Raw genomic sequence first — 41,660 nt, 5'->3', positions numbered from 1 at the left:
AGACAACGGCCGGGGCCCAAGCTCCCCAACGACGTGCAGTCTTGGTGCCAGACGGGCTCTCCTGCCGCGCCAGAGGATCGGGTGCGAGCCGATCCTCTGGCGACCGCAGTCTGCACCCATTCCAAGACACAAGGTGCGCGCGTAATCGCCGACGGAGGGGTCATAGGCCCCACCAAGACTGCTGCTTCTGACCCCTCCGTCAGCGTAAGACGCTGACACCTCCCCATATGAATGGGGAGGAAGGTTTGCTTCTACTTGAAGCCGGCCTTGCGCAGGGTCGCGTCGAGCCGCCGCTTCAGGGCCGGATCCTTGAAGCGCGTGCCGAAGCCTGCGAGATCGAGGTAAGGGTCCTTCCTCTTGCCCTGGTCGAGCGCCTCCGCCGCCTCGGCGTCACGGCCGAGCTCGGCATAGGCGCCGGCGAGCGGGAAATCGAGGATCGGATAGGCGGGATAGCGGACGCGCGCCGCCTCCAGGAGCTTCACCGCATCGGCGAAGCGCTTGTCGAGCAGATAGGCGATGCCGAGATTGAGCGCGGGCTCGGGCCCGACATTGCCGTTCAACCGCATCGCCAGCTCGCCGGCCGCGATCGAGCCGTCGATGTCGCCGGTCCACAGCAGCACCGCGGCGCGCGCCGTCAGCGCCTCGGTGTCGCTGGGATTGAGCTGCAGCGCCCGCTCCGATTCGGCGAGCGCCAGGTCGTAGCGCTGCTGCACCGTGTAGGCGCGCGCCAGCACGCTGTGCGCCAGCACGTTCTCCTCGTCGAGCTCGATCGCCTTCTGCGCCAGGCGGACCGCGCTGTCGACGTCCTGGTCGGCGAACTCCGACCAGCCATAGACAGCACGCTGGAAGGTGGCCTCGGCCAGCTCGGCCTGGGCGTCGGCGTAGTTGGGCGACATGCGCGTCACCTTCTCCAGCGCCTCGCGCGCCATGCGATTGCCGGCGCGGGTCGCTTCGTTGGACAGGGCGCGGGCGCGCAGCAGCAGGTCGTAGGCATCGAGGTTGCCGGTCGGCTTGCGCAAGCTCTGCTGCAGCGCGATCTGCTGGAGATTGCTGGCGAGGGAGCCCGCGACCCGTCGGGCGACGCGGTCCTGCACCTCGAAGATGTCGGTCAGGCGTTCGTCGTATTGCTCGGCCCACAACTGGGTGCCGTTGTTGGCATCGGCAAGCTGCACCGTCACCCTCACCCGGTCGTCGATGCGCCGCACGCTGCCGCTGACCAGGAAGCGCGCGCCGAGAGCGCGGCCCATCTCCATTGGCGGCAACTCCTTGCCGCGCCACGGCAGCACGGCGCGGTAGGCCACCACCGTGAGCTGGCGGAAGCGGCCGAGCGCGCGGGTGATGTCCTCGGTGAGGCCGTCGGCGAAATAGTCCTGGCTGACGTCGCCGCTCTGGTTGGTGAACAGCAGGACGGCGACCGAGGAGGCCGACATCGGAGCGGTGCTGGCCGCCGTCTTGCTGCCGACCGCGTCGCCGCGATGGAGGTAGAAGAAGAGACCGCCGGCTGCGACCAGGGCGAATACCGCACCGGCGAGGGCTGCCATGACCCAGCGCCGCCGACCTGCCCCGACCGACGCGCTCCCGGCCAGGGCATAGGCGCGCATTGGCCGGTCGATGTTCTTGAGCGTGCGGGCACCGAGATCCCGGAACGTGAGCGTGAGTTTGTCGCGCACCTGCTCGTGCACGCTGGCCGACAGCACGATCGCGCCCGGCGCGGCCAGCGTCTGCAGGCGCGAGGCGACGTTCACCGTGTCGCCGAACACGTCGTAGTCGTTGGTGATGACGTCGCCGAGATGCAGGCCGATGCGGAAGCTCTGCCGTCGGTCGGCGGGCAGGCCGGCGTTGCGCTCGGCCATGCCGCTTTGCAGCTCGACGGCGCAGCGCACCGCCTCGACGGCGCTGCCGAACTCGGCCAGCACGCCGTCACCCAGGCTCTTGACGATGCGGCCGTGGAAGCGCTCGACCGCCGGCGCCACCAGCTCGGCGAGATGGGCGCGCAGATCCGTCAGCGTGCGCTCTTCGTCGGCACGCATCAGGCGGCTGTAGCCCGCCACGTCGGCGAACAGGATGGTGGCGAGGCGGCGGTTGCCGCCGGAGCCGATGCCAGTCACCTAAACGTAATCACCCTAGAGATAGACCCCCTTCATCCCGCCATCCGGATAGCGCCCGCCGGCCGCCGCGCCGGGCGGGAGGGCCGCGGACAGGCGCGCGACGTCGTCGGCCGACAGCGCCACGTCGAGCGCGCCGACATTCTCGTCGACCCGCGTGGAACGCTTGGTACCGGGGATCGGCACGATGTCGGTACCCTGCGCCAGCAGCCAGGCGAGCGCCACCTGGCCCGGCGTGCAGCCCTTGGCCTTGGCCATCGCCTCGATCGCCGCGACGAGCTGGAGATTGCGCGCCAGGTTGTCGCCGGCGAAGCGCGGATGGCGGCCACGGCCGTCGCCCTCGGGAATGTCGGCCGCCGACTTCACCGCGCCGGTCAGCATGCTGCGGCCGAGCGGCGAGTAGGCGACGTAGGAGATGCCGAGCGGCCGCGTGGTCGCCAGCGTCTCCTCGGCATGCTGGCGGTAGAGCAGAGAATATTCGCTCTGCACGGCGGCGAGCGGATGGGTCTTGTGGGCGCGGCGGATGGTGTCCGGCTTGGCCTCGCTCAGCCCGATCGCCTTGACCTTGCCGGCCTTCACCAGCTCGCCCATCGCGCCGACCGTCTCCTCGATCGGCACCGAGGGATCGACCCGGTGCTGGTAATAGAGGTCGATCTCGTCGACGCCCAGCCGTTTGAGGCTCGCGTCGCAGGCCTGCTTCACGTACTCGGGCCGGCCGTCGACGCCGTTGGCGCCGCCCGGCTGCTGGGTCTGGCCGAACTTGGTCGCGAGCACGACCTTGTCGCGCCAGCCGCCGGTGAGCGCCTTGCCGAGCAGGGTCTCGTTGTGACCCCAGCCATACATGTCGGAGCTGTCCAGGAAGTTCACGCCACGGTCGATGGCGTGGTGCACGACCTTGACGCTCTCGGCGTCGTCGCCCTTGCCGTAGGCGCCGCTGAGCGACATGCAGCCGAGGCCGACGGGAGACACGCGGAGGGAGCTGCCGCCCAGCTTGCGCGGCGCCTTGGTGACGGTGACGGTCATGGGTTCCTCGTGTTGCCCGCCGAGGCTAACACCGATCAGGCCACAGCCGCCATGCGCGTCGGGGAGCCGAGGAAGGCGCGCAGCGAGTGCTCGATCGCGGCCGGCTCGAGGCCGTCGACGATGAACACCAGGCGCGACCGGCGGTCCTCGTCCGGCCACGCGGCCATGTGCACCGGCGGATGCACCAGATGTTGCACCCCGTGCACGGCGACCGGCGCTTCGGTGCCCGCAACGTTCAGGATGCCCTTCACGCGCAGCACCTTTTCGCCGTGACGGTTCAGCAACATGGTCAGCCACACGCCGAACATGGTCCAGTCGAGGGCGCCGTCGAACGCCAGGGCGAACGCGCACACCGTGCCGTGCGGATTGTCGGGTGTCGCAGGCAGCGCGCGCAATGGCGAGCGCGCGGCGGCGTCGAACAGGGCCGCTGCGTCGATGGCCTGCTCGGCCGCGCGCAGGAGGGGCGCGTCGGGATTGATCCGGCGCAGCGCCGTCTCCAGCACGTCGCAGTCCGGTGCGAGGTCGGTCTTGGTCAGCACCAGCCGGTCGGCGACGGCCACCTGCTTGACGCTCTCGGGCCGGCCGATGCCGTTCACCGCATCGACGGTGGTGACGACCGTGCCGAGCCTGAAATGGTGCCGCAGCACCGGGTCGGCCTGCACCGTCGACAGGATGGGGAACGGATCGGCCAGCCCGCTGCTCTCGACCACCAGGCGGCGAAAGGCCGGCACAAGCCCACGCTCGCGCTTCGAATGCAGGTCCTTGATCGCGGCCGCGAGCTCGCCGCGGATGGTGCAGCACAGGCAGCCCGACGGCAGCAGCACCATGGTGTCGTCGATGCGGCCCAGCAGATGATGGTCGAGCCCGACCTCGCCGAGCTCGTTGATCAGCACCGCGGTGTCGTGGAGCGCCGGATCGGCCAGCAGGCGCTGCAGCAGGGTCGTCTTGCCCGAGCCGAGGAAGCCGGTGATCAGATGGACCGGCGTGAATTCAACCACCGCCGGCCTCCAGCCGCCCCTCCAGCCAATCGATCAGGCTCGGATCGAATGGATCGCAAGGACGGCCGGTGAGCTTCTCCGCCGCCGCCCAGAGGTGTGTCAGATTGTCGACGATTTCGCTCTTGCCGGTCAGCGTCGACAGCACGAACGAGCTCGCCTGCCAGTCCGACAGCGTCAGCCCATAGAAGCCCAGCACGCGCTGGGCGCAGGCGACGCGGTTGATGCGCTCGCGCCGGCGCTGCAGCGAATCGGCGTTGCGGGTGAAGACGCCCGGCCGCGCGGCGGCGTCGGTCCAGTCCCCGCCGCCGCCCAGCACGCCGCACAGCGCGCACATCACCCGTCGTCCCGAGCCGAGCGAAGCGTAGTCGAGGGACCTCTTCCGAATCCGAAAAGGTCCCTCGGCTTCGCTCGGGACGACAGAAGAGAAATCACTTCTTCCTCGGACAGCGGCGCGCGAAGTCGTCGGCCATCTCGTTCATGGTGACGAACTTCACGCCGGGATGGCCGATCATGTGGTGGTACAGCCGCTCCAGCATCGCCAGCACATGCGGCCGGCCCGAGACGTCGGGATGGATGGTCATCGGGAACACCGCGTAGTCGTACTCGCGATACACCCAGTCGAACTGGTCGCGCCACATCTGCTCGATGTCGCGCGGGTTCACGAAGCCGTGGCTGTTGGGCGACTTCTTGATGAACATCATCGGCGGCAGGTCGTCGAGATACCAGCTCGCCGGGATCTCGATCAGGTCGGTCTCCTGGCCGCGCTTCAGCGGCACCATCCATTCGCGCGGGCGCTTGGCGTAGTCGATCTTGGTCCAGCCGTCGCCGACCCGCACGTAATACGGCGTGTGGTCGTTGTGCATCAGCGAATGGTCGTACTTGATGCCGCGCTCGAGCAGCAGCTCGTTGGTGACCGGCGAGAACTCCCACCACGGCGCGACGTAGCCGGTCGGCCGCTGGCCCGAGAGCCTGGTGACCAGATCGATGCACTTGTCGAGGATCTCGGTCTCCTGCTCGCGGGTCATGGCGATCGGATTCTCGTGGCTGTAGCCGTGGATGCCGATCTCGTGGCCGGCCTCGGCCACCGCCTTCATCTCTTTTGGAAATGTTTCAATCGAATGACCGGGGATGAACCAGGTGGTCTTGATCCCCAGCCGCTCGAACATCTTCAGCAGGCGCGGGCTGCCGACCTCGCCCGCGAACAGGCCGCGCGAAATATCGTCGGGCGAGTCCTCGCCTCCGTAGCTGCCCAGCCAGCCGGCGACCGCATCGACGTCGACGCCGAATCCACAGAGAATTTCCTTGGCCATGTCCGAGCCTCCTCCGATTTCCCGGACCCGGACAGCAAAAAGCGTTCCGGACTCTCGCCCGGAACGCTCTTGTTCAGCCTTTGGATGTCGCTTCGGCGGGCCCCAATACCCGCCGAGGCGGCTTACAGGCCGACGTGCGCCGCTGTCTGGACGCTGCGCTCGCGATACTGCGAGGTCAGACGCTCCTTGGTCCCAAGCGCCTTCATCGGAGCAGGCTTGGCCGCCTCGACGACGACATACGGCTCGTTGTTCGTCCGACCACTGGCCACGGCGACGCCCTGAAGCACGCTGGCGGCCGCGAAAGTCACCACCAAGGCAACCACCAGCATGGTCGTCGCGACAATGATATGACGCATTGCACACCTTCCCCAGAGATCGGCGATTTGGCTCGCGCCGTCTCGCCCCTGCCCGCTCGCAGCACAGTCACGAACCCACATGTGTCTGCACTTCGGGTTCAGTAATATGAGCAATTGTTTCGAAACGCCAGCGGATTCTTTCCTCAGGCGCGACTCCGGCGACCCTTGGGTCAGGTCTTCCGGGGGCTTTGGTTTAGTCGCCTAAGTCTTTGGAATTATGACTGAAAAATTCCTAACCGCTTGACTCGACTGAGGAATTTCCCGTCGATTTGACACAATTGTCACACCACTGGTGCGATTAGTATGTCTGGCCAAATTGTATCGTCTATATATCGCGGCACCACTGAAGTATTTCGAATTTTCACGTTTGCGTGAGGCGATCAGGGAGTCTGGATGTCGGCCGACTGGATCCGCTTCACCCCGGCATCGGCCATCTGCTTCCAGGCGGCGGCCAGCGAGCCGTTGAGATCGATGGCGCGGGTCGCGTCCTCGACCACGTAAGCGGTGAAACCGAGCTTGCGGGCGTCCAGGGCGCTCCAGGCGACGCAGAAATCGGTCGCCAGCCCGACCACGAACACCGTGTCGATGCCGCGCCCCTTCAGGTAATGGGCCAGGCCGGTCGAGGTCTTGCGGTCGGCCTCCTCGAAAGTCGAGTAGCTGTCGACGTCCTTGTGGAAGCCCTTGCGGATGATGAGCTGCGCCGTCGGCAGCTTGAGGTCCTTGAGGAGGGCGGCGTCCTCGGTGCCCTGGATGCAGTGGTCCGGCCACAGAACCTGCGTGCCGTAGGCGAGTTGCGTGGTCTCGAACGGCTTCTTGCCGCCATGGGCCGACGCGAAGGAGGCGTGGCCCGGCGTGTGCCAGTCCTGGGTGATGACGATGTTCTCGAACGCCGGCGCAAGCTTGTTGATCACCGGCACGACCTCGGCCCCGCCCTTGACCGGCAGGGTGCCGCCGTCGACGAAGCAATTCTGCACGTCGGTCACGATCAGTACGCTTTTGGCGTCGGGCTTGATCTTGTCGGCGGCACGGGCGGGAGCGGCGAGGATCGCGGCGCTCGAGGTCAGGAAGAATCGGCGGGACAGGCTCAAGGTCATGGCGCGCTCCCCGGTGAGACACCGAAGTCTAGCGCTGCGACCTCGACGCTCCAATCCCCGGCTGCGGCAGCCGCCGAATCACGCTACCTGTCGCAGGCAATGGATCGTGGCCAGGATTGCAGCACGACAGAAGAATGGGCGGCCTACCGCCGGTCGATCCTCGCCGGCCGCTATTGGATCAGTCCCGACGGTCCGCGGCCGCGCTGGAAGCACGACGTCTTCTCGCGGCTGCTCCGCGTCTTCGGCGGCGTGCTGCGGCTGACGCCCCTGCTGGCTCGAGGCGTCCGCAATTCGCTCGATCTCCGGCTGACCGAGCTCGAGCTCGCGCCGAAGGGATGGCCGGCCGCGTTCGACGGCTATCGCATCCTGCACGTCACGGACACCCATCTCGACATCCTGCCGGCGATCGCCGAGGCCGCGGCGGCAATGCTCGACGGAATCGAGGTCGACCTGCTGGCGCTGACCGGCGACGTCCACGGCTGGGCGCGCAACCCGATCCACCAGTCGGTCGAGCCGCTGGCGCGAGCGTTGGGCGGCGTGCGCGTGCGCGAGCGGCGGCTGGCGATCCTGGGCAACCACGATCCGGTCGAGATGATCGCGGCGCTGGAACCGCTAGGCTTCGAGACGCTGGTCAACCGCACGACGGCGCTGGTCCGCGACGGCGTCACCGTGCACGTCACCGGCCTCGACGACGTCCACGATTTCTACTCGCTGGCGGCGCGTCGGGCGCTCGACGCGCGGCAGGACGGCTTCCGGGTCGCGCTGGTCCATTCGCCGGAGATGGCCGACCACGCGGCCGCCGCCGGCTGCGGGCTCTATCTCAGCGGCCACACCCATGGCGGCCAGATCTGCCGGCCCAACGGCCGGCCGATCTTCACCCAGCTGGTGCGCTGCCGGCACGCTGCTTCGGGCGTTTGGCGGCAGGGCGACATGGTGGGCTACACCTCGCCGGGCCTCGGCGTATCGCCGCCGATGGTGCGGTTCAATTGCCGTGGCGGTGCCGCGCTGATCACTTTGCGATGCGGGGAGAACGACCGATGAGCGACCAGGGTTGGCGGCAGCGCGCCGGCACGAGCTTCAACTGCGAGAAGCAGCCGGCGCACGGCCGCAACGGCATGGTGGCGACCAACCATCCACTCGCCTCCGCCGCCGGCATGGAGATGCTGGCGGCCGGCGGCAACGCGATCGATGCCGCGGTCGCGGCGCAATTCTGCCTGACCGTGGTCGAGCCGATGATGGTCGGCCTGATCGGCGGCACGACCAGCCACATCCGGCTCGCCGACGGCAGCCATCGCATCGTCGACGGCATGAGCGCCGTGCCGCTCGCCGGCCATCCGACGATGTTCAAGCCGATCGCCGGCACGCCGCCGAACGTCTACGACGTCGAGCGCCGCGAGAACCAGCTCGGGCCCAAGGCGGTGGCGACACCGGGCTCGCTGCTCGCCTGGACGCATGCGCTCAGGACCTACGGCACGATGCCGCTCGCCGACGTGATGCAGCCGGCGATCCGCCACGCCACGCACGGCTTCACGGTGACGCCCTATCTCTCCGACTGCATCAAGGATTGCGCGCCCGATCTGGTGCAGGATCCCTTTGCCGCCGACCGGCTGGTACCCGACGGCACACCACTGAAGGCCGGCGAGAGACTGGTGCAAGCCGACTACGGCGAGGCACTGACCCTGATCGCCAAGGATGGCGAAGGCGCGCTGCATGGCGGGCCGCTGGGCGACCTGGTGGTCGAGTGCATGCAGCGCAGCGGCGCGTTCATCGGCAAGAAGGACCTCACCGACTATCGGGTGGTCGAACGCCAGCCGATCCGTGGCCAGTATCGCGGCTGGGAGATCGTCGGCCCGCCACCGCCTGCGGCCTCGGGTGTGCACATCACCCAGATGCTGAACATCCTCGAAGGCTACGACATTGGAAAGCTGGGCTTCGGCACGGTCGATACCGTGCATCTACTGGCCGAGGCACTGAAGATCGCCTTCGCCGACCGTAGCGAAGCGAGCGGCGATCCCGCCTTCGTCAAGGTGCCGGTCGAGCGCATCGTGTCGAAGGCCTATGCCGACGAGCGGCGCGCCGGCATCGATCTCGCCAAGGCCAAGAAGTGGAGCGGCGGCCTGCTCGCCAAGGAAGGCGCCGACACCACGCATCTCACGGTGGCCGACGGCAAGGGCAATGTCGTCACCACAACCCAGACCATCAACAGCCTGTTCGGCGCGCGCTTCATCGTCCCGGGCACCGGCATGGTGCCCAACGACTACATGTCGAACTTCGATCCGCGGCCGGGCAACGCTTTGTCGATCGCGCCGGGCAAGCGGGTCACCACCTCGATGTCGCCGATGATGGCGCTGCGCGACGGCAAGGTCGTCTATGCGCTGGGCCTGCCGGGCGGACGCAAGATATTCCCGGCGGCGATGCAGGCGCTGATCAACCTGATCGACCACGGCATGAGCCTGCAGGAAGCGGTCGAGGCGCCGCGCGTCTGGACCGAGGGCCCTTTCCTCGAGGTCGAGCACGGCATTCCGGAGACCGTGCGCCAGGGACTCGAGGCGCGCGGCCACATGCTGCAGCGCATGCCGACGGTGTCGGGCGGCATGAACGGCATCCAGTTCCATGCCGACGGCAGCATGACCGGTGCCGCCTGCTGGCGCGCCGACGGCGCGGCGGTCGGGCTGGGCGGCGGGCTGGCGCGCGCCGGCGTGCGCTTCGTGCTGCCCGCCTGATCAGGCGAACAAGGCCGCCAGCTCCTCGCGGGATGGCAGAGCGTCGAACGCGCCGGCCCGGATGGCGGTAAGCGCCGCGGCCTTCTGCGCCACGCCGATCGCCGGCTCGATCGCAAGGCCACGGGCGAGTGCCGCGGCCATCGTGCCGCAGAAGACATCGCCGCAGCCCGTGGTGTCGACCGCCGCCACACGCTCGGCCGGGAAGACTCGGCCGGCGAAGCGGCAGCCGTAGGCGCCCAGCGTGACGATCGCCACAGCAGCATCGGCGATCGATGGCCCGAGCGCCTGCGCCTCGACGCGGTTGGCGATGACCAGGCTACACTGCACCGGCAGCCGCTCGGCGCCCGGCCAGAATGGCGCCGGATTGAAGATCGTTGTGGCGCCGCGCCGCCGGGCGGCGGCGAGGATGGCCGCCGTCACGTCGAGCGACAGATTGCCTTGCAGCAGCACGACGTCTCCCGCGCCGACATCGCCGAGCGCCGGTTCGGCCGCGGCGAAGCCCAGCGCCAGCGAGCAGGCGCTGGTGCTGACGATGCTGTTCTCGCCATCCGGCAGCACCATCAGCAGGGAGAAATCCGTCGAATGCGGCAGGCGTGGCAGGACGAGCCCGTCGAACGGCTCGCGTGACAGCCATCCTTCGACTTCGTTCGCCTGAGCGGTGTCGCTGCCGAGCGGCGCGCAGAACCGCACCCTGGAGCCGCAGCGTGCTGCGACCACAGCCTGGTTCAGCCCTTTGCCGCCCGGCGCGCGAGCACCCTCGGTGCCGATCAGCGTCTCCCCTGGAAGCGGCAGGCGCGGAACGCCAAGCCGCAGGTCGAGGCCTGCATTGCCAATGACGACAACGCGGCTCACGGCGTCTCCCCCGGTAGCCGCGCGTAGATGTCGCCCGAGTTGGCAGCCTGCGGCAAGCGGTCCAGCCAGTCGGTGATGGCCTCGGCGCTGCGCCACTCTCCGAGGCTCTGCGATTCGCCGAGGGCTGCGTTGAACTCGGTGTAGCCGAGCGCCCCGCAGCGCTTGAGGCAGGCCAGGGCGACGGCGCGCTGGATCGTCGTGAACTCGAAGGACAGCGCCGCCACAGCCTGCGACAGGCCGCCGAGCGCCTCGGCCTCGAAGCCTTCGATGTCGAGCTTGGCGAAGGCCGGCTGGCCGTACGTCGCGATCAGGGCGTCGAGGGTCGTGACCGGAACCTCCAGCGCGCGCGGCCAGGACTCGCCCTGCCAGCCGGTAGCGCTGCGGCTCGCCGCGATGAAATCCTCGGACAGGGTCGAGATCGTCGGATTGGCTGTGTTGATCCGCATCCGCGCCGCGCCCGGCGCGCGGCCGACCGCCGAGCGGACGATCGTCACCCGCTCGTCGCGGCCGAACAGCAGGCGCAGCGTGCGATGCAGGGCGGGCTGCGGCTCGACAGCGATGACCCGCGCGCCCAGACGCCGGAACGAAGCGACCCGGTCGCCGACATGCGCGCCGATATCGAACACCAGGTCGCCCGGCGCGATGAGCTGCGCATAGAGCCGGTCCATGGCGCGCGCCCGCGCCGGATGGCCGTAGTAGATGCGCAGGGACCGGACGACCCCGAGCGCCGTGCGCAGCATGGCTCAGTCGGCGGCGGCGAAGGCCGCGCGCCGGCTGAGCGCGGCCGGCGGGTCGGTCTCCTCGGGCAGGCGGCCGATGCCGATGCGCTGCAGCGCCAGGCCGACGCCCGGCCACGAGGTGACGACGCCCAGCGGCACCGCGAGCAGCAGCCCGCCCGCGATCAGGACGAACACCCAGGGCAGCGCCATCGGATGCGACAGGGCAACCGCCAGCAGGCCGCCGGCGCCCAGCAGGGTCTGCGGCCACAGCTTGGCGAACGCCGTCGACCAGGAGATGGCGTGATCGTCGCGCAACTGTGCGCCCCAGCCGATCACCTTGCCGAACGGCAATCCGACGAAGCACAGCGTGTGGCAAGCCCACATGATGGGCGACAGCATCAGCCAGAATGCGGTCTCGGCGACGACGCTGGCGGCGAACCGCAGCGGCCCGCCGAAGCTGCGGCGCAACGCCGGCCGGCACAGCACGTCGATGACCGTCGCGACCTTCGGCGCGAACCACATGACGAGGATCAGGGTCAGCAGCGGCACGCCGTAGCGCGCGTCGAGGAACGCGCTCGTCTGCGGTGCAGCGGCCAGCATCGCGGTGCCGAGCAGCCACAGGCCGATCCAGGCCGGCGAGCCGGTGAACATCAGCATCGCGAACAGGAGCTGGATGCGGCTGACCGCGCGTAGGCCGGGCAGTCCGATGAAGAAGACGTATTGCAAGGTGCCCTGCAGCCAGCGCTGGTCGCGGCGCAGGAACTCGATCAGGGTCGGCGGGTTCTCTTCCCAGCCGAGATCCTCCTCGGGCAGCACGCGGACCTCGTAGCCGGCGCGCCGCATCAGCGCGGCCTCGATCTGGTCGTGGCTGAGGATGTGACCGCTCAGGATGCCTTTGCCGGCCAGCGGTGCTATCGCGCAATGTTGCTTGAAGGGTGCGATGCGGAGGATGGCGTTGTGGCCCCAGTAAGGCCCGCAATCGCCCTGCCACCAGGCGCTGCCGATCGTCCATGACCGCAGGCCCAAGCGCATGCCGAACTGGAACAGCCGCGCGAAGGCGCTGGTGGTCGGCATGCCGATCACCAGGCTCTGCAGGATGCCGAGCCTGGGCGCGCGCTGCATGATCGAGACCAGCCGCAGGATGCCGGCCGCGGTCATGAAGCTGTCAGCGTCGAGCGTGACCATCAGCTCATGGTCGCCGCCCCAGCGTTCGAGGAAGTCGCGGATGTTGCCTGCCTTGAAGCCGGTATTCGTCTCGCGCCGGCGGTAGGCGACGGCGAGGCGGCCGGCCCATTTGCGCTGCAGCGCCTCGAACGCCGCCTGCTCGGTTGCGGCAAGGTCACGGCCGCTGGTGTCGCTCAGGATGTAGACGTGGAAGCGGTCGGCGCAGCCAACGGCTGCGAGGTCGGCGATCATGGTGTCGAGGTTGCGTACGACGCGATCGGGGGCCTCGTTGCGCACGCACATCAGGATCGCAGTCGAGGCGGTGATCGACGTTGGCCCGGGCTGACGCGCCGCTTCAGGAATCAGGAAGGCGCTGACGTCGCGCGCGCCGAGCATGAGGGCGAGGCCGATGGCGGAATTCCAGAATCCCACCGCGAGCCACGGCGTCGTCAGGCTGAACAGGCCGAGCAGCACGATGTCGCCGGCACCGAGGCCGCCCACCGAGAGGGTGAGCGCCGCCAGGACCAGCAGCGTGGCGATCGAGACCGACACCAGCGCCAGGAACACGAGGCGGCGCACTTGCATGAACCCATGATAGCGTAGAGACGGACGTGCAGGATCACATCGACTTGAGGCGAACCAAGAGGACCGAGACGGCCCGTGCGCTGTGGTACGTGGGGCCGGGCCTGATGCAAATCCAGGAGGAAGCGCTGGGATCGCCACGCGCCGGCACCGTCCGCATTCGCGCCACCCATGGGGCGATCAGCCGCGGTACCGAATCGCTGGTCGCCGCAGGCCGCGTGCCATCGTCGGAATTCCAGCGCATGCGTGCGCCGTTCATGGCGGGTGAATTCCCGTTCCCCGTGAAGTACGGCTACGCCACGGTCGGCACCGTCGACAGCGGTGCCTCGGTGTTCGCGCTCCATCCGCACCAGACGGTGTTCGATGTGCCGGCCGAATCAGCCATTCCCATCCCATCGGCCGTGCCGGCCTCGCGCGCCGTGCTCGCCGCCAACATGGAAACGGCGCTGAACGCGGTGTGGGACGCCGACGGCCGGTTCGAGAAGGTCGCGGTGGTCGGTGCGGGCGTCGTCGGCGCTCTCACCGGCTTCGTCTGCCGCAAGCTCGCTGCCGACGACATCACGCTGGTCGACATCAATCCGGCGCGCGCCGTCGTCGCGGCGGCGCTCGGCCTGCACTTCGCGACGCCCGACAAGGCGCCGGCCGAGTGCGACCTGGTCTTCCATGCGAGCGCCAGCGCCGCGGGGCTCGCGACCGCGCTCGGGTTGGCACGCGACGAAGCCACGATCATCGAGCTGAGCTGGTACGGCGACGCTGCTGTGCCAGTGCCGCTGGGCGGCGCCTTCCACAGCCGCCGGCTCAAGCTAATCGCCAGCCAGGTCGGCAAGGTCGCGCCGTCGCATCGGCGGGACTGGAGCCATCGCCGGAGGCTCGAGCACGCGATCAACCTGCTCGCCGACGACCGCCTGGATGTGCTGCTCGAACCCTCGATCGCCTTCGAGGACCTGCCCCGCCGCCTGCCATTCGTGCTGGCGGCGGGCACCCTTTGCCAGCTCATCGACTACAAGGAGCGTGCCGGTGTTCACCGTTGAAGTCCGCGATCACATCATGATCGCCCATTCCTTCCGGGGTGCCGTGTTCGGCCCCGCCCAGGAGCTGCACGGCGCGACCTTCATCGTCGACGCTGCCTTCATCGCCGACGAGATCGACGAGAACGGCATCGTGATCGACATCGGCCGCGCGCACGAGGCGCTGAAGGCCGCGCTCGGCCCGCTGAACTACAAGAACCTCGACACCCTGCCCGCCTTCGCCGGCCGCAACACGACGACCGAGTTCCTGGCGCACCACATCCACGACCGCCTCGCCGAGACGGCCCGCGCGGATGGCCTCGGCCGCGACGGCAAGGCCTTGAAAGCGATCCGCGTGACACTGTCGGAATCGCATGTCGCCCGGGCGTCGTACGAGGCTCCGCTGTGGCCAAACCCATAACCTGGGCGATCCCGGGCGACCTCGACACGGCGACCGGAGGCTACGCCTACGACCGCCGCGTCATCGCCGAGCTCCAGCGCCTCGGCTGGACCGTAGAGGTCCTGAGCCTCGGCGGCGGTTTCCCTTGGCCGAACGAGGTGCAGAAAGCCGACGCCGAAGCCCGCTTGCGCGCAGCGGCTTCCGATATGCCGATCGTCGTCGACGGGCTGGCGTTCGGCGCCTTGCCGGAAGTCGCGGCGGAGCTGCGGCGCACGCGACCGCTGGTGGCGCTGGTGCATCACCCGCTGGCCCTCGAGACCGGCCTGACCGAGGTCCAGTCGCAGGCGCTCCTCGCCAGCGAGCGCTCCGCCCTCGCCGCAGCACGCAGCGTCGTGACGACCAGCCCCTGGACGGCCGATCTTCTGGTCGAGCGCTTCGGCGTGACCGGCGACCAACTGACCGTGATCCTGCCCGGCACCGATCGCCGGCCGCCCGCGCGCGGCAGCGGCGGCCCCGTGCATCTTCTCTCCGTCGGCGCCATGGTCCCGCGCAAAGGCTTCGACCTGCTGGTCGAAGCGCTGTCGCGACTCGCCGACCTGCCGTGGCGGCTCACGATCGTCGGCGACCGCGGGCGCGATCCGGACGCCGCGGCACGCGTCGACAGCCTGATCGCGCACCACCGTCTCGACGGGCGAATCGATGTCCTCGGCAAGGTTTCACCGGGGCGGCTCACCGCGCTCTACGATTCGGCGGACGCCTTCGTTCTGGCTTCGGAGTTCGAGGGTTACGGCATGGCCTTCGCCGAAGCGCTGGCGCACGGCCTGCCGGTGATCGGCACGACGGGCGGCGCGATCCACCAGACCGTGCCCGCAGCCGCGGGCCGGCTGGTCGCGCCCGGCGACGTCGCGGCGCTGGCGGCAGTGCTGCGCAGGCTCGTCGACGATCACGACCATCGCCGCGCACTCGCCGCCGGTGCCCGCGCAGCGGCCGCGTCGCTGCCGTCTTGGGCGCAGGCGGGCGAGAAATTCAACGACCTGTTGGTCCTCCTGATCTGAGATCGCAGTCGAACAGGACGTCGCTGCCCAGCGCATGAGCGCGCATCGGTATGCGCAGCGCGCCGGTCATGTCGGCGATCGGCGGCAGGTCGAGGCCGGCGATTCCCGAACCCAGGATCATCGGCGCCACCACGACATGCAGCCGGTCGAGGCAGCTGGCCGACAGGAATGACGAGACCGTCTGCGCCCCGCCCTCGATCAGGATCCGGCGCAGGCCGCGCTCGACCAGGGCGTCGAGGATCGCGCGCGGCTCGATGCGGCCGTCGCTGTCGGGCAGCGCGATCGTCTCGACGTCCTCCGCCACGTCGACGCGCGTCTCCTGCCGCGTGATCACGATACGATGCACGCCGTCGTTGGCGAACGCGCGCGACTCGGCCGGCAGCGTGCCGCGCGGATCGATCACCACACGCACCGGGCTCGGCCCGCTGACGCAACGCACGGTGAGCTGCGGGTCGTCGGCACGCACCGTGCCGGCGCCGACCACCACGGCGTCGACCAGCGCGCGCAAGCGATGCAGATGGGCGATGCCTTGCGGGCCGTTGATGTCGCTCGAATGGCCCGACACCGTGGCGATGCGCCCGTCGAGCGACTGGCCGATCTGGCCGACCACGGTCGAGGCCGGCCGCAGGCCGACGAACAGGCTTTCCCACGGCTCACCCAGCGCCTGGCCGCAGCGCAGGCGATGCGGGACCTCCTGCCATCCTGGGCTGGAGTCGACGTCACGTGTCATGTGCACTGGATGCCCCGGTCGGCCTGGACACGCCAAATCAACTTCTAGAGCACACCGCTGGCGGGTGGCGGAGCAAAATCCGCCGCGGTCGCATCCAGCCGGCCCAATGCCTCGTCGAGCGTGTGGACAATCACCGGCGCGCGCCAGCCCCGCGAAGCCTGGTAGGCGGCGTAGAGCCTGACCAGCAGCTTCAGGTCCGCCTGCTGCACGACATAGATGCGCTCGCGGTCGGTGAAGGCCTGGGGCAACGCACCGCGCTTGGACACGAAGTCGGTCGCGACGTCGATCTTCTCCACGGCGGTCATGTCGAACACGACATCGTAGGGCGGGCCGCCCTGCTTCTCGCGGCCGAGCGCGTCGAGTGCCGTGAAGTCCGCCTCGGCCAACTCGCCGCGGAAGCGGATCAGCACGATCCGCCTGGGCTCGCAGATCTCAACGTCGAACATCGCGGTCGCGGAACTCCTCGTTCAGGCGGTCGGTGACCAGCATGTGGCCGGCCTTGTGGGTGATGCAGAACGGCGGCCGCGCCGCTTCGATCACCGTCTGCGGCGTGACCCCGCAGGCCCAGAACAACGGCACCTCGCCTGGCCGGATGTCGGGCTCGCCGCCGAACTCGGGCTTGTCGATGTCGGCGATGCCGATCGCGGCGGGATCGCCGAAATGGATCGGCGCGCCATGCACCCGCGGGAAGCGCGAGGTGATCTCGATGGCGCGGATCGCATTGGGCACGGTGAAGTTGCGCATCGACACCACCAGAGGACCATGCAGGCGGCCGGTCGGTACGGTATCGAGCCCGGTGCGATAGGTGCAGACCTTCTTGCCCTGCTCGATATGGCGGATCGGCACGCCCCCCTCAAGCAGCGCCGCCTCGAACGAATAGGAGCAGCCGAGCGCGAAGGCCACGAGGTCGTCGCACCACAGCGCACCGATATCGGCCTCCTCCGAGACCGCGACACCGTCGCGGAACACCCGATAGCGCGGCAGGTCGCGGCGCACGTCGATATCGTCGCCCAGGCCCGGCAAGGTCGGATCGCCCGGCTCGCTGCGCGCGATCAAGGGGCACGGCTTGGGATTGGCGGCGCAGAACGCCGTGAACTCCTCGGCCCAGTCGGCCGGCAGGATCACGAGGTTGGCCTGCAGATGGCCCGGCGCCAGCCCCGTGGTCACGGTGCCGTGGCGACCGGCTCGAATTTCAGCACGCAGGCTTTTGGCGTCCATCCTGGTCCTCCGGGCCTTCCCCTCCGTGGAACGAGACTATAGCGTCTCGACCATGCGCGCGGGCGAGATCGTCTTCACCGGAATGGAACGCGTGGTGTTCGGCCGACCGGCCGCCGAGGCGGTGGTCGAGGCCGCCGACCGGCTCGGCGCCAAGCACGTGTTCATCCTCGCCGGCAAGACGCTCAACCGCGAGACTGACGCCGTCGCCAAGATCGCTGCGGCGCTCGGCCCGCGCTTCGCCGGCGTGCATGACGACATGCCCGCCCACAGCCCGCGCGATGCGGTGGTCGCCTGCGCCAACAAGGCGCGCGAGGCCGGCTGCGACCTGCTGCTGAGCGTCGGCGGCGGCTCGACGACCGACGGCGGCAAGGCGGTCACCATCTGCCTCGAGCACGACATCCGCGAACCCGACGGGCTCGAGCCCTTCCGCACCGTCGTCGACGAGATCACCGGCAAGCGCAGCTTCCCGCAATACCGTGCGCCGCGGGTCCGCCAGATTTGCGTGCCGACCACCTTGAGCGGCGGCGAGTTCAACGCCCGCGCCGGCGTCACCGAGCCGCGGCTGCGCCTGAAGCAGGCCTATATCCATCCTGGCATCATCCCGCTGCAGGTGATCTTCGATCCCGCCGTCACCGTGCACACGCCGGAATGGCTGTGGCTGTCGACCGGCATCCGCGCCGTCGATCACAGCGTCGAGACCTTCTGCTCGATCGACGGCAACGCCTATACCGACAGCACGTCGCTGCAGGCGCTGCGCCTGCTCGGCCGCGGGCTGCCGGCCGTGAAGCGCGATCCGTCGGACCTCGCGGCACGGCTCGACTGCCAGATCGGTGCCTGGATCTCGATGACCGGCATCGTCAGCGGCACGCGCATGGGTGCGAGCCACGCCATCGGCCACGTGCTGGGCGGCAGCGCCGGGGTGCCGCACGGCTACACCTCGTGCGTGATGCTGCCGGCCGTGCTGGCGTTCAACGCGACGATCAACGGCGAGCGTCAGGCCGAAATAGCCGCTGCGCTCGGCAAGCCCGGCCAGCCGGCATCCGAAGTGCTCGACGCCTTCATCGGCGGGCTCGGCCTGCCGCGGCGGCTGCGCGACGTCGGCGTGCAGCGCGACGACCTGCAGCGCATCGCCACCAACTGCATGCTCGACGACTGGACCTTCTCCAATCCACGGCGGATCAACGGCGCGCAGGAAATCGTGCCGATCCTGAAGTCCGTCTACTGAGGCATAACATGCGTGCACTGACAGCCCTCCTCGTCGTCATGCTTCCCTGCGCGGCGATGGCACAGGAGCAGCCAGCCGCACAACGTCCGATCCTGCGGATCACCGGCGACTATGCCGGGCTGACCAAAGAGGACCGTGACAGCTACTGTCTCTGGGCGGGCCAGCTCTATTCGATCGGCGCCGCGTTCTGCTCGCGGCAGCCGACTCTGACCACCTGCACCGAGGTAGCCGGCCGGCGCCCGGCCTGGATCGCCAAGGAAAACGACAAGTTCTGCGACCGCAACCCGTCGCTGACGCCGCAATAGATGCGGCGGCGATCGCTGGTCCGCGCCCTCGCCGCCGCCGGCCTGCTGCCCGCCGCGGCGGCGCAGTCGTTTCCGTCGAAGCCGTTGCGCATCGTGGTCGGCACGCCGCCCGGCGGCGGCCTCGACACCGTGGCGCGCATCCTGGCGCAGGAGCTGAGCCGCAGCAGCGGCCTCACCGTCATGGTCGACAACAAGCCCGGCGGCGCCGGCACCATCTCGGTGCGCGAGGCGCTGCGCGCGCCGCCCGACGGCCACACCGTGCTGCTGGCCAGTGTCGGCATGCTCACGGTCAATCCCTATGCGATGAAGGACGCGGGCTACCATCCGCCGACCGACATCGCGCCGGTGTGCCTGGCGGTCGATTTCTCCAACGTGCTGGTGGTGCATCCCAAGGTGCCGGCGCACACGCTCGCCGACTATCTCGAATTGGGACGGCGGCCCGACGGCATCGACTACGGCACCTCGGGCGTCGGCAGCGCCGGCCATCTCGCCGGCGAGCTGCTGCGGGTGCGCAGTGGCGCGAAGCTGAACCACGTGCCGTTTCGCGGCGGGGGACCCGCGATGAACGACCTCGTGGCGGGCCATCTCGCCTCGGTGATGGCCAGCGGCCCGACCGCGAGCAGCCTGGTGCGCGAGGGCCGCATCCGTGCGCTCGCCCTCACCGGTCCGCATCGCACGCCGCTCGATCCCGATGTCCCGACCATCGCCCAGTCCGGCTTCCCCGGCTATGCCGCGACCAACTGGTATGCGCTGGTCGTGTCGTCGAAGGTTCCCGAGCCGATCGTCTCCAGCCTGCACGCGCTGCTGACCAAGGCCCTGACCGCCGACGAGGTGCGCGCGGCCTACGCCCAGCAGGGCATGGTGACGCTCGCCAGCTCGCGCGAAGAGGCCGCCAATCACATCGCCCGCGAGACCGAGGTCTGGAAGAAGCTGATCGTCGACTCCGGCATCCGGATGGAATGAAGGACAGCTCGAATGAAGCGCATCGCCTGTCTTCTCAGTGCGATGATCGCCGCGATCGTCGCGATCGCGCTTCGCGTCCTCGGCGCCGAACCGGTCGCGGCCGACCGCGTGCCACCCGACCGCCTGCCCGGCTTCATCGCCGGCGAGATCGCCAAGTGGCGCACGATCATCAAGCAGGCGGGCATCCGCCTGGAGTAAGCCCGTCAGTAGCTGGGCTTGGTCGGGAACGGCGTCAGCTGCAGCTCGTGCGTCCAGCACGAGCGGTCTTGCGTGTGCAGATAGTAGAACGCCTCGGCGATCTTCACCGGGTTTATGACCAAGTCCGGATTCTCGCGCGCTCTCGCCAGGGCGTGAGTGCCGGGCGAATCGATCAGCCCATCGATCACGATGTTGGCGACATGCACACCGTGCTCGGAATATTCCTCGGTGAGGACCTGCGCCAGAGTGCGCATCATCACCCTTGGATAGTAGAGAGACTGCCCGGTCATGCGCTTGCGCCCGCGCAGCGAGCTCGCATTGTTGGAGAAGAAGAACGAGCCCTCGCCGCGCTTGCGCATGGCCGGCAGGACTTCCTTGGCGACCAGGAAGGGACCGCGGCAGGCGATGTGCTGCGTGGTGTCGAACAGCTCGACCGGGATGTGCTCGAGCAGCTCCTTCTCCGGCGGCAGGTCGCGGCCTTCGAGATAGCCCGCATTGTAGACCAGGACATGCGGATCGCCGGCATCGGCCCGGATCGTGGCGAAGGCGCCCGCGATCGACTCCTGTTTGGAGAGATCGAGCTCGACGATCATGCAGTCCCCGCCCTGCTCGCCGATCGCCGCGGCGAGGCCCGAGGCGTTGGCCTGGCTGCGGGTCGTCAGGGCGACAAAGAAGCCTTCCTTCGCGAATTTCTGGGCGATCGCGCCGCCGACGCCCCAGCGGATGCCGACCGGCAGGGTGCTGTCGTCCACCGGCTTGCCGTGGGCCAGCTTGGTGTTGCGGCCGTCCGCCTGCCATTTCGAGGTGGCGCCGATCACCACGGCCACCGGCTTGCCCTTGCCGTTTCGCTTCCCGGCCATCCTGAATTCCTCCCCTATTTTGGCGCGCGACCTTGGTTAGGATAGCGCTCAACGAGGGAAACGTCCGATGGCTGATGGAATATTCGCCGGTCTGCGCGTCATTGATTGTGCGAGCTGGATCGCGGGCCCCGCCGCGGCAACGATCCTCTCGGACTTCGGCGCCGAGGTGATCAAGATCGAGCCGCCGGGCGCCGGAGATCCGTGGCGGGCCTCGCCGCCGGTGCCGGGCAAGACGACCGACTACTGGTGGCAGCTGACGTCGCGCAACAAACGCAGCCTCGCGATCGATCTCAAGCATTCCGAAGGTCTCGCCGTGTTGCAGCGGCTGATCGCCTCGACCGACGTCTTCATCACCAACTTCCCATTGCCGGTGCGCGAGCGCCTGAAGATCGCCGCCGCCGACTTGCTCACGATCAACCCGCGCCTCGTCTACGGCTCGATCTCGGCCTATGGCGAGGCCGGCGCCGAGGCGGCCCGCACGGGCTTCGACGCAACCGCCTACTGGGCGCGCACCGGCCTGATGGACATGGTGCGAGACGGCGAGGAGACCGAGCCGGTCCGCTCGATGCCCGGCATGGGCGATCATCCGACGGCCACCGGGCTCTATGCCGCCATCGTGACGGCGCTCTATCGCCGCGAGCGCACGGGCAAGGGCGGCGTCGCGCAGACCTCGCTGCTGCAGAACGGCCTGTGGGCCAACGGCTGCTACGTGCAGAACCGGCTGTTCGGCGAGCACGTCGCGCACCGGCCGCCCCGGGTCGACACGCCGAGGGCACTCGCCAATCACTATCGCTGTCGCGACGGCCGCTGGTTCCTGATGGCGCTGCACAACGAGGCGCGGCAGCTCGCGGGTTTCCTCGAGGCGGTCGACATGGAGTACCTCGTGCAGGATCCGCGCTTCGCCACGCAACCGGCGCGACTCGCGAACCACAAGGCCCTGACCGAAATCCTCGACGAGGTCTTCGCCAAGCGCGATCTCAGCGAGTGGCGGCCGATCCTCGAGAAGGCGGGCGTGACGTTCGGCCCGGTCTGCACGGTCGATGAAGCGGGCGACGACCCCCAGGCGCGCAAGATTGGCGCCCTGGTGCCGTTCGCCGACGGTGCGAATCTGACCGTGTCGAGCCCCTTCCATATCGACGGCGAGACCAAAGTCGCGCCGGTGCGCGCGCCTGCCGTGGGCCAGCATTCGGAGGCGGTGCTGCGCGACGCCGGCTACGCCGCCGACGAGATCGCGAAGCTCAAGGCGCTCGGCGTCCTCCCGAAGTAAGGCTGCCGGTTTCGGCGGTTTTGGCCGTTTTTCGCCACTCCCACCATTTCCAGGAGCGGCGTCCCAATCGTGCTTGCTCATCATGTGCACGACTCTGCCTGGGATCGGCACAGACTCCTATTTTGGGCATTGGACGGGATTTTTCGGCAAGGGAATCAAGAGGCGATTCGCATTCCATTGCCCATAATGAGTATCCCGCACGAGGGCTTATCCACAGGCCAAACCTCCGCTACACTGTCGGTTGAATGGCTGATGGAAGGGAGCACCTTCATGACTGCGCAGACCAAAGGCCGCATCCGTCACATCGCGCTCAGCGTCGAAGATCCGTGGGAGACCGCGGAGTTCTACAAGCAGGCCATGGGCCTGGACGAGGTCGTCGAGCTCGACGGCCCGTTGGCCGAGGGCGTGTTCCTGACCGACGGCGTGGTCAACCTCGCCATCCTGAAGTTCAAGAGCGACGAGGCCTCGCAGGGCACCGGCAAGGACTATGTCGGTATCCACCACCTCGGCTTCTGGTGCGATGACGTGGTCGAGCAGGGCAAGATCGTGCGCGACAATGGTGCCACCTGGATCATGGGCGACCCCGACAACCCGCACGGCTACGAGATCAAGCACACCGACCTCAACGGCATCATCTTCGACATCGCCGCGCATGGCTGGGCCGGCTCGCAGAAGAACCCCGGCGAGGCCGACAACGTCGTGCACCGCCATCCGCCGCGCCGGCTCGCCAAGTTCGACGAGCGCCGCGCGCGGGCCCAGGCGAAGTTCGCGGCAATGCGGGCAAAGGAGCCGGTCGCCGCCGAGTGACGCGGTCCTCCTGCCGCGCGGCGCGCAGGAGGTCACGCTGGAGGGGGCGGCACCGCAGGCGTTCCTCGATCTCGCTCGACGGGTCATGAGCTCACCGTGTGGCGCGGCGGCATCGGCCTGACGGTGGCCGCCGGCGTCCCTTGCGCGGGCGGCCAATGGGTCGATCCGATGATCAGCCGCGAGCCGTGCGAAAAATTGAGATAGGCCCACGACCAGTCGAGGGCGACGGTGATGCGATTGCGGAAGCCGATCAGGAAGAAGATGTGGGCGACGCACCACAGCAGCCACGCCGCAAAGCCGGTGAGCCGCAGCCGGCCGAAGTCGATGACCGCCGCCTTGCGGCCGATCGTGGCGAGATTGCCGAAGCTCGTATAGACGAACGGCTTGGGCACCGGGCGCCGTGCCACCCGCGCCGCGATCACCCGCGCGACATGGGCGCCCTGCTGCTTGGCGACGGGGGCCAGGCCGGGCAGCGGCCTGCCCTGGGCGTCGCTGGCGCTCGCGGTGTCGCCGATGACGAAGACATTGGCATGGCCGGCGACGCTGAGATCCGGGCCGACCTTGACGCGGCCGGCGCGGTCGGCGTCGGCGCCCAGCCAGCGCGCCGCGGGCGATGCAGCCACGCCCGCCGCCCAGATGACGGTGCGTGCGGCGATCTCGGTCTGGCCGATGACGACGCCTTCGTCGCTGCACGCCGTCGCGGCCGCGTTGAGATGAACCTCGACGCCCAGCTTCTCCAGGCGCCGCTGGGCGTCCCGCGAGAGCGCTTCGGGGAAGCTCGGCAGCACGCGCGAGCCGGCGTCGGCCAGCACCACCCGGGCTTCACCCGGATCGAAGTTGCGGAACTCGTCGCGCAGGGTGCGGCGCGCGATCTCGGCGATGGCGCCCGCCATCTCGACCCCGGTCGGGCCGGCGCCGACGACCACGAAGGTCATGAGGCGGTGCCGCTCGGCGGGATCCTCCTCGGTCTCGGCGAACTCGAAGGCGAGCAGGATGCGGCGGCGGATCTCGATCGCATCCTCGAGCGACTTCAGGCCCGGCGCGAACGGCGCCCAGTCGTCGCGCCCGAAATACGAATGATGCGCGCCGGTGGCGATCACGAGGTAGTCGAACGGCTCGCGCTTGTGTTCCGCGACGATTTCCTGACGGTCGAGATCGACGGAGGTCACCTCGCCGAGCAGCACGGTCGCGTTCTTCTGGTGGCGGAACACGGCGCGGATCGGCGCGGCGATCTGCGCCGGAGCCAGCCCGGCCGTCGCCACCTGGTAGAGCAGCGGCTGGAAGAGATGATGGTTACGCCGGTCGATCAGGGTGATCCGCACCGGCGTGTGCGCCAGCGCCTTGGCGGCCATCAGGCCGCCGAAGCCCGCGCCGACGATCACGACATGAGGCACCGGCTCGATGGTCATGAACATCCCCGCCAATCCGCCCTGGCCTGCTCGTCAGCGGTTGCGTTTTTCGGGAAGCGATGGAGCAGCTAACTGGCGGAGAGGGTGTCCGCCGACAACGCAGGACAAAATCTCGTATTTGTTGATATTTTATCAAGGCCCATCGGATATACCCCCCTCGTCTACCCTCTCGCAAATGCCAGCCTGAGGCATGGCCCGACCCTTACCTCAGGGTAGGGTGGGCGTCGATGGCCCCGACGCAGCTTCCGCCTGACCGCCTGCTGACGCTCGCCCAAGCGGCCGATCGGCTGCAGTGGTCGGTGCGCACGCTGCAGCGCAGCTGGCAGAGCACGGCATCGGTACCATCGGCCGCGGCCGGCTGGCGCGGCTCACTGAGCGGGACTTGGCCCAGCTGATCGAGGCCGAGCGCCAGCCAGTGCCGACCCCGCGCAGTGGCGCTGCCCAGATCCGGGCCGGGAAGCATCCATGCAATCGCCCGAGAGGTGCGGCTGGCATCGGAGATCAGGGCGGCAAAGGCGGCTGGCGGCGTTTTGGTTAATGGAAATAGGTCCGAGAGCGAAGGCCCAAAACGTGAACTGTAGTTGACACATATCAATCTGTGAACTACAGTTAACACATGATCGAGGTCCGCCAGACTGAAGCGTTCGCCGGGTGGCTCAAGTCGCTTCGGGACGCCAAGGCCGCGGCGAAGGTCGCCCAGCGCATGGTGCGCGTTCAATCGGGATTGCTGGGCGACGTGAAGCCGGTGGGCGAAGGGGTCTCGGAACTGCGGATCAACTTCGGTCCCGGCTACCGGCTCTACTTCGTGCAGCGGGGCAAGGCCCTCGTCATCCTGCTGTGCGGCGGCGACAAGAGCACCCAGGCGGCGGACATCCGGCGGGCGAAGGAACTGGCGGCCGGTCTCTGAGGCCGCCCAACCACGATGGAGACCAGTATGGCAACCAAGACCCTCCCGTTCGATCCGGCTGAGCACCTCGCCAACCCCGAGGACCAGGCGGACTTGCTCAACGACGCGCTCGCCAGCGGCGATGCCGTCTACATCGCCAATGCGCTCGGCACCATCGCGCGGGCTCGCGGTATGTCCGAAGTGGCCCGCGGCGCCGGCGTCACCAGAGAGGCCCTCTACAAGGCGTTCAGCGCCAAGGGCGACCCGAAGCTGTCGACCTTGCTCGGCGTCCTGAAGACGCTGGACTTCAGGCTGTCGGCGCGGCCCGGGAAGGCAAGCGGTGGCCGCAGGAAGGTCGCGCGCACGCGCAAGGCAGCATAGGCCGGTCGCGCCATACATCGGCCTTCGCCTTGGCTGGGCGTCGCTTTGGGGAGGGAACTGCGGCGATGGCCGAGGGGAAGCCATCGCCAGAGCGATCGAGGCGGCTACGCCGATTGTGCCTTCGCTGCTTCACGGCAAAGCCGGTAGCCGGTCGCGGCGACCGATCGACGAAGCGCCTCCCGCACGAACTGCAGGCGAACCTCGAGGCGTTCGGCAGCACCCTCGAGAAGATTGAGCATCTCTTCGGACACCTCGCCTGATCACTGATCCACGCGGCCATGTCGGCGGCCAGGAACATCTTCCGCCGGCCGACCTTGATGAAGGGTAGGCCCTTCTTCACCAAGTCGCGCATGCCGCGCTCGGACACCCCGAGGAAGCGCCGTGCCTTCTCTGCATTCAAGAGCAGCAGACCCTTCATCCACAAAGGATGCCCCGGCGCGAGGCCGGGGCCAAGGTCGACGCACCCGGCGGTCAGCGGATGCGCCGCCAGTCCGTCGCGCTGGTGTGGACGATGCGCGACGGTCGCAGCTCTGCAGCATGACGCCAGCCGCCCTCAGGTCCGAAGTTGTCACCGCCTTCGTGGTCGGGCTCGGCATCGACGTCCGGCTCGAGGTCAGCCTTGTCAGCGTCGAGACAAGCCAGCATGTCGACCAGCTCGGGCGGGGCTGACGTCAGCAGCCAGGCCATACCCTCGGCAAAGATCAGGTCGGCATGCTCAGCCAGGAAGCGTAGCGCGTGGCGCTGACGCATCGCCCTGCACCGGCGGCCCGCCGGTGGCGCCGGGAGGGTCGCCACAGGCTTAAGACGATACGGCCGCGTCACTGGCCATACCCCCGCAGGACCATGATGCGAGGGATCTGACGACGACGGCGTGGACTGAGCGGCCTCGGCCATGGACCCTTTCCCCCGATCGCCAGCTGAATAGCGGTCGCTCGCTCAGCATCGCCCAGCGCGACCGCGTCGTAGTATTCGTTGTCCATGCAGCAGCGCCAGCGAACCCACCCGAAGGGGTGCCATCGCCGGCGCGACAGTCGCCGGACAATTAGCACCGTTCCGCCGCGCCACTGACCGACATGCCATGTCTCGGCAGACCAGCCGACGACTTGCCCGATAGTCACGACGGCGCCGCTGGAGACGAATACCCAGTCCGAGCCTTTGATGGGGTTCGTCTCGCGGATGATGCCAAGCCACTCGTCCCTCTCGTACCGGGGGGCCATGTCCTCGTCAGGGACGCGCACTGCGTGCGACGTGATTGTTTGCTTGCGCACCGACGCGAAGTCGATTTGACGATTGAAGGTCGATCCGTCTGGCATGGCGCTCTCCTGCAATTGATGGATGACAGCAGGGGCCGCATTGCTGAAGCCCCTCGTGCGCAATGCCTGACGGGGCGCGGAAGAATCGGGCGTCGTCATCATGGCAGCGCCCTGCGAGGCGGGACGTTTGGTGCGGACGCACGCCTTGACAGCGTGGGCCCGTGCTGTCCGGTGGGCGCCTACGCGGCATCGTCGCCCCCGTTGTTGGCCACCAGTCGCAGGTAGCTCGGCGGCTCGCAGTGACCCGGTCGCCGCTGACCGGAAGCCGAGCAGGGCTGATGATGCAGCGGTCCTATGTCGGCCGCCTCATAGAGGGTTGCGATCCGAAGCAGCTCCGCACCACGCCGCCTTGCGCATGCGGTTGCGAAGGTTGCGGTAGCCGGGCTGATCGAGCTTGGGGCGTCCCAGCGGCTCCAGCGCTCAAGCCGATCGCGGACCAGGCTCGGGCCATGGCGGTCGTTGTCGCGGCCCTGCAGGTGGGGGAGCCAGACCAGCGCGGTGCCGGCCCTGGCCTCGTGCGGGAAGCGGAAACCCGCATCGGCGCCTGTCCCGCCGTAGAACAGCCCGCGGGCATTGATGCCATCGACCGCCTGCCAGAAGTCACTCTGGGCGTGGTCGACCTCGGCCTGGCAGGCCGCAGCGATGGTAGCCGAGCTGCTTCTCGCGGATGATGGACAACGCCGTCAGCTGCTGATGCTTTCGGGCCACTCTCTACCCCCGCTTTCATCCCTAGGACTATGCGGACCGGGGAGAACGAGGGTGAACATACACGTAGGAAAGAGGGCGAACATCAAGCTGGCGGGCCAAAGGCAACCACCAAAAAACTCTTTTCGTTCCCCAGGTCGCGATTCTATCCATAGCCCCCCCAAAAAAGTGGCTCCCTCTCAATGAGCGACGATCCGCGGGTTTCCACAGGACACGCCGCAGTTTGCATGCAGAATGCCCCCGACGGGTTGGGAGAATGCCGTTCATCTACGAACTGAGCACATGGAGGCGAGCCTTCGCGCCGAGCGACTTGTTTCCGCCAATGGGCCTCGTGATGCGCCAGGAAGGCCTAGAGAAGGCGATGCGTCGGCCGCGGGAGGAAAGCCCTTTCACCGGTTGCCCGAGCCCACACGGCCTGATCGGGCTCCATGAGTGCTTCGGTTCTACGACGGCTGGTGGAGCTAGGCAGAGTGCGGCTCTCTCCGTCTTTCTTGATGCGGGATTTCCTCTACAGCGAGATCTCGTCAAGCTACGGCGTTCCAAACATGCCGGACGACCCGGACTTGGCGATCAACGTTGGCCGGCGTCTTTGCGAAAGTCTTCTCGAGCCCCTCAATACGACGTTCGGTCGGATCTCGATAAGGTCTCCCTTTTCGTTAGCGCTACTTCACACCCTAACGCGCTAACGCGCGCTTTCAGGGTTGCCGGCCCAGCCGGCAACCTGGTTTTGTTAGCAGATATCGCGCAGAAAGGTGCTGCCGCGCGATGGAACATGGGTCACATAGGGCCTTGTTCATGCCTTTTTCAGCGATCTGCAGCCGCCGTGCGCCCGGTGTACCAGAAGCCGAGAAGCAGGACGGCCGCCGTCGCGAGCTGGGCAAAGACGCCTTCTCGTGTTGGATAGATGCCGAGCAGCTCGATCCGGGGAACTCCCGGCGTGGGCCAAGCGTCGACCAGGCCGGCTTCCTGCAGCGCGGCCACTCCCTTGCCGGCGAGAACCACGGCCAGTACGGCGATCAGAATCGCGCTCAGTGAGAAGAACTGCGTGATCGGAAGGCGCTGGCTATAACTCAACAAAGCCCAGGCGAGAATCGCGAGCGCACCGGCGCCGGCTGCTCCACCCGCGATCACGGCGGGCCCGCTGCCCTCGCTCCACAGAGCGATGAAGAATAGGATGGTCTCGAACACTTCGCGATAGACGACCACGAAGGCGAGCAGCAGGAGCAGCCAAGCGGATCTGGCCGACAAGGCGCGCGAGAGCTTCTCGCGAACGTACCTCTGCCAGGCATCGGCGCGCGTCTTGCCATGCATCCACAAGCCAACCGAGACCAGGACCGCGGCGGCGAGCAGAGACCCGAATCCTTCGGTCAGCTCGCGGCTGGCGCCGCTGATCGAGACGAGCCAGGTCGCCGCCACCCAGGTGAGCCCGCCCGCCACCAGCGCCGCAATCCAGCCTCCATGCAACCAGGCGACGACTTCGCTGCGCTCCGCCTTGCGCAGGAAGGCGATCATCGCGACCACCACCAGCAGCGCTTCGACCCCCTCGCGCAGCAGGATGGTGAAGGCGGCGGCGAAGGTCGCGCTGCCGTCGGCTTGTTCCGGCGCAAGCGCCCGCTCGGCCAGGTCGAACAGCGCGCCGAGCCGTGCCGCCCGCTCGCGCAGCCCTTCGGCACTTTCGCCCTTGGTCATCGCGGCCCTGAAATCGAGCATCGCGGACTCAATGCGCACCATGAGAGCGTCATCCCGGGCCTTCAGGCTCGGCTCGACAGGCTCGAAGCCGTCGAGATAGGCGGAGAGCGCAAGATCGGTCGCCTTCTTGCGATCGCCCGCCTCGTAGGTCGCGACGCTTTCGGCCAGCTTCCGGCGCGCCAGCCCGAGAGTCCGGCCCGAACCCGACGTGACCGCTTCCGGATGCCGGCGCAGGTACGCCACGAGATCGCGCGCCTTATCGTCGCCCATGTCCTGGGCAAGCGCCGCCTGCGTGACCTGAGTGAGCGCCTGCAGGTTGGGGATCTTTGCGCGGAAGGCCGGATCGCCCTGCCAGAGTTGCTTGCCACGGTCGACGTCAGAGGCCGAGGAAGCGAGCGTGCCGACATGGAATGCGAGCGCCCAGCGATCGTCCGACGGAAGGTGGGCGAAGCTTGCCATCGCCGTGGCCTCGAGCCCCTGGTCGATGACCTGATAGAGCCCGAAAACGCTGCGAGCCCGGGCGCGCGCGGCATCGGTGAAGGCAACGGGCCGCGGGTTCAGCCCCTTCGCCGCCGGTCCGTCGCCGGCGCCGGTTGCACCGTGGCAGGAAGCACATTGCTCCGCATAGAGGGCGGCACTGCGTGCAAGGTCGGGGGTCTTCGCCGGCGCCAGCGGCATCGGATACGCGGCAAGCAGATCGTCTTTCAGGGTCTTTGCCAAACCAGCGAGCTCCGACGGCGGTACCTTCCGCGCGATGGCGGCCTGCAGGGCCTCGACGCGAGCAACGAGGGATCCCTGCGCGGGCTTGGCGGGCAGAGCGGCCAGTCGGTCCCGCACTTGCTGGGCGAACTCGACCATCTCTTCATATTCGGACTGGCTAATAGTGCGCCCATCGTCAGCGACGGCGCCGCCGTAATCGACGCCAAGGTAGTCGAGCAGGCGCCAGGCGACGGCAGCCCTTTGGTCGTCGGTCTGCGCCAGTGCAGACTCGGCCAGACCGCCGATCACTAAAAGCAGAAGCCCAGTGGCTACCCATCCAAAAGCCCGTCTCATTGGCCGCGCCTTGGATTGCGAATGATAATGCATATTAATCGCATCTTTTGGCAAAGGCGAGCCAGATTCAGGCGGAAGCGTGAACGGGGTCGGCGCCCGCAAGGCCGCCGCTCCAGTGCTTCACCTGAGCTCCACACGCCTTCGGGACGCGAGGTATGGTGGATCTTTACCTGGTGTGAATCGGTGCCAGCGGACGGAAAGCGGCCTTTCCGGCAGAGCAATGTTCCTGCGCCGTGAGATCTCAGTCGACACGCCTTCTATCGCGGAGAGAATGTAGCCTGTGGCAGCCGACAGAATCCTTGTGCTGGAACGTCGAGCGCCGCGTTAAACTTCGAGGACAGGTTCTGGAAAGCGATGAGACCGGTCAACTCTACGATGGCGTCGTCGCTCCAATGACTTTTCAGGCGACTCCGCAGATCGTCGTCGACTTGATTGAGCGTCATGGCTTCCGCGTATTCGAGAGCCAACCGCTCCTCGCTGTCGAACCGGGAGCTGTCCTGCCAGTCGGACACGGCGTCGACTTTTTCAATGGGCACGCCGCGTTTGGCGAGCGTCGCAGAGTTGATATCGACGCAGAAGGCGCAGTGATTGATCTGCGAGACCCGCACCGTGACCAGCGAACGCAGCGCCGGCGCAAGCGGTGATCTGCGTCGATCGAGGGCTCCATAGAGCAGGGCGACGCTTGCGAAGACCCACGGCGAGCGGCCCCAAAGGAGGCCCGGGTCGAGAACGCGCCCATAGGTTCGCCGCTGTTTCCAGAAGAACAGCCGGATAAACCAGGGATAGCTTCTGAGGGGCTTGGCCGTTACTGCAGTCATGGCGGAACCTCTCTCAGCGCATGACGGCGCCAGGATGCACCGTCGTCGACATCGGAAAGCGGCCGCAGCATCGCAACCTCCTTGTCCGCAAGATTGGCCACGGTGTCGGCAAGAGCGTGCTCGCTCGACCAGCGGACGTTCGCAAAGGGATCGATGAAATGCGGGCGACGGCGCAGCCCGACAAGCCAGTACCCACCGTCCGTGGCGGGCCCGAAAACCGCGTCCTTTGAGCCCAACGCGCGGAAAGCATCGGCAATGTCGGCCGCAGCAATACCTGGGATGTCGCTGCCTACGATGACCACCGGTCCTGGCGGCAGCCTTCTGACGACGGATGCCATCCGGCGCCCGAGGTCGCCACGACCTTGCGGTACGATGTGAAAGCCGTGCGGCCAGGGTCCTGATCGGTCCGGGGTGATTCCGAGCCAGGTCGTCCAACGCCTGTCGCGGCCAAGGCGACGCAGGATCAGCGAAACCATGAGTCGTTGGAAGCGAAGCGCGCCAACAGCTCCAATGTCCTTGGCCAGGCGCCGCTTTCCCGTCCCGAGCCGAGGATGCCTGGAAAAGATTACGAGATGTTGTTCTTGGTGCATTGTCAGCCATAGAACTTGACGATCAGCCGAGGCGGCACCCCCAGGAAGTAGAGCGACAGGCAAGTCAGGTTTCGGAGACTGCGCCGGATCCAGCCATTTCGGCGCCACCGTTCGGCGGAGGTGCGCGCCGCCGAGGGCAGAAGGGTCAGTCGTTCGCGGCCGATTCGGCGGACCAGGTGAACATCCTCCATCAGCGGCCAGGCAGGAAAACCGCCTAACGACCGATAGAAGTCGCGATGGATGAGCAGACCCTGATCGCCGTAGGGCAAACCCAAGGTCCTTACACGCCAGGAGACCACTCTCTCCAGGAGCCTCGCCTGCCACGATCTGTCGTCGAGCACGAAGCGAAAGACCGCGGCCCTTGTCGGATTGCGGGGATCGCCCGCGAATCTCTCTACGTCGGCGCGCCAGCCCGCCGTCAGCAGAGTGTCAGCGTGCAAGAACAGCAGCCAGGGCCCAGTGGCTGCCACCGCACCTGCCATGAGCTGGTGGCCTCGGCCTGCGGTGGCGGTGATTACGCGGGCACCGAACGTGTTTGCCACCTCGACAGTGCGGTCTGTTGAGCCGCCGTCCACCACGACAAGGTCATCGACAGCGCCGAGGGTCTGCAGCGTCCCTCTCAGCCGGCCCGCGGCGTTGAGCGTCGGAATGATCACGGAGAGGCTCATCGGTGCCACCGCTTCATCGCCCATCGGATGGCGATCGGCAGCAACGCAATAAGAGCCAGGCCGACCCGTAGGGCGATCATTTCCGGAGTGAAGACCTCGCTCAGCGGGGCCTCCGATCCGGCCCTGAAGTACAGTCCCAATCCATCTCCAATAGCCGCATAGGCCAGGGTACCCGGGATAATCCCAATTGCCGTCGCGGCGACAAATGGCGGGGTGTTCATCCCCAACAGAGCCGACGCAAGGTTGACGGCCCAGAACGGGAACACAGGCACCAGACGCAAGAGCAGGAGGTAATTGAAGGCGTTTCGCTCGAATCCTTCTGTCATGCGTGCCATGAAAGGACCGGCTCGCGCTCGAAGCAGGTCGCCAACGGCCACGCGCGCGATCAAAAAGATGACGATGGCACCTGCCGTTGCGCCCACCACGCTGAGCCCCGCTCCGATCCAAAGACCGAAGAGAAAGCCTCCGGCCATCGTTAAGAGCGCCCCGACTGGCAACGAGAGTCCGACGACAGCTGCATAGGTTACGATGAATGCCGCTGCGGACAGGGCTGGATGGCGTGCGACAAGAGCACGGAGCTCAACTTCGTTGTCGCGAAGGCTGTCCAAGGACAGATAGCGATTGAAGCCCAGGCCAAAGAAGGCAGCGAAAAGACCTGCAATGACCAGCAGGGGCAGAAGGCGTTTCAAGGTGACCGGGTTGCTCAACCGAATAATCCCAAGAATCGCACGATCGCCCTGGTTCGGCGGCTGAAGAGCATCGGCGAATAGAAGCTACCCGCAGCGTGCTTGCTGAGTTCGCTGAGAGTCGGATATGCCGCAATGATACTGGCAAGGCTGCCGATTCGCGCTCGCTGCGCGATCGTCAGCGCCCATGGCAGCATCAGTTCGCCGGCCCGCCGGCCGACGATCGTGGCCCCGAGGACGTAACCTCGTCGAGAGACGATTGCCTTGACGAAGCCACCGGTCGCCCCCTCGGTCTGTGCTCGGTCGCTTTCGCTGAAATCGACGCGCAGTACTCGGATGCCTGTTCCAAAAGCCTGCCGGGCCTGCGCCTCCGTCATGCCGACTTGAGCAAGCTCTGGGTCGGTATAGGTCACCCAGGGAAGCGCACGAAGATCGGTCTTGGCCGGAAGGCGGAATAGAGCGTTCCGTAGAATGATGCCCGCGTGATACCCCGCGACATGCGTGAACTGGTATCCGCCAACGGCGTCGCCTGCTGCGTAGATCCGTCGATTGGTGGTCCTCAGGCGACGGTCGACTTCGATGCCTTTGGCGCCAAACCGAACCCCGGCGGCCTCGAGGTCGAGACTGTCGAGATTGGGTTTGCGGCCGGCTGCGACGAGTAGATGCGAGCCGTCGATCGGCTTTTCATTTGTCCCTTCGCGGACGACCACTCTTGCGCCTCGGTCGCATCGCTCGATCCGCAAGATTTTCACGCTCTCAATCAGCGCGACACCCTCGGTCGTCAAGGCCCGGCGCACGACTTCTGCGGCTTCAGGATCGTCTTTTGGGAGCATCGGTCCGAGGTCGAGGACCGTCACTTTCGCTCCCAGTCGCCGATGCGCCTGCGCCATTTCGCAACCGATCGGACCGGCTCCAATGATGATGAGATGGTCTGGGAGGAAAGTGTTGTCGAAGAGCGTCTCGTTCGTGAGATATGGGACGGCATCCAGCCCCGGGATTTGAGGGATCGCGGGTTGGCTGCCGGTCGCAATAACGAAGCGCCGAGCCCTTATATGCCTGCCGGCCGCTTCGACCGTCCGATCATCGATGAAACGGGCGCGTCCCTTCAGGACAGTGCAGCCCAGCGCGGTGAAACGTTCCACTGAATCATGCGGCGCAATAGCGCTGATGACTCGATGAACATAGTCGCGAACAAGTGAGAAATCGACGCGCGGTTCTGACGTGCTCAGCCCGTATCGGGTCGCCTCCCGGACGACCTGTGCTGCGTTGGCGCAGGCGAGCAGCGATTTCGAAGGAACACAGCCAGTATTGAGGCATTCTCCTCCCATGCGGCTGGCTTCGATCAGGATGGTTCGCGCTCCCATCTGCGCCGCGCCGGCAGCGACCGACAAGCCGGCCGACCCGCCGCCCACCACGCAGATATCAGCCTTGAGGACTTGGCCGTCCATTGGCTTGGCGCTCCTTGCCCGAGGCTCTCGTTAGGGCGTCGTGCATCGAGGCGAGCGGCTTGCGACAGCCGCGCCGCCGTGCGCTACCACAACCCATATGCCGATCACTACCGGGCGACATCTCATCTGCGTCTCCCTTTTCCCGCCGAAGCTGGGACCTTCAAGACTCGTTACCGTCGCCTGTCGTTGCCGGTTGGCGTGTAGAGCCAGCACCGGACGGGCGAGCATCGTGCGTCTCACCGGTGCGCGCTGCAAGACGCGCCGCCGAGCACGCAAAACTGGGCACAATAGCGATGATTGAGTCTGACCGGCCGGGCCGCCTCCGCCAGAGTCGCTCCGAGCTCGAAGGCACTGTCATACGGCAGCAACGTGCAGGAGACGACGCAAGGCTGATCTGCGCCTTTGCGCTTCACGACCATCCGGGAGTTGGCACACATGACGGCGTCCGGGCTCTTCCCCAGAATGCCCCAGCACTGCTCGGTGATCTCGGGAACGTCATCGTTCGCTGTCATCTCGGGGAAGAGCACCAGACGAACAGGATCCTCGGCATCGATGGCGAGCCCGAGCTCGGCGAACAAGGCGCGGTAGCCGGCGCGCGTTGTAGCCTCGTCTTCTTGCCAGACTGTGCGGCCGGCAATGGACACGTCAAAGCCGTTCCTTGCGAGCCACAGCAGACCGTCGATTGTCCTCGTCCAGGTGCGAGGTCCCCTCAGCTTCTCGTGCCCTTCCTGGTCATAGTGATCCAATGACACCCGGAGGGAGAGCTGACCGGGAAAACGCCGGTTGAGGTCGCGCAGCGGTTCCATATGCCGCTGCATGGGCCTCATGGCATTCGTCAACACGAGCACCCTGAAGCTGGCGACGAGGCTGTCTTCAATCATGCCGAGGATGTCAGGATTCATGAACGGCTCGCCGCCGGTGAAACCGATCTCGACCGGACGTGGATCGCGGCCCGCGGCTTCCGCAAGAAACCGTCGGACTTCCGACCGCGTCAGATACACCAGCCGATCGTTCTTCGGAGTCGATTCGATATAACAATTCTCGCAGGCAAGATTGCAGAGAGTGCCGGTGTTGAACCATACGGCGTCGAGCCTCTTGAGCTGCACGCTCGCGCGCTTCTCGCGGGAGGCTGTGACCTCGGGATCGCTGAACTTGATGCCTGCTCGGTGGGCATCTGGCACCATTGCAGGCCAATAGCCGGATGCGCCGTCCCAACGCACGGCGCCGGCGGAAATCGCCCGACCCCTGAGGCGCAGTTCCGCGGCCGGCAATACATCGCAGCTCGGCCACAATCCCGTTTCCAGCGCTACGGCGTATCCCTCGGGCAGGCCGCGTGCGCGGACCTTCTTCGCAGCGGACGCGGCATCGTAGTCAAGAGCTTCGGCGTGGATTTCGATGCCGTTGTCGGTCGGGATGAGGAGGCTGTACCAGCCCCTCCGGGTGCCGTCGTTGGCCGGCATGCCGATCGCACCCGCATTGTGCCAGAGTTTGCCGGCGACAGCCTGAGTGAAGGGAATGCCGGAATGGCCCCCGATAACGCCGTCGCAGCCAGCGAGCGCGATCTGCCGGTTCTTGTCCGACCAGGGCGTGGAGCCGAAGATGAAGCGGTTAATGCTGTCAACTGATGCATGCACGACGGCCAGGCGACGACCGCTTAGCAGGAGGTCGATCCGCCGCGGAAGCGATCTCATCCATTCCCGCTGCCCCTCGGTTATTGCCGTATTGGCATGGGCATACCACGCGGCGGACAGTTGATCGCAAGCCGTACCATCAGCGAAGCCACAGCCACAATCATCCTTGTTCCACCCGAGCGATTCCTCGCAGTTGCCCATTACCACGTGAATGCCCCAATCGCGGATCAGGGCCACGGTTTCCCTGGCATCGGCGCAATAGGCGACGACGTCGCCGGTGCAGATCGTATGCTCGGGCCGTATCCCCAGTCGCGCGGCCTCAGCGCGAAGGGCGTGCGTAGCTTCGAGATTGCTATAGGCGCCGCCAAAGACGAGCACGGGACTTGCGGCCGCAAGCATCGAAAACGACTCGTCACCAATACCCATCGTCGCCGTTCTCGGCTTCCCTTCGTGCCAGACATCGCCATGCATGATCATCGACACTCCAACCAACAGTACCAAGTAGTGATTCGTCGGATAGGGCAGAAAGGTTTCACGCCCGGAAAGATTCTGCCGGATCGGTAACTTTCCAACGTGTGCCGACGAATACGAACGCGAGCGACGTCGATTGCACAACGTTAGGGGAGCCGAGACAGTCCATGAAGGCGCGCGAAAATTCCGATCCGGCGCGTGCAGCCAGTTTGCCCGCGCTATCGGTGCTGGACCGCTTGACTTGGCGGCCGATCCATACGCGCATCACGCTCGTGCTTGGGCTTGGCTGGATGCTGGACGCCTTCGAGGTCAGCGTCGTGGGAAGTGTTCTCGGCGTATTGCAGAACTTGTGGCATACGACGGCAGAGCAGACCTCTCTGCTCGTCTCGGCCTGGCTCGTCGGCATTCTGATCGGTGCGCTGCTCTTCGGGTATTGCGCTGACCGCTTCGGCCGCCGGCGACTCTTCATCCTGACGCTACTGGTTTATTCGGGCTTCACCGTTTTGTCGGCCCTGTCGCCGGGCTTCTACGCCTTTGCGATCTTCCGCTTCCTGACCGCGATCGGCGTCGGCGCTGAGTACTCGGCGGTCAATGCCGCTATTGGCGAACTGATCCCAGCCCGCTACCGAGGCCGGGCGGGAGCCACCGTGATGAATTTCTGGCCATTGGGCTCGATTCTGGCCGGAATTGTGACGCTCTACTTCATCAACGTATTGCCGGCCTCCATCGGCTGGCGCTTCGCTTTCGCGCTCGGGGCAATTATCGCGCTCTTCAGCATCTGGGCCCGCAAAGCGCTGCCCGAATCGCCGCGTTGGCTTGCCGAGCGTGGACAACATGAAGCGGCCGTGGCCGTGTCAGCCCAGATCGCAGGAGAGAGCATCGCAGCCCATTTGCCATCTGAGAGGCCCGCCGCTGCGAGCGCTCCCGGCTTCATCGCTCAACTGCGCGAGCTCGCCAGCCGTCACTTTGGCAGGTTGGCGCTCGGCTGCCTGCTCGATTTCTCGGAGGCAGCCGGGTACTACGGATTGTTCGCGCTTCTGCCGTTGGTGGTGCTGCCGCACCTCCACGTCGCGGATGAGGTGGTTCCGTGGTTTTTCATCATTGGCAATCTCGGCGCTGCCGTCGGCGGCCTCATTGCCGCTGCCGTCCTCGACAAGGCGGGGCGTAAGATCACGGTGACGGTTTTTTATCTTCTAGCGGCTGCGTCGATGATGGCTCTGGGTCGTGCCACGCTCAGCGAAAGCGCTGCCGGCGTTCTCCTCGCTTTCACTGTCGCCAATCTCTGTGCGACGGGGAGCTGGATCGCGGCCTACCCGACCTTTTCGGAGCTGTTCCCAACACGCATCCGGGCCACGGGAATCGGCTTCTCGGTCGGGTTCGGGCGCATCGGCGCTGCGATAGCGCCACCGCTGCTTGTTAGCGTGGCGCACCACATGTCAATAACCGCTGCATTTGGCGTTCTCGCGTCCTTCTGGCTCATTGGCGTCGTCGCAATGATCCCCTGGTCGATCTGGGGTACGGAGGGCAAGAACCAGCCGCTCGAAGTGCTCGCAGGTGACTGAGCGGCTCCGCCGCGCTCTTCTGGCGCCAACGCCAGATCGGACGCTGCCGGACGAATGGCAAGGCCAGGATCGCATGATGTACTCGGCGTATCGCAGTTGGTTGCGGGGGATGCGAACTTACGACCGCCCCCGGGTCCAGGAAACGCATCGGGCGCATTCATGCAAGGCGCCTGCCATTCCATTGGCTGATCATGACACTCAGAGCATATAGCCGATATCCGACGCGGCGGTAGGGTATCCGAAGATCGTACTCTTGAGATGTTGCGAGGTCAGGCCATGATGAATTGCCAAGGCGAAGACGTTGATCACTTCGTCGGCGTGCGGACCGATTAGATGTGCACCGAGAATTCGGCCGCTGCCCTGCTCGACAATGACCTTGAACCCGGAAGCGTCCTCGGCCACCCGTCGCGCCGTGTACCAATCCGCCGTCTTTTCGTGCTTCACTTGAATGCGCAGGCCCTTTTCGCGCGCTTCCGCCTCGAGCATCCCCACCCGGGCGATCGGGGGGATTGTGAACGCGACACTCGGCACGCCCAGGTAGTTCGACTTCTCGTGATTGCCGTTCAGCATGTTCGCCGCGGCGACCCTGCCATCGTCGCCCGCGACCGGCGTCAGTGGCGGCCCGATCCCGGCCGCGTCGCCCGCCGCATAGACGGCCGGGTTCGAAGTGCTCTGAAGGAACGCGTTGAGCTTGAGCCGCTGCTTGTGGCAGTCAATTCTGGCGGCCGCGAGGTTCAGCGCATCGAGATCCGGCACGCGGCCGGCCGCATGCACGACGAGGTCGGCCTCAACAGTCTGGCGCTTGTCGCCGGACGCGGCGCGAACCTTAAAGCCGCCGAAAGTCTTCTCGACCCCTTCGACACGCGTGCTCATCCGGAGATCGATGCCGATCTCGCGTGATTTCGTCATCAGCAGGTCGACGAGATCGGGATCGAATGGCGTCAGCATGCGGTCGGCGAATTCCAGCACGGTGACCTTTGCCCCGGCGCGCGCCGCGATGTGCGAGAATTCGGCGGCGATGTAGCCGCCGCCCACCAGCACAATCCGTTTCGGCAGGGCGTCGAGCTCGAGGAAGTCGGTGCTGGTCACCAAATGGTTCTCCCCAGGGATGTCGAGGCGCATCGGCACAGCACCCGTGGCGATGAGGACCAAGCGAGCCTCTAGCCCTACGCCCGCGACCTCGACCGTGCGTGGGCCAGTGAACCGGGCGCGGCCGTGGTATGCGTCGATGCCGCTCGTGGCGAAGCTCTTCTCCTTCATCGCCGGGACCGGCCCGGTGAAGCTGCGCTTGAAGGCGATCAGCTCTTGCCATCTGATCAACGGCTGGCCGCCCTCGATGCCTCTGCCGCGCATGCGCCAGGCATGGTCGACCGCCTCGGCGGCGCCCACCAGTACCTTCTTCGGATCGCAGCCGCGCAGCGCGCAAGTGCCGCCGAACGGCAGGTGATCGATCACAGCCACACGCCATCCAGCGGAACGACATCGCGAGGCCGCGATGGAAGCCGCGGTACCTGTTCCGATCACGACGAGATCATATGTCTTGGCCATATTCCCACGCCTCCAACGTCAAACCTGCCGGGCGCAGGATGGGCTGCCGGACGCGACAGCGTGCCTCCAAATCACCCCGTGCGGCATGGAACGGATATCCGTTCCAGCGACTTGCCGAGCGCCTCGAGAACTCCACCCGGCATGTAAACGCGCACCGACCTACGGCGGCTCCAAGTGCTCGTCGGAGCCTGCGCCATCTTGTCTAAGGCGATGACGCCGAGTTCTCCGTCCCCACGAATATCGCCTCACGGACGCCGAAGTTGCCCGCTTCGTAGCCAGACGTTCAGAAGGCTCGCAACGACGAGGCCGGCGATGCCAATTCCCGCGAAAAGGCCGCTCGGGTTCACCCCGACGGCAACGAAGGTGACCATCGCGCTGAGACCGCCAAGAAGCAGAGCCCAAGGTCGATGATGATGATGCATCCCGAGGAACAGGCCGATCAGCGCGGCAATCAGAAATGCAATTAGAAGCGGCACGAGGACCGCATCATTGATCAGGAATCCAAGCCCGACCGCCGAAAGGATCGACAACAGCGCGGGAAAGCCGAGGCAACAAAGCGCGGCAAACAGCGACCCGCCAATGCCGACTTTGTCGAGATGGCGTCTCCAGAATCCGCCTGCCTCATCCCGTCTTTCGCCGGTGGCCATGTGCAATTTCCGGTCCGGATGCACCAATTCTTGCGGATGCGCGTATGGGCGACACTACGAGACCCGACCGCCGCGATGGCCAAGGACCGCTTTGGCGCAAACCTTGGCGGCAATTGGTGCTCCCACTAGAGGGCCCAGGATCATATGCCATGGCTCGCTCCTATCCCGCACAGCAGGACAGCTTGGCGACGTCCTTCGTAAAGGTCTGAGCCGCAAGCTTCAGCCCCTCGACCGTCGTGAGATAGGGGAAAATCGTTTCAGCGAGCGCCTCGACCGTCATCCCGGACTTGATCGCAAGGGCCGCCGTCTGGATGCTGTCCGCTCCTTCAGGAGCGAGGACATGGGCCCCGAGCAGCTTTCGGCTCGCTCCATCTGCCACCAGCTTAATCAGGCCGCGCGTGTCGCGTGCGGCAAGGGCGCGCGACACATTGTCGAGCGTGAGGACCGACGTTCGCACATCGTGGCCAAGCGTACGCGCCCGTGCTTCCGTGAGACCCACGCTCGCGACTTGCGGATCGGTAAACACGACCGCGGGCATGACGGTGCTGTCGTAGCGCAGGCTGTTGCCATTCAAGGCGTTCCTGGCCGCTAGCTTGGCGCCGTAGGCCGCCATGTAGACGAACTGATCCCGGCCCGTCACGTCGCCCGCGGCATAGACACCCGACCGCGAGGTGCGCATCCGGTCGTCCACGATGATAGCGCGCGATGCGTCCTGGGCGATGCCCATGTCGCTGAGGCCGAGGCCTTCAGTGTTCGGTGTACGGCCGGTCGCAACGAGAAGGCGATCGGCGGTAATCGTTTCCGGATGTCCGTCTCGGGTCAGCGCGAGCATCACGCCGCCGTCGGTCCTGCTCACCGATCGGTAAGTCACGCCATTGACGATCCGGATTCCCTCGCTGGCCAGATAGCCGGCCAAGGCCTGGCCGATTTCAGGCTCGGCTTCGGGCAAGAGGCGACTGCGGAAGACTAGTGTCACGGCCACGCCCGCGCGGGCGAACATCTGCGCGAGCTCGGCTCCCACATAGCCGCCACCAAGCACCATCATCGAGCACGGCAGCTCGGTGAGCGCCAGCGCTGACGTGCTGTCGAGAAACTCGACGGTTTCGATCCCGGGGATCTGTGGAACGCTGGGCCGCGCCCCAGTTGCGACGACGACGCGGTCCGACTTGAGCAGCTTCCCGCCAGCCTCGACGC

The 41,660-nt window shown here is 66.8% G+C and carries 43 protein-coding genes and 1 pseudogene (1 of these 44 running past the window's edge); 16 read left to right on the top strand and 28 right to left on the bottom strand.

Annotated elements, in window-relative coordinates; translation table 11 throughout:
* Window positions 1-251: 251 nt before the first annotated feature.
* The 7 genes from J0J01_RS07730 to J0J01_RS07700 all read right to left on the bottom strand — a co-directional run bounded on the left by J0J01_RS07730 (window position 252) and on the right by J0J01_RS07700 (window position 6,886).
* Window positions 252-2,108 (bottom strand): adenylate/guanylate cyclase domain-containing protein, encoded by a 1,857-nt coding sequence (locus tag J0J01_RS07730; protein WP_296379683.1) that lies wholly within the window; start codon window positions 2,106-2,108, stop codon window positions 252-254.
* 15 nt (window positions 2,109-2,123) lie between these two features.
* Window positions 2,124-3,128 (bottom strand): aldo/keto reductase, encoded by a 1,005-nt coding sequence (locus tag J0J01_RS07725; RefSeq protein WP_296379682.1) that lies wholly within the window; start codon window positions 3,126-3,128, stop codon window positions 2,124-2,126.
* Window positions 3,129-3,163: 35 nt separating this feature from the next.
* Window positions 3,164-4,126 (bottom strand): GTP-binding protein, encoded by a 963-nt coding sequence (locus J0J01_RS07720; protein WP_296379681.1) that lies wholly within the window; start codon window positions 4,124-4,126, stop codon window positions 3,164-3,166.
* Entirely contained in the window at window positions 4,119-4,460 is a 342-nt protein-coding gene (locus J0J01_RS07715) for a hypothetical protein (protein WP_296379680.1), read from the bottom strand. The genes J0J01_RS07720 and J0J01_RS07715 overlap by 8 nt, the downstream gene beginning before the upstream one ends.
* Window positions 4,461-4,554: 94 nt before the next feature.
* Window positions 4,555-5,436: a polysaccharide deacetylase gene (locus J0J01_RS07710; protein ID WP_296379679.1), complete on the bottom strand. Its 882-nt coding sequence runs from the start codon at window positions 5,434-5,436 to the stop codon at window positions 4,555-4,557.
* A 122-nt stretch (window positions 5,437-5,558) separates the two neighbouring features.
* Complete coding sequence (locus tag J0J01_RS07705; protein WP_296379678.1) at window positions 5,559-5,765, bottom strand: hypothetical protein; 207 nt, start codon at window positions 5,763-5,765, stop codon at window positions 5,559-5,561.
* A 407-nt stretch (window positions 5,766-6,172) separates the two neighbouring features.
* Window positions 6,173-6,886 carry a nicotinamidase gene (locus J0J01_RS07700; RefSeq protein ID WP_296379677.1) on the bottom strand — a complete coding sequence of 238 codons (714 nt, stop codon included), beginning with the start codon at window positions 6,884-6,886 and terminating at the stop codon, window positions 6,173-6,175.
* Window positions 6,887-6,985: 99 nt separating this feature from the next.
* On the opposite strand from J0J01_RS07700, the gene J0J01_RS07695 reads away from it, so the two are divergent.
* Together J0J01_RS07695 and ggt are read left to right on the top strand one after the other, a co-directional pair.
* Window positions 6,986-7,927 carry a metallophosphoesterase gene (locus J0J01_RS07695; protein WP_296379676.1) on the top strand — a complete coding sequence of 314 codons (942 nt, stop codon included), beginning with the start codon at window positions 6,986-6,988 and terminating at the stop codon, window positions 7,925-7,927.
* Window positions 7,924-9,609, top strand: coding sequence for a gamma-glutamyltransferase (gene ggt, locus J0J01_RS07690; RefSeq protein ID WP_296379675.1), 1,686 nt, complete (start codon window positions 7,924-7,926; stop codon window positions 9,607-9,609). Before J0J01_RS07695 ends, ggt begins: the two co-directional genes overlap by 4 nt.
* On the opposite strand, the gene J0J01_RS07685 is transcribed toward ggt, so the two are convergent.
* The 3 genes from J0J01_RS07685 to mdoH are packed head-to-tail and all read right to left on the bottom strand — an operon-like array spanning window position 9,610 to window position 12,929.
* Window positions 9,610-10,461, bottom strand: coding sequence for a PfkB family carbohydrate kinase (locus tag J0J01_RS07685; protein WP_296379674.1), 852 nt, complete (start codon window positions 10,459-10,461; stop codon window positions 9,610-9,612).
* Entirely contained in the window at window positions 10,458-11,201 is a 744-nt protein-coding gene (locus J0J01_RS07680) for an FkbM family methyltransferase (protein WP_296379673.1), read from the bottom strand. The genes J0J01_RS07685 and J0J01_RS07680 overlap by 4 nt, the downstream gene beginning before the upstream one ends.
* Window positions 11,202-11,204: 3 nt before the next feature.
* The gene (gene mdoH / locus J0J01_RS07675) at window positions 11,205-12,929 is read right to left on the bottom strand and encodes a glucans biosynthesis glucosyltransferase MdoH (RefSeq protein WP_296379672.1); all 1,725 of its coding nucleotides are present in this window, start codon (window positions 12,927-12,929) and stop codon (window positions 11,205-11,207) included.
* Window positions 12,930-12,973: 44 nt separating this feature from the next.
* Between mdoH and J0J01_RS07670 the strand changes: the two genes are divergently transcribed.
* The 3 genes from J0J01_RS07670 to J0J01_RS07660 are packed head-to-tail and all read left to right on the top strand — an operon-like array spanning window position 12,974 to window position 15,388.
* Window positions 12,974-13,957 (top strand): zinc-binding alcohol dehydrogenase, encoded by a 984-nt coding sequence (locus J0J01_RS07670; protein ID WP_296379671.1) that lies wholly within the window; start codon window positions 12,974-12,976, stop codon window positions 13,955-13,957.
* Complete coding sequence (locus tag J0J01_RS07665; protein ID WP_296379670.1) at window positions 13,944-14,354, top strand: 6-carboxytetrahydropterin synthase; 411 nt, start codon at window positions 13,944-13,946, stop codon at window positions 14,352-14,354. The genes J0J01_RS07670 and J0J01_RS07665 overlap by 14 nt, the downstream gene beginning before the upstream one ends.
* Entirely contained in the window at window positions 14,339-15,388 is a 1,050-nt protein-coding gene (locus tag J0J01_RS07660; RefSeq protein ID WP_296379669.1) for a glycosyltransferase family 4 protein, read from the top strand. Before J0J01_RS07665 ends, J0J01_RS07660 begins: the two co-directional genes overlap by 16 nt.
* Here the strand turns inward: J0J01_RS07660 and J0J01_RS07655 are convergent.
* Genes J0J01_RS07655 through J0J01_RS07645 form a run of 3 tightly spaced genes read right to left on the bottom strand, consistent with a single transcriptional unit; the run spans window position 15,360 to window position 17,336 of the window.
* Window positions 15,360-16,118, bottom strand: a complete 759-nt coding sequence (locus J0J01_RS07655) for a RibD family protein (protein ID WP_296379668.1) — start codon at window positions 16,116-16,118, stop codon at window positions 15,360-15,362. The two genes, J0J01_RS07660 and J0J01_RS07655, sit on opposite strands and share 29 nt — an antisense overlap.
* A gap of 44 nt (window positions 16,119-16,162) precedes the next feature.
* Window positions 16,163-16,564, bottom strand: a complete 402-nt coding sequence (locus tag J0J01_RS07650; protein WP_296379667.1) for a hypothetical protein — start codon at window positions 16,562-16,564, stop codon at window positions 16,163-16,165.
* Window positions 16,551-17,336, bottom strand: coding sequence for a putative hydro-lyase (locus J0J01_RS07645; protein ID WP_296379666.1), 786 nt, complete (start codon window positions 17,334-17,336; stop codon window positions 16,551-16,553). The genes J0J01_RS07650 and J0J01_RS07645 overlap by 14 nt, the downstream gene beginning before the upstream one ends.
* Before the next feature lie 52 nt (window positions 17,337-17,388).
* Between J0J01_RS07645 and J0J01_RS07640 the strand changes: the two genes are divergently transcribed.
* The 4 genes from J0J01_RS07640 to J0J01_RS07625 are packed head-to-tail and all read left to right on the top strand — an operon-like array spanning window position 17,389 to window position 20,027.
* Window positions 17,389-18,561 (top strand): iron-containing alcohol dehydrogenase, encoded by a 1,173-nt coding sequence (locus J0J01_RS07640; RefSeq protein WP_296379665.1) that lies wholly within the window; start codon window positions 17,389-17,391, stop codon window positions 18,559-18,561.
* Window positions 18,562-18,569: 8 nt separating this feature from the next.
* On the top strand, window positions 18,570-18,866 hold the full coding sequence (locus J0J01_RS07635; protein WP_296379664.1) for a hypothetical protein: 297 nt from the start codon (window positions 18,570-18,572) through the stop codon (window positions 18,864-18,866).
* On the top strand, window positions 18,867-19,829 hold the full coding sequence (locus J0J01_RS07630) for a tripartite tricarboxylate transporter substrate-binding protein (protein ID WP_296379663.1): 963 nt from the start codon (window positions 18,867-18,869) through the stop codon (window positions 19,827-19,829).
* A gap of 12 nt (window positions 19,830-19,841) precedes the next feature.
* Window positions 19,842-20,027: a hypothetical protein gene (locus tag J0J01_RS07625; RefSeq protein WP_296379662.1), complete on the top strand. Its 186-nt coding sequence runs from the start codon at window positions 19,842-19,844 to the stop codon at window positions 20,025-20,027.
* Window positions 20,028-20,032: 5 nt separating this feature from the next.
* Here J0J01_RS07625 and J0J01_RS07620 read toward each other — a convergent pair whose 3' ends face one another.
* Complete coding sequence (locus J0J01_RS07620) at window positions 20,033-20,887, bottom strand: SDR family NAD(P)-dependent oxidoreductase (protein WP_296379661.1); 855 nt, start codon at window positions 20,885-20,887, stop codon at window positions 20,033-20,035.
* 67 nt (window positions 20,888-20,954) lie between these two features.
* Here J0J01_RS07620 and J0J01_RS07615 point away from each other — a divergent pair, with 67 nt between their 5' ends.
* Together J0J01_RS07615 and J0J01_RS07610 are read left to right on the top strand one after the other, a co-directional pair.
* Window positions 20,955-22,154, top strand: a complete 1,200-nt coding sequence (locus tag J0J01_RS07615; protein WP_296379660.1) for a CoA transferase — start codon at window positions 20,955-20,957, stop codon at window positions 22,152-22,154.
* Between the two features lie 270 nt (window positions 22,155-22,424).
* Window positions 22,425-22,961 carry a VOC family protein gene (locus J0J01_RS07610; RefSeq protein ID WP_296379659.1) on the top strand — a complete coding sequence of 179 codons (537 nt, stop codon included), beginning with the start codon at window positions 22,425-22,427 and terminating at the stop codon, window positions 22,959-22,961.
* 83 nt (window positions 22,962-23,044) lie between these two features.
* Here J0J01_RS07610 and J0J01_RS07605 read toward each other — a convergent pair whose 3' ends face one another.
* Window positions 23,045-24,364 (bottom strand): NAD(P)/FAD-dependent oxidoreductase, encoded by a 1,320-nt coding sequence (locus tag J0J01_RS07605; protein ID WP_296379688.1) that lies wholly within the window; start codon window positions 24,362-24,364, stop codon window positions 23,045-23,047.
* 622 nt (window positions 24,365-24,986) lie between these two features.
* Between J0J01_RS07605 and J0J01_RS07600 the strand changes: the two genes are divergently transcribed.
* The gene (locus J0J01_RS07600; protein ID WP_296379658.1) at window positions 24,987-25,277 is read left to right on the top strand and encodes a type II toxin-antitoxin system RelE/ParE family toxin; all 291 of its coding nucleotides are present in this window, start codon (window positions 24,987-24,989) and stop codon (window positions 25,275-25,277) included.
* A gap of 27 nt (window positions 25,278-25,304) precedes the next feature.
* Window positions 25,305-25,637, top strand: a complete 333-nt coding sequence (locus J0J01_RS07595; RefSeq protein ID WP_296379657.1) for an addiction module antidote protein — start codon at window positions 25,305-25,307, stop codon at window positions 25,635-25,637.
* Window positions 25,638-25,741: 104 nt separating this feature from the next.
* On the opposite strand, the gene J0J01_RS07590 is transcribed toward J0J01_RS07595, so the two are convergent.
* From J0J01_RS07590 to J0J01_RS07580, 3 genes are all read right to left on the bottom strand, one after another.
* Window positions 25,742-25,876 carry a hypothetical protein gene (locus tag J0J01_RS07590; protein ID WP_296379656.1) on the bottom strand — a complete coding sequence of 45 codons (135 nt, stop codon included), beginning with the start codon at window positions 25,874-25,876 and terminating at the stop codon, window positions 25,742-25,744.
* A 232-nt stretch (window positions 25,877-26,108) separates the two neighbouring features.
* A complete protein-coding gene (locus J0J01_RS07585) occupies window positions 26,109-26,387 on the bottom strand; it encodes a hypothetical protein (protein ID WP_296379655.1) in 279 nt (92 codons plus the stop codon).
* Window positions 26,388-26,455: 68 nt separating this feature from the next.
* Entirely contained in the window at window positions 26,456-27,052 is a 597-nt protein-coding gene (locus J0J01_RS07580) for a hypothetical protein (RefSeq protein WP_296379654.1), read from the bottom strand.
* Window positions 27,053-27,399: 347 nt separating this feature from the next.
* On the opposite strand from J0J01_RS07580, the gene J0J01_RS07575 reads away from it, so the two are divergent.
* Together J0J01_RS07575 and J0J01_RS07570 are read left to right on the top strand one after the other, a co-directional pair.
* Entirely contained in the window at window positions 27,400-27,621 is a 222-nt protein-coding gene (locus J0J01_RS07575; RefSeq protein WP_296379653.1) for a hypothetical protein, read from the top strand.
* Between the two features lie 462 nt (window positions 27,622-28,083).
* A pseudogene (locus tag J0J01_RS07570) lies at window positions 28,084-28,308 on the top strand (hypothetical protein); the annotation flags it as partial.
* 151 nt (window positions 28,309-28,459) lie between these two features.
* On the opposite strand, the gene J0J01_RS07565 reads toward J0J01_RS07570, so the two are convergent.
* From J0J01_RS07565 to J0J01_RS07535, 7 genes are all read right to left on the bottom strand, one after another.
* Complete coding sequence (locus J0J01_RS07565; RefSeq protein ID WP_296379652.1) at window positions 28,460-30,352, bottom strand: cytochrome c/FTR1 family iron permease; 1,893 nt, start codon at window positions 30,350-30,352, stop codon at window positions 28,460-28,462.
* 302 nt (window positions 30,353-30,654) lie between these two features.
* A complete protein-coding gene (locus J0J01_RS07560; RefSeq protein ID WP_296379651.1) occupies window positions 30,655-31,215 on the bottom strand; it encodes a carboxymuconolactone decarboxylase family protein in 561 nt (186 codons plus the stop codon).
* Window positions 31,212-31,805, bottom strand: a complete 594-nt coding sequence (locus tag J0J01_RS07555; protein ID WP_296379650.1) for a TIGR04282 family arsenosugar biosynthesis glycosyltransferase — start codon at window positions 31,803-31,805, stop codon at window positions 31,212-31,214. Before J0J01_RS07555 ends, J0J01_RS07560 begins: the two co-directional genes overlap by 4 nt.
* Before the next feature lie 2 nt (window positions 31,806-31,807).
* Window positions 31,808-32,497, bottom strand: coding sequence for a TIGR04283 family arsenosugar biosynthesis glycosyltransferase (locus tag J0J01_RS07550; protein WP_296379649.1), 690 nt, complete (start codon window positions 32,495-32,497; stop codon window positions 31,808-31,810).
* Complete coding sequence (locus tag J0J01_RS07545; RefSeq protein WP_296379648.1) at window positions 32,470-33,180, bottom strand: TVP38/TMEM64 family protein; 711 nt, start codon at window positions 33,178-33,180, stop codon at window positions 32,470-32,472. The genes J0J01_RS07550 and J0J01_RS07545 overlap by 28 nt, the downstream gene beginning before the upstream one ends.
* Complete coding sequence (locus J0J01_RS07540) at window positions 33,177-34,607, bottom strand: FAD-dependent oxidoreductase (protein WP_296379647.1); 1,431 nt, start codon at window positions 34,605-34,607, stop codon at window positions 33,177-33,179. Before J0J01_RS07540 ends, J0J01_RS07545 begins: the two co-directional genes overlap by 4 nt.
* Before the next feature lie 236 nt (window positions 34,608-34,843).
* Complete coding sequence (locus J0J01_RS07535) at window positions 34,844-36,715, bottom strand: radical SAM protein (protein WP_296379646.1); 1,872 nt, start codon at window positions 36,713-36,715, stop codon at window positions 34,844-34,846.
* A gap of 161 nt (window positions 36,716-36,876) precedes the next feature.
* On the opposite strand from J0J01_RS07535, the gene J0J01_RS07530 reads away from it, so the two are divergent.
* Complete coding sequence (locus J0J01_RS07530) at window positions 36,877-38,271, top strand: MFS transporter (RefSeq protein WP_296379645.1); 1,395 nt, start codon at window positions 36,877-36,879, stop codon at window positions 38,269-38,271.
* A gap of 198 nt (window positions 38,272-38,469) precedes the next feature.
* Here the strand turns inward: J0J01_RS07530 and J0J01_RS07525 are convergent, their stop codons facing one another.
* From J0J01_RS07525 to merA, 3 genes are all read right to left on the bottom strand, one after another.
* Window positions 38,470-39,819: an NAD(P)/FAD-dependent oxidoreductase gene (locus tag J0J01_RS07525; protein ID WP_296379644.1), complete on the bottom strand. Its 1,350-nt coding sequence runs from the start codon at window positions 39,817-39,819 to the stop codon at window positions 38,470-38,472.
* A gap of 245 nt (window positions 39,820-40,064) precedes the next feature.
* Window positions 40,065-40,466: a MerC domain-containing protein gene (locus J0J01_RS07520; RefSeq protein WP_296379643.1), complete on the bottom strand. Its 402-nt coding sequence runs from the start codon at window positions 40,464-40,466 to the stop codon at window positions 40,065-40,067.
* Between the two features lie 160 nt (window positions 40,467-40,626).
* On the bottom strand, window positions 40,627-41,660 hold the 3' portion of the coding sequence (gene merA / locus J0J01_RS07515) for a mercury(II) reductase (protein WP_296379642.1). Its footprint extends 403 nt past the window's final position; 1,034 of the gene's 1,437 nt are visible here — the last part of the coding sequence; its start codon lies off the right edge, out of view; it ends in the stop codon at window positions 40,627-40,629.

Origin of the sequence: Reyranella sp., from assembly GCF_017305915.1 — a bacterium.
Classification (GTDB): domain Bacteria; phylum Pseudomonadota; class Alphaproteobacteria; order Reyranellales; family Reyranellaceae; genus Reyranella.
Note: the sequence above shows the minus strand (reverse complement) of the source record. Positions and strands in the feature narration are given on the sequence as shown.

Excerpts from the sequence above, each read along its gene's own strand:
- J0J01_RS07710 (WP_296379679.1), bottom strand. The coding sequence starts at position 5,436 with ATGGCCAAGGAAATTCTCTGTGGATTCGGCGTCGACGTCGATGCGGTC.
- J0J01_RS07725 (WP_296379682.1), bottom strand. The coding sequence starts at position 3,128 with ATGACCGTCACCGTCACCAAGGCGCCGCGCAAGCTGGGCGGCAGCTCC.
- J0J01_RS07540 (WP_296379647.1), bottom strand. The coding sequence starts at position 34,607 with ATGGACGGCCAAGTCCTCAAGGCTGATATCTGCGTGGTGGGCGGCGGG.
- J0J01_RS07590 (WP_296379656.1), bottom strand. The coding sequence starts at position 25,876 with ATGCTCAATCTTCTCGAGGGTGCTGCCGAACGCCTCGAGGTTCGCCTG.
- J0J01_RS07695 (WP_296379676.1), top strand. The coding sequence starts at position 6,986 with ATGGATCGTGGCCAGGATTGCAGCACGACAGAAGAATGGGCGGCCTAC.
- J0J01_RS07535 (WP_296379646.1), bottom strand. The coding sequence starts at position 36,715 with ATGATCATGCATGGCGATGTCTGGCACGAAGGGAAGCCGAGAACGGCG.
- J0J01_RS07620 (WP_296379661.1), bottom strand. The coding sequence starts at position 20,887 with ATGGCCGGGAAGCGAAACGGCAAGGGCAAGCCGGTGGCCGTGGTGATC.
- J0J01_RS07550 (WP_296379649.1), bottom strand. The coding sequence starts at position 32,497 with ATGGGCGATGAAGCGGTGGCACCGATGAGCCTCTCCGTGATCATTCCG.
- J0J01_RS07575 (WP_296379653.1), top strand. The coding sequence starts at position 27,400 with ATGGCGGTCGTTGTCGCGGCCCTGCAGGTGGGGGAGCCAGACCAGCGC.
- J0J01_RS07525 (WP_296379644.1), bottom strand. The coding sequence starts at position 39,819 with ATGGCCAAGACATATGATCTCGTCGTGATCGGAACAGGTACCGCGGCT.
- J0J01_RS07680 (WP_296379673.1), bottom strand. The coding sequence starts at position 11,201 with ATGCTGCGCACGGCGCTCGGGGTCGTCCGGTCCCTGCGCATCTACTAC.
- J0J01_RS07655 (WP_296379668.1), bottom strand. The coding sequence starts at position 16,118 with ATGACACGTGACGTCGACTCCAGCCCAGGATGGCAGGAGGTCCCGCAT.
- J0J01_RS07705 (WP_296379678.1), bottom strand. The coding sequence starts at position 5,765 with ATGCTGGTGGTTGCCTTGGTGGTGACTTTCGCGGCCGCCAGCGTGCTT.
- J0J01_RS07635 (WP_296379664.1), top strand. The coding sequence starts at position 18,570 with ATGCGTGCACTGACAGCCCTCCTCGTCGTCATGCTTCCCTGCGCGGCG.
- J0J01_RS07595 (WP_296379657.1), top strand. The coding sequence starts at position 25,305 with ATGGCAACCAAGACCCTCCCGTTCGATCCGGCTGAGCACCTCGCCAAC.
- J0J01_RS07625 (WP_296379662.1), top strand. The coding sequence starts at position 19,842 with ATGAAGCGCATCGCCTGTCTTCTCAGTGCGATGATCGCCGCGATCGTC.
- J0J01_RS07520 (WP_296379643.1), bottom strand. The coding sequence starts at position 40,466 with ATGGCCACCGGCGAAAGACGGGATGAGGCAGGCGGATTCTGGAGACGC.
- J0J01_RS07650 (WP_296379667.1), bottom strand. The coding sequence starts at position 16,564 with ATGTTCGACGTTGAGATCTGCGAGCCCAGGCGGATCGTGCTGATCCGC.
- J0J01_RS07555 (WP_296379650.1), bottom strand. The coding sequence starts at position 31,805 with ATGCACCAAGAACAACATCTCGTAATCTTTTCCAGGCATCCTCGGCTC.
- J0J01_RS07630 (WP_296379663.1), top strand. The coding sequence starts at position 18,867 with ATGCGGCGGCGATCGCTGGTCCGCGCCCTCGCCGCCGCCGGCCTGCTG.
- J0J01_RS07610 (WP_296379659.1), top strand. The coding sequence starts at position 22,425 with ATGACTGCGCAGACCAAAGGCCGCATCCGTCACATCGCGCTCAGCGTC.
- mdoH (WP_296379672.1), bottom strand. The coding sequence starts at position 12,929 with ATGCAAGTGCGCCGCCTCGTGTTCCTGGCGCTGGTGTCGGTCTCGATC.
- J0J01_RS07530 (WP_296379645.1), top strand. The coding sequence starts at position 36,877 with ATGAAGGCGCGCGAAAATTCCGATCCGGCGCGTGCAGCCAGTTTGCCC.
- J0J01_RS07715 (WP_296379680.1), bottom strand. The coding sequence starts at position 4,460 with ATGTGCGCGCTGTGCGGCGTGCTGGGCGGCGGCGGGGACTGGACCGAC.
- J0J01_RS07640 (WP_296379665.1), top strand. The coding sequence starts at position 17,389 with ATGCGCGCGGGCGAGATCGTCTTCACCGGAATGGAACGCGTGGTGTTC.
- J0J01_RS07560 (WP_296379651.1), bottom strand. The coding sequence starts at position 31,215 with ATGACTGCAGTAACGGCCAAGCCCCTCAGAAGCTATCCCTGGTTTATC.
- J0J01_RS07585 (WP_296379655.1), bottom strand. The coding sequence starts at position 26,387 with ATGCGTCAGCGCCACGCGCTACGCTTCCTGGCTGAGCATGCCGACCTG.
- J0J01_RS07615 (WP_296379660.1), top strand. The coding sequence starts at position 20,955 with ATGGCTGATGGAATATTCGCCGGTCTGCGCGTCATTGATTGTGCGAGC.
- J0J01_RS07700 (WP_296379677.1), bottom strand. The coding sequence starts at position 6,886 with ATGACCTTGAGCCTGTCCCGCCGATTCTTCCTGACCTCGAGCGCCGCG.
- J0J01_RS07580 (WP_296379654.1), bottom strand. The coding sequence starts at position 27,052 with ATGATGACGACGCCCGATTCTTCCGCGCCCCGTCAGGCATTGCGCACG.
- J0J01_RS07600 (WP_296379658.1), top strand. The coding sequence starts at position 24,987 with ATGATCGAGGTCCGCCAGACTGAAGCGTTCGCCGGGTGGCTCAAGTCG.
- ggt (WP_296379675.1), top strand. The coding sequence starts at position 7,924 with ATGAGCGACCAGGGTTGGCGGCAGCGCGCCGGCACGAGCTTCAACTGC.
- J0J01_RS07645 (WP_296379666.1), bottom strand. The coding sequence starts at position 17,336 with ATGGACGCCAAAAGCCTGCGTGCTGAAATTCGAGCCGGTCGCCACGGC.